The 57,671-nt window shown below is 70.0% G+C and carries 50 protein-coding genes; 19 read left to right on the top strand and 31 right to left on the bottom strand.

What is annotated here, in order from left to right; all coding sequences use genetic code 11:
- Positions 1-2: 2 nt before the first annotated feature.
- Together ACFYRY_RS26360 and ACFYRY_RS26355 are read right to left on the bottom strand one after the other, a co-directional pair.
- The gene (locus ACFYRY_RS26360) at positions 3-704 is read right to left on the bottom strand and encodes a ribonuclease HII (RefSeq protein ID WP_356773244.1); all 702 of its coding nucleotides are present in this window, start codon (positions 702-704) and stop codon (positions 3-5) included.
- Positions 705-787: 83 nt separating this feature from the next.
- On the bottom strand, positions 788-1,408 hold the full coding sequence (locus tag ACFYRY_RS26355) for a TetR/AcrR family transcriptional regulator (RefSeq protein WP_389150447.1): 621 nt from the start codon (positions 1,406-1,408) through the stop codon (positions 788-790).
- 184 nt (positions 1,409-1,592) lie between these two features.
- Here ACFYRY_RS26355 and ACFYRY_RS26350 point away from each other — a divergent pair, with 184 nt between their 5' ends.
- On the top strand, positions 1,593-3,140 hold the full coding sequence (locus ACFYRY_RS26350; RefSeq protein ID WP_389150444.1) for an MFS transporter: 1,548 nt from the start codon (positions 1,593-1,595) through the stop codon (positions 3,138-3,140).
- 377 nt (positions 3,141-3,517) lie between these two features.
- Here the strand turns inward: ACFYRY_RS26350 and ACFYRY_RS26345 are convergent, their stop codons facing one another.
- From ACFYRY_RS26345 to ACFYRY_RS26335, 3 genes are all read right to left on the bottom strand, one after another.
- Positions 3,518-4,423 (bottom strand): ADP-ribosylglycohydrolase family protein, encoded by a 906-nt coding sequence (locus tag ACFYRY_RS26345; RefSeq protein ID WP_389150441.1) that lies wholly within the window; start codon positions 4,421-4,423, stop codon positions 3,518-3,520.
- Between the two features lie 10 nt (positions 4,424-4,433).
- Positions 4,434-5,093 carry a histidine phosphatase family protein gene (locus ACFYRY_RS26340; RefSeq protein WP_389150438.1) on the bottom strand — a complete coding sequence of 220 codons (660 nt, stop codon included), beginning with the start codon at positions 5,091-5,093 and terminating at the stop codon, positions 4,434-4,436.
- A 115-nt stretch (positions 5,094-5,208) separates the two neighbouring features.
- On the bottom strand, positions 5,209-5,814 hold the full coding sequence (locus ACFYRY_RS26335; RefSeq protein ID WP_389150436.1) for a YdbC family protein: 606 nt from the start codon (positions 5,812-5,814) through the stop codon (positions 5,209-5,211).
- Between the two features lie 149 nt (positions 5,815-5,963).
- Between ACFYRY_RS26335 and ACFYRY_RS26330 the strand changes: the two genes are divergently transcribed.
- Positions 5,964-6,497, top strand: coding sequence for a TerD family protein (locus tag ACFYRY_RS26330; RefSeq protein WP_389150433.1), 534 nt, complete (start codon positions 5,964-5,966; stop codon positions 6,495-6,497).
- A 144-nt stretch (positions 6,498-6,641) separates the two neighbouring features.
- On the opposite strand, the gene ACFYRY_RS26325 is transcribed toward ACFYRY_RS26330, so the two are convergent.
- Both ACFYRY_RS26325 and nrdR read right to left on the bottom strand, forming a co-directional pair.
- On the bottom strand, positions 6,642-9,551 hold the full coding sequence (locus tag ACFYRY_RS26325) for a vitamin B12-dependent ribonucleotide reductase (RefSeq protein WP_389150431.1): 2,910 nt from the start codon (positions 9,549-9,551) through the stop codon (positions 6,642-6,644).
- Positions 9,552-9,714: 163 nt separating this feature from the next.
- Entirely contained in the window at positions 9,715-10,290 is a 576-nt protein-coding gene (gene nrdR / locus ACFYRY_RS26320; protein WP_389150429.1) for a transcriptional regulator NrdR, read from the bottom strand.
- Positions 10,291-10,854: 564 nt separating this feature from the next.
- Between nrdR and lexA the strand changes: the two genes are divergently transcribed.
- Positions 10,855-11,634, top strand: a complete 780-nt coding sequence (gene lexA, locus ACFYRY_RS26315; protein ID WP_389150426.1) for a transcriptional repressor LexA — start codon at positions 10,855-10,857, stop codon at positions 11,632-11,634.
- Between the two features lie 150 nt (positions 11,635-11,784).
- On the opposite strand, the gene ACFYRY_RS26310 is transcribed toward lexA, so the two are convergent.
- From ACFYRY_RS26310 to ACFYRY_RS26295, 4 genes are all read right to left on the bottom strand, one after another.
- A complete protein-coding gene (locus ACFYRY_RS26310) occupies positions 11,785-13,794 on the bottom strand; it encodes an ATP-dependent DNA helicase (RefSeq protein ID WP_389150423.1) in 2,010 nt (669 codons plus the stop codon).
- A 225-nt stretch (positions 13,795-14,019) separates the two neighbouring features.
- Positions 14,020-14,841, bottom strand: coding sequence for a GNAT family N-acetyltransferase (locus ACFYRY_RS26305; RefSeq protein ID WP_389150421.1), 822 nt, complete (start codon positions 14,839-14,841; stop codon positions 14,020-14,022).
- Positions 14,842-14,926: 85 nt separating this feature from the next.
- The gene (locus ACFYRY_RS26300; protein WP_389150418.1) at positions 14,927-16,852 is read right to left on the bottom strand and encodes an IucA/IucC family protein; all 1,926 of its coding nucleotides are present in this window, start codon (positions 16,850-16,852) and stop codon (positions 14,927-14,929) included.
- Positions 16,853-17,178: 326 nt separating this feature from the next.
- Positions 17,179-18,624, bottom strand: a complete 1,446-nt coding sequence (locus ACFYRY_RS26295) for an aminotransferase class III-fold pyridoxal phosphate-dependent enzyme (RefSeq protein WP_389151626.1) — start codon at positions 18,622-18,624, stop codon at positions 17,179-17,181.
- A gap of 584 nt (positions 18,625-19,208) precedes the next feature.
- Here ACFYRY_RS26295 and ACFYRY_RS26290 point away from each other — a divergent pair.
- On the top strand, positions 19,209-20,432 hold the full coding sequence (locus tag ACFYRY_RS26290; protein ID WP_389150416.1) for a trypsin-like serine peptidase: 1,224 nt from the start codon (positions 19,209-19,211) through the stop codon (positions 20,430-20,432).
- 194 nt (positions 20,433-20,626) lie between these two features.
- On the opposite strand, the gene hflX is transcribed toward ACFYRY_RS26290, so the two are convergent.
- The 6 genes from hflX to miaA form a co-directional block, all read right to left on the bottom strand.
- Positions 20,627-22,120 carry a GTPase HflX gene (hflX, locus tag ACFYRY_RS26285; RefSeq protein WP_389150413.1) on the bottom strand — a complete coding sequence of 498 codons (1,494 nt, stop codon included), beginning with the start codon at positions 22,118-22,120 and terminating at the stop codon, positions 20,627-20,629.
- Between the two features lie 170 nt (positions 22,121-22,290).
- Positions 22,291-23,787: a M1 family metallopeptidase gene (locus ACFYRY_RS26280; RefSeq protein ID WP_389150410.1), complete on the bottom strand. Its 1,497-nt coding sequence runs from the start codon at positions 23,785-23,787 to the stop codon at positions 22,291-22,293.
- Between the two features lie 108 nt (positions 23,788-23,895).
- Positions 23,896-26,184, bottom strand: coding sequence for a RelA/SpoT family protein (locus tag ACFYRY_RS26275; RefSeq protein ID WP_389150407.1), 2,289 nt, complete (start codon positions 26,182-26,184; stop codon positions 23,896-23,898).
- Positions 26,185-26,389: 205 nt separating this feature from the next.
- A complete protein-coding gene (dapF, locus tag ACFYRY_RS26270; protein ID WP_389150404.1) occupies positions 26,390-27,259 on the bottom strand; it encodes a diaminopimelate epimerase in 870 nt (289 codons plus the stop codon).
- A 44-nt stretch (positions 27,260-27,303) separates the two neighbouring features.
- Entirely contained in the window at positions 27,304-27,807 is a 504-nt protein-coding gene (locus ACFYRY_RS26265; protein ID WP_389150402.1) for a hypothetical protein, read from the bottom strand.
- Between the two features lie 108 nt (positions 27,808-27,915).
- The gene (gene miaA, locus ACFYRY_RS26260; protein ID WP_389150399.1) at positions 27,916-28,854 is read right to left on the bottom strand and encodes a tRNA (adenosine(37)-N6)-dimethylallyltransferase MiaA; all 939 of its coding nucleotides are present in this window, start codon (positions 28,852-28,854) and stop codon (positions 27,916-27,918) included.
- 183 nt (positions 28,855-29,037) lie between these two features.
- Between miaA and ACFYRY_RS26255 the strand changes: the two genes are divergently transcribed.
- Together ACFYRY_RS26255 and ACFYRY_RS26250 are read left to right on the top strand one after the other, a co-directional pair.
- Entirely contained in the window at positions 29,038-29,325 is a 288-nt protein-coding gene (locus ACFYRY_RS26255; RefSeq protein ID WP_389150397.1) for a hypothetical protein, read from the top strand.
- 23 nt (positions 29,326-29,348) lie between these two features.
- A complete protein-coding gene (locus tag ACFYRY_RS26250) occupies positions 29,349-29,699 on the top strand; it encodes an antitoxin (RefSeq protein WP_389150395.1) in 351 nt (116 codons plus the stop codon).
- Between the two features lie 90 nt (positions 29,700-29,789).
- Here ACFYRY_RS26250 and ACFYRY_RS26245 read toward each other — a convergent pair whose 3' ends face one another.
- From ACFYRY_RS26245 to rutA, 3 genes are all read right to left on the bottom strand, one after another.
- The gene (locus ACFYRY_RS26245; RefSeq protein WP_389150394.1) at positions 29,790-30,533 is read right to left on the bottom strand and encodes a class III extradiol dioxygenase subunit B-like domain-containing protein; all 744 of its coding nucleotides are present in this window, start codon (positions 30,531-30,533) and stop codon (positions 29,790-29,792) included.
- 117 nt (positions 30,534-30,650) lie between these two features.
- Positions 30,651-32,168, bottom strand: coding sequence for a tRNA (N6-isopentenyl adenosine(37)-C2)-methylthiotransferase MiaB (gene miaB, locus ACFYRY_RS26240; RefSeq protein ID WP_389150391.1), 1,518 nt, complete (start codon positions 32,166-32,168; stop codon positions 30,651-30,653).
- Positions 32,169-32,226: 58 nt separating this feature from the next.
- Positions 32,227-33,309 carry a pyrimidine utilization protein A gene (gene rutA, locus ACFYRY_RS26235; RefSeq protein ID WP_389150388.1) on the bottom strand — a complete coding sequence of 361 codons (1,083 nt, stop codon included), beginning with the start codon at positions 33,307-33,309 and terminating at the stop codon, positions 32,227-32,229.
- A 205-nt stretch (positions 33,310-33,514) separates the two neighbouring features.
- On the opposite strand from rutA, the gene ACFYRY_RS26230 reads away from it, so the two are divergent.
- Positions 33,515-36,448: a SpoIIE family protein phosphatase gene (locus ACFYRY_RS26230; RefSeq protein ID WP_389150385.1), complete on the top strand. Its 2,934-nt coding sequence runs from the start codon at positions 33,515-33,517 to the stop codon at positions 36,446-36,448.
- Between the two features lie 4 nt (positions 36,449-36,452).
- On the opposite strand, the gene ACFYRY_RS26225 is transcribed toward ACFYRY_RS26230, so the two are convergent.
- Complete coding sequence (locus ACFYRY_RS26225; RefSeq protein ID WP_389150382.1) at positions 36,453-37,124, bottom strand: response regulator; 672 nt, start codon at positions 37,122-37,124, stop codon at positions 36,453-36,455.
- A complete protein-coding gene (locus tag ACFYRY_RS26220; RefSeq protein ID WP_389150379.1) occupies positions 37,124-38,071 on the bottom strand; it encodes a HAMP domain-containing sensor histidine kinase in 948 nt (315 codons plus the stop codon). The genes ACFYRY_RS26225 and ACFYRY_RS26220 overlap by 1 nt, the downstream gene beginning before the upstream one ends.
- 256 nt (positions 38,072-38,327) lie before the next feature.
- On the opposite strand from ACFYRY_RS26220, the gene ACFYRY_RS26215 reads away from it, so the two are divergent.
- From ACFYRY_RS26215 to ACFYRY_RS26205, 3 genes are all read left to right on the top strand, one after another.
- Entirely contained in the window at positions 38,328-38,813 is a 486-nt protein-coding gene (locus tag ACFYRY_RS26215; protein ID WP_389150376.1) for a cation:proton antiporter regulatory subunit, read from the top strand.
- Between the two features lie 4 nt (positions 38,814-38,817).
- A complete protein-coding gene (locus ACFYRY_RS26210; RefSeq protein WP_389150373.1) occupies positions 38,818-40,047 on the top strand; it encodes a cation:proton antiporter in 1,230 nt (409 codons plus the stop codon).
- 146 nt (positions 40,048-40,193) lie between these two features.
- Positions 40,194-41,192: a TAXI family TRAP transporter solute-binding subunit gene (locus tag ACFYRY_RS26205; protein WP_389150370.1), complete on the top strand. Its 999-nt coding sequence runs from the start codon at positions 40,194-40,196 to the stop codon at positions 41,190-41,192.
- 143 nt (positions 41,193-41,335) lie between these two features.
- Here ACFYRY_RS26205 and ACFYRY_RS26200 read toward each other — a convergent pair whose 3' ends face one another.
- Positions 41,336-42,727 (bottom strand): ATP-binding protein, encoded by a 1,392-nt coding sequence (locus tag ACFYRY_RS26200; RefSeq protein ID WP_389150367.1) that lies wholly within the window; start codon positions 42,725-42,727, stop codon positions 41,336-41,338.
- A gap of 9 nt (positions 42,728-42,736) precedes the next feature.
- Positions 42,737-43,423 carry a response regulator transcription factor gene (locus tag ACFYRY_RS26195; RefSeq protein WP_389150364.1) on the bottom strand — a complete coding sequence of 229 codons (687 nt, stop codon included), beginning with the start codon at positions 43,421-43,423 and terminating at the stop codon, positions 42,737-42,739.
- A gap of 288 nt (positions 43,424-43,711) precedes the next feature.
- Between ACFYRY_RS26195 and ACFYRY_RS26190 the strand changes: the two genes are divergently transcribed.
- The 8 genes from ACFYRY_RS26190 to ACFYRY_RS26155 all read left to right on the top strand — a co-directional run bounded on the left by ACFYRY_RS26190 (position 43,712) and on the right by ACFYRY_RS26155 (position 50,430).
- Positions 43,712-44,488, top strand: a complete 777-nt coding sequence (locus ACFYRY_RS26190; protein WP_389150361.1) for an amino acid ABC transporter ATP-binding protein — start codon at positions 43,712-43,714, stop codon at positions 44,486-44,488.
- Between the two features lie 88 nt (positions 44,489-44,576).
- Complete coding sequence (locus tag ACFYRY_RS26185) at positions 44,577-45,491, top strand: glutamate ABC transporter substrate-binding protein (protein WP_389150358.1); 915 nt, start codon at positions 44,577-44,579, stop codon at positions 45,489-45,491.
- Between the two features lie 130 nt (positions 45,492-45,621).
- A complete protein-coding gene (locus ACFYRY_RS26180; RefSeq protein ID WP_389150355.1) occupies positions 45,622-46,269 on the top strand; it encodes an amino acid ABC transporter permease in 648 nt (215 codons plus the stop codon).
- On the top strand, positions 46,266-47,210 hold the full coding sequence (locus tag ACFYRY_RS26175; RefSeq protein WP_389150352.1) for an amino acid ABC transporter permease: 945 nt from the start codon (positions 46,266-46,268) through the stop codon (positions 47,208-47,210). Before ACFYRY_RS26180 ends, ACFYRY_RS26175 begins: the two co-directional genes overlap by 4 nt.
- Before the next feature lie 237 nt (positions 47,211-47,447).
- On the top strand, positions 47,448-49,109 hold the full coding sequence (locus ACFYRY_RS26170) for an FAD-dependent monooxygenase (protein WP_389150349.1): 1,662 nt from the start codon (positions 47,448-47,450) through the stop codon (positions 49,107-49,109).
- A gap of 131 nt (positions 49,110-49,240) precedes the next feature.
- Positions 49,241-49,396: a putative leader peptide gene (locus tag ACFYRY_RS26165; RefSeq protein WP_389150346.1), complete on the top strand. Its 156-nt coding sequence runs from the start codon at positions 49,241-49,243 to the stop codon at positions 49,394-49,396.
- Between the two features lie 78 nt (positions 49,397-49,474).
- Positions 49,475-49,999: a cysteine dioxygenase gene (locus ACFYRY_RS26160; RefSeq protein WP_389150343.1), complete on the top strand. Its 525-nt coding sequence runs from the start codon at positions 49,475-49,477 to the stop codon at positions 49,997-49,999.
- Positions 49,996-50,430: a rhodanese-like domain-containing protein gene (locus ACFYRY_RS26155; protein WP_389150340.1), complete on the top strand. Its 435-nt coding sequence runs from the start codon at positions 49,996-49,998 to the stop codon at positions 50,428-50,430. Before ACFYRY_RS26160 ends, ACFYRY_RS26155 begins: the two co-directional genes overlap by 4 nt.
- A 192-nt stretch (positions 50,431-50,622) precedes the next feature.
- Here the strand turns inward: ACFYRY_RS26155 and recX are convergent, their stop codons facing one another.
- The 4 genes from recX to ACFYRY_RS26135 all read right to left on the bottom strand — a co-directional run bounded on the left by recX (position 50,623) and on the right by ACFYRY_RS26135 (position 54,483).
- Positions 50,623-51,546, bottom strand: coding sequence for a recombination regulator RecX (gene recX / locus ACFYRY_RS26150; RefSeq protein ID WP_389150337.1), 924 nt, complete (start codon positions 51,544-51,546; stop codon positions 50,623-50,625).
- Positions 51,547-51,549: 3 nt separating this feature from the next.
- Positions 51,550-52,677 carry a recombinase RecA gene (gene recA / locus ACFYRY_RS26145; protein WP_389150334.1) on the bottom strand — a complete coding sequence of 376 codons (1,128 nt, stop codon included), beginning with the start codon at positions 52,675-52,677 and terminating at the stop codon, positions 51,550-51,552.
- A gap of 255 nt (positions 52,678-52,932) precedes the next feature.
- Positions 52,933-54,195 carry an AI-2E family transporter gene (locus tag ACFYRY_RS26140; RefSeq protein WP_389150332.1) on the bottom strand — a complete coding sequence of 421 codons (1,263 nt, stop codon included), beginning with the start codon at positions 54,193-54,195 and terminating at the stop codon, positions 52,933-52,935.
- Between the two features lie 93 nt (positions 54,196-54,288).
- Positions 54,289-54,483: a DUF3046 domain-containing protein gene (locus tag ACFYRY_RS26135; RefSeq protein WP_389150329.1), complete on the bottom strand. Its 195-nt coding sequence runs from the start codon at positions 54,481-54,483 to the stop codon at positions 54,289-54,291.
- Positions 54,484-54,563: 80 nt separating this feature from the next.
- On the opposite strand from ACFYRY_RS26135, the gene ACFYRY_RS26130 reads away from it, so the two are divergent.
- Positions 54,564-55,508 carry a hypothetical protein gene (locus tag ACFYRY_RS26130; RefSeq protein WP_389150326.1) on the top strand — a complete coding sequence of 315 codons (945 nt, stop codon included), beginning with the start codon at positions 54,564-54,566 and terminating at the stop codon, positions 55,506-55,508.
- Between the two features lie 9 nt (positions 55,509-55,517).
- Here ACFYRY_RS26130 and ACFYRY_RS26125 read toward each other — a convergent pair whose 3' ends face one another.
- From ACFYRY_RS26125 to ACFYRY_RS26115, 3 genes are read right to left on the bottom strand one after another with little or no spacing between them, the layout of a single operon-like run.
- On the bottom strand, positions 55,518-55,826 hold the full coding sequence (locus tag ACFYRY_RS26125) for an AzlD domain-containing protein (protein ID WP_389150323.1): 309 nt from the start codon (positions 55,824-55,826) through the stop codon (positions 55,518-55,520).
- Positions 55,823-56,557 carry an AzlC family ABC transporter permease gene (locus ACFYRY_RS26120; RefSeq protein WP_389150320.1) on the bottom strand — a complete coding sequence of 245 codons (735 nt, stop codon included), beginning with the start codon at positions 56,555-56,557 and terminating at the stop codon, positions 55,823-55,825. Before ACFYRY_RS26120 ends, ACFYRY_RS26125 begins: the two co-directional genes overlap by 4 nt.
- Positions 56,554-57,420, bottom strand: coding sequence for an AraC family transcriptional regulator (locus ACFYRY_RS26115; protein ID WP_389150317.1), 867 nt, complete (start codon positions 57,418-57,420; stop codon positions 56,554-56,556). Before ACFYRY_RS26115 ends, ACFYRY_RS26120 begins: the two co-directional genes overlap by 4 nt.
- Between the last annotated feature and the right edge of the window lie 251 nt (positions 57,421-57,671).

The raw sequence follows: 57,671 nt of genomic DNA, 5'->3' as shown, positions 1-57,671 counted from the left end.
CGTCAGAAATCGAAGCCGAGCTGACCCTCGATCTCCGGAACGCTTCCGTCCGCCCAACTGCGGACCTTCTTGAGGTGCTGCCACTGGGGCAGCGCATCAAGATACGCCCACGACAATCGGTGGTACGGGGTGGGGCCCCGCTCCTCCAGTGCGGCCTTGTGCACCGGCGACGGATAGCCGGCGTTGGCCGCAAAGTCGAAGTCTGCATGGTCGATGCCCAGTTCGGCCATCATTTTGTCGCGCTGGACCTTGGCGATCACGGACGCGGCCGCGACGGCCACGCACGAACGGTCACCCTTGATCACCGTACGGACGTTCCACGGTGATCCGAGGTAGTTGTGCTTGCCGTCGAGGATCACCGCGTCAGGACGGACGGGCAGGGCCTCCAGGGCGCGCACGGCCGCTATGCGCAAGGCGGCCGTCATCCCCATCTGGTCGATCTCCTCCGGAGAGGCATGCCCCAGGGCGTATGACGTCACCCATCCCCGCAAGGTCTCGGCGAGAACCGTGCGCCGCTTGATGGTGAGCAGCTTGGAGTCGGTGAGGCCCTCGGGAGGTCGGCGCAGACCGGTGACCGCCGCGCAGACGGTGACGGGGCCGGCCCAGGCGCCGCGCCCCACCTCGTCGACACCGGCAATGATCTTCGCTCCGGTCGTGGCGCGGAGGGAGCGCTCGACGGTGTGAGTAGGAGGTTCGTACGGCATGGCGTCCTTAGCGTACGCCGCCCGGATCGCCGCTCGACACCCCGGTTTCCGGAGTGCTACTTCACCGCCGCCGCACGCCACCCTCATCCACGTGTCGGCCGCAGCAGAGGAAGCATCAACTGGTCGATCACCTCCTCGAGATCCTGATCACTCCATTCGCTCGCGCACATCTTGGAGCGATACATCATCATCGCCGGGATGGCGTCGAAGACGTAGCCGTTGGCAGCGTCGGATCGCACCTCACCCCGCTCAATTCCGCGAATAACGACTTCTCGAAGCAGTTGGACCGTGGGCTCGACAAGCCCCTTGACGATCACAGCATGAAGACGCTCCGCTTGCACAGGATCACATTCGTGAATCACTGCGCGAAGTGCGAGCCCCGGCCTGGAGAACATCGCGTCGCGGCTTCGCCGGCACAGCGCGAGGAGATCCGCGCGCACGCCGCCCAGATCGGGCACCCCCTCGAGCCGCGGGAGTGCGGCCTGCAACGCGTCAGCGACCAGGTCCTCCTTGGACGGCCAGCGTCGATAGACGGCCGCCTTGCCTGTCTGAGCTCCTGCGGCGACACCCTCCATCGTCAGCCCCTTCCAGCCGACCGTGCTGAGTTGCTCCAGGGCGGCATCGAGGATCGCCCGTTCAAGCACGGCGCCACGCCGACGTAGTGAGGCCTGAGCGGGGGCGGCCGTCCAGTGCGAGGTAACCATCTGAGCGTCTCCAGCAAACGGGTAAGCGGGGATTTCGGGAGCGGGGAGCACCACGCGGCGACAGAGGGGGACGTGACGCGCGGCGACAAGCAGAGTGAACGCTTGCGTTCACTAGTAGGGACTCACTACCGTTGACGCGACAGTGAACGCGACCGTTCACTAAGGCATTTGTGGGGGACCCATAGTGACAACCTCTCAGTTAGTTCAGGATCAGAAACCAGGTGCGGCCCGCCGGGAGGGACACCCCGGTCTCGCGCTCACCGTCATCGCGGCCTGCCAACTCATGGTGGTACTCGACGCGACGATTGTGAACATCGCACTCCCGCACATTCAAAACGCACTCAACTTCAGCACTACCGACCTCACTTGGGTCGTCAGCTCCTACACGCTCACCTTCGGCGGACTGCTGCTCCTGGGCGGGCGGGCCGGCGACATCCTCGGCAGGCGACGGGTCTTCATGACCGGCATCCTGCTGTTCACCTTCGCGTCGTTGCTCGGCGGACTGGCCCAGGAACCCTGGCAGTTGCTGGCGGCCCGCGTCCTGCAGGGCGTGGGTGGGGCGATCGCGTCGCCCACTTCGCTGGCCCTCATCACCACCACGTTCCCCGAAGGGCCGCAACGGAATCGCGCCTTCGGCGTGTTCGCGGCGGTCTCCGCGGGCGGCGGTGCCATCGGGCTGCTCGCCGGAGGCATGCTCACGGAGTGGCTCGACTGGCGGTGGGTGCTCTTCGTCAACGTGCCCATCGGTGTGCTGATCGCCGTGCTCACGCCGCTGTACATCAGCGAGTCCGAGCGGCACACCGGCCGCTTCGACTTCCTGGGAGCATTCACCTCGACGGCCGGAATGGCCCTGCTCGTCTACGGGTTCATCCGGGCGGCCGACAGCGGGTGGCGGGACAGCCTGACCATCGGTTCCTTCGGTGCCGCCGTGGTTCTGCTGCTGGCCTTCGCCTTCGTCGAATCCCGCGCCAAGGAACCGATCACGCCGCTCAGGATGTTCGCCGACCGTAACCGCTCGGGCACGTACGTGATCATGTTGAGCCTTGCCGCCGCGATGTTCGGCATGTTCTTCTACATCGTCCTCTTCGTGCAGAACGTGCTGGGGTACAGCCCGATCAAGGCCGGTCTCGCCTTCCTGCCGGTGACGGTCGTGATCGCGTTGGGCGCGGGCCTGTCGCAGCGGTTCCTGCCGGTGCTCGGCCCGAAGCCGTTCATGCTCGGGGGTTCGGCGCTCGCCGCGGTCGGTCTGGCCTGGCAGACCCTCATCAGTTCCGACAGCTCCTATGTCGGCGGGGTCCTCGGGCCGATGCTGGTGTTCGGCTTCGGTATGGGCCTGAACTTCGTCACGCTTACGCTCACCGCCGTCTCCGGCGTGGCCCAGCACGAGGCCGGCGCGGCATCCGGACTTCTCAACGCCATGCAGCAGGTGGGAGGTTCGCTGGGCCTGTCCATCCTGACCACGGTGTTCGGCTCGGCCAGCAAGGACGAGGCGGAGAAGCAACTGCCGCAGTTCCTCACCGACGCCACCGCGGAACAGAAGGCGGAGTTCGCCAAGACGCACCAACTGCCGGCTCCCTGGGGTCATGAGGTGCTCGCCCAGGGCATTTCCACGGGCTTCATCGCCGCCGCCGCGATGGCCGTACTCGCCCTGGTGACCGCGTGGTTGGTGATCAGGGTCCGCAAGAGCGACCTCGAGGCTCTCGCCGGCACGGCCGGACCGGGCCTCGGCTGACCCGGGTCGCCCCGCGACAAGCCACGGATGGCCGGATCGGGTCCTGAGCGCCGCAGGCGAGGGCACCCGTCCGGCCATCCGCCCGCCTGACACACCCGCCGGCACCAACCTCACCGCCAACCTCACCGCCAACGCCACCAGCAACGCCGCCAGCACCGGCACGACAAACTCCAGCACGAACCGCATGATCACCCCCTCCGGGCCCCGTGTCAGTCACCCCGTATGAGCCATGCCTCATGCCTCACACAACGGTTGCCATGAGAACGCCCGGATGGTCACACAGAGTTCCCATTGCGCACAGAGAGTTTTCGCGCATCGCATCTCACCACCGCGCCGGTGGACAACCGCAGGTGGGTGCGGGACAGCCGAAGGCCGCGTCAGACTGAGGCTGGAACCCACTCAGGCACGGCTTCCGTTCGCGCCACCCAGTGGGCAGGCGGCGCCCCCGCCTTACCGGAGGCGATCACCCCGCCCACGATGGCGCAGGTCGTGTCCACGTCGCCGCCGACTTGCGCGGTCGTCCAGAACCCCTGCTCGTAGTCCCCGACGGACCGTGCCGCCGACCAGAGAGCGAAGGGCACGGTGTCGTGGGCCGTGGTGCGCCGCCCGCAGCCCAGCACGGCCGCGACGGTGGCTGGGTCCGCGTAGTCGAGCATGTCCCGGGCCCGACGCAGGCCCGCGCCGACAGCGCTCTTCGGCACCAGGGCGATGACGCCGTCGAGCAGCAGTTCGGGGGTCGGCGGTCCGCCCGGGGCAGCGGTCAGCGCGGCAGCCGCGGCGACGGCCATGGCACCAACCACACCCTCACGGTGCTGATGCGTCGGATAGGCAGAGATCTCTGCCTGGTGGACCGCCTGCTCCGGGTCCTCCGCGTACCAGGCACCCAACGGCGCCACACGCATCGCGGCTCCGTTGCCCCACGGCCCCTGTCCGTTGAAGAGGGCGGAGGCCAGTTCGCGCCAGTCACCGCCCTCTCGGACCAGCCGCAGCAAGCGGTTGACCGCGGGGCCGTATCCGCGGTCGAAGTCATGGTGCTCGGCGAAGGAGCGGGCAAGGGCGTCCTGGTCGATGCGGTCGTGGCCGGCGAGGACGGCGACCACGGAGCACGCCATTTCCGTGTCGTCGGTCCACTGCCACCGGCCTGGCGGCAGCTCGCGGTCCTTCAGCAGCGGGTAGTTCACCGGCACGAAGAACTGCGAGCCCAGCGCGTCTCCCACGGCTAGTCCGCGCAGGCTGGCCAGAGCGCGCTGCAGGCGCCCTGCGGGAGACAAGTCAGCGGTCATCGCTGTCACTCTATCCGGTGATTCCGTACGGTTCCGGGTCCCGCCAACGTTCGAAGGGCCGGTCCAGCGCGTATTTGCCGTCGTCCCCGAGAACGAGCATCCGCATCTCCGCGTTCCCCGGGTTCGCCAACGACTCGAACTCCGCGACCGTCCAGTGGAACCAGCGCATGCAGAACAGACGCATGGCCAGACCGTGGGTGACAATCAGCACGTTCGACGGATGATCAGTGGCCTCGAAGCTGCGGAACAGGCTCTCCAGGAAGCCGCCCACCCGGTCGTACACATCGGCGCCGGACTCGCCCTGGGCGAACCGGTAGAAGAAGTGTCCGTACGCGTCCCGGTAGGCCTTCTGGAGGCGGACGTCGTCGCGGTCCTGCCAGTTTCCCCAGTCCTGTTCACGCAGCCTGGGCTCCTCGCGCACCCGTATGACCGCCGGGTCGAGGTGGAACGCTCGGAGCGTCTCGAGGGTGCGACGGTACGGGGAGACGTACACGCTGACGCGCTCACGGCCGAAGACCTCGCGCAGCCGTTTGCCGGTCTCCTCCGCCTGCTGCCACCCCCTCTCGGTGAGGCCGAGGGCGTGGTCGGGTTCACGCTCGTAAACGGTGTCATCAACATTGCCCGTTGACTCGCCGTGCCGGACAAGGACGATGCGCCGTGGTCGTGCCATGCCAAAACCCTAGATCGGTTCAGGCCCTGTCGAGCACCACTACGGCTTTCATACGGCGTAGGTCACACAGTTCCCGCCCCGTGCCGCCTCCGGGCACACGACGACAGGTCCCGATTCAGACGATCCAGGTCGGTTCGAGCTCCACGATGTCGCCCGTCAGAGAGGCGATGTCGGCCTCCGTCTGAGCCCGCAGGGCGAGCCGCTCCACGCGTTCGGTCCGGTACTTGCCGTGTTCCGCGGCCGATCGCCACATCGACAGCACCAGGAACTCATGGCCCGGCGCTTCTCCGAACAGACCGCGGATCATGCCGGGCGAACCGGCCATCGCGGGGTTCCAGACCTTCTCCTGCATCAGCGTGAAGTGTTCGGCGCGGTCCTCGTGGACGCGGCAATGGGCGACCCGTACCAGGTCGGCGTCCGTGAACCGGGGTTCGAAGCCGGTCTTCACGTCGAAGCGGTAGTCGAACAGTTTGACCTGGACGTCCTTGAAGGTGCCCGACTGTGTCGCCGCCAGCCGATCATGGGACCGGGCCATGAAGGAGTCGTAGAAGGCACGGCTCTCCCAGAAGGCGAAGACGTGCGCCACACCCTGCCGCCCCCGGCTCCAGCCACCACCCTGTCCCCGAAACCCCGGCTCCCCCAGAAGCCCCGCCCACTTCCGCTGCCCCCGCTCGAAACCGCGGCGGTCCACCACGGTGCAGCGAATCCACTTGACCAGCACCGCGCCATGGTAAGGCCACGGAGCGTGGCGTTGGTCACTCTGGTGGGGAGAGCTGGCCCGCAGTCGCACCCGCACGCGTGGCAGGATGGACAACCTGCCTTGCCTGCCCGGCACTTCGGGCCGGCGCCACAGGGGGAAGGGGAAGTCTGGTGAACGGCCTCAGCAAGGGCATCCGCAAGGTCGAGATCGCGGTGAAATGGGACCCGAGTGCGGCGGGACAACCGCCGACCGATCTGGACCTCGTGGCCGCGACCTATCTCGCGAGTGATCCCTACGAAAATCCCGCCAACGTGGTGCACTTCGACAGCCGCTCCCCCGACGGCACCATCTACCTCAACCGTGACAGCAAGGACGGCAAGGGCTTCGGCTGGGACGAGGTCATGACGGTCGAACTCGACCGGCTCGCCGACCGCTACGCGCGCGTGGTGGTCGGCGTCGTCATACAGCAGCGCCCGGACCGCCGCACCTTCGTCAGCGTCGTCAATCCGGCTCTCCGTATCCGCGAGGGCTACACGGTCCTGGCCGAGGACGACTTCGGCACGGTACTCGGGGCGACCGCGTCGACGGTCGCCGAGTTCGTACGCCAGGAATCCGGAACGTGGGACTTCCACCCCGGCCTCCACGGCTTCGAGGACGACCCGGCGACCTTCACCGCGGCCATGGGCCGGCTCCGCAATCCCTGACCAGGCCCATCAGCGGTCGAAGCGGCGCTCTCGCTGCCGAGCTGTGACGGCCCCGGCACCTGCGCCACAGACACCGAAAGCGGTGGCACCGAGAATCGGCGCCACCGCTTGACCATCAGGTTCGCACCCGGAAGGTGCCCGGAATCAGCTGCAGCCGCTGGTGGAGCCGCAGCCCTCGCAGATGTAGCAGGAACCGGCACGCTGCATCTTCGTACCGCAGGAGAAGCACAGCGGGGCGTCCGCCTGGATACCCAGCTGCATCTCCACGAGCTCAGCGCTGGTGTGGGCCTGCTGCGGGGCGGGCTTGGCCGCTTCGGTCTCGGCCTTCGGGGTGGCGACGGCCTTCAGTTCCTGGGCGCGCGGAGCCGACTGGGCCAGGCCCTCGACGTCGACCTCGACCTCCTCGATGGACGGCTCGTACGAACCGGTCTCCAGGTGCCGCTGACGCTCCTCGGCGGAATGGATGCCGAGCGCGGAACGCGTCTCGAAGGGCAGGAAGTCCAGCGCCAGGCGGCGGAAGATGTAGTCGACGATCGACTGCGCCATCCGCACGTCCGGGTCGTCCGTCATGCCGGCCGGCTCGAAGCGCATGTTGGTGAACTTCGAGACGTACGTCTCCAACGGCACGCCGTACTGGAGACCGACGGAGACCGCGATGGAGAAGGCATCCATCATGCCCGCGAGGGTCGAGCCCTGCTTCGACATCTTCAGGAAGACCTCGCCGAGACCGTCGTCCGGGTAGGAGTTGGCGGTCATGTAACCCTCGGCGCCGCCGACGGTGAAGGACGTCGTGATGCCGGGGCGGCCCTTGGGGAGGCGCCGGCGGACGGGACGGTACTCGACGACCTTCTCGACCGTCGCCCGGATCGTCTCCTCGGCCTTCTCCGTGACAGCGTCGGCCGCGGACTTCTCCTTCTCCTTGGTCTTCGCGGAGAGCGGCTGGCCGACCTTGCAGTTGTCGCGGTAGATGGCGAGCGCCTTGACGCCCATCTTCCAGGCCTCGAAGTAGACCTCTTCGACGTCCTCGACGGTCGCCGACTCCGGCAGGTTGACCGTCTTGGAGAGAGCGCCGGAGATCCACGGCTGGATCGCGGCCATCATGCGGACGTGGCCCATCGCGGAGATGGAGCGCTCGCCCATCGCGCAGTCGAACACCTCGTAGTGCTCGTGCTTGAGGCCGGGGGCGTCGATCACATTGCCGTTGTCGGCGATGTGGGCGACGATCGCCTCGATCTGCTCCTCCTGGTAACCCAGGCGGCGCAGGGCCTGCGGGACGGTGCCGTTGACGATCTGCATGGAGCCGCCGCCGACCAGCTTCTTGAACTTGACCAGCGCGAGGTCGGGCTCAAGGCCGGTGGTGTCGCAGGACATCGCGAGACCGATGGTGCCGGTCGGGGCGATGACGGACGCCTGGGAGTTACGGAAACCGTTCTTCTCACCGACGCGCAGGACGTCCTGCCAGGCCTCCGTGGCGGCGGCCCAGACCGGCGTGTCCAGGTCGTCCATGCGGACGGCCTTGGCGTTCTCGTCGGAGTGCTGCTTCATGACACGCAGGTGCGGCTGCGCGTTGCGGGCGTAACCGTCGTACGGACCGACGACCGCGGCCAGTTCGGCGGAACGCTTGTACGACGTACCGGTCATCAAGGAGGTGATGGCTCCGGCCAGGGCGCGGCCGCCGTCGGAGTCGTACGCGTGGCCGGTCGCCATCAGCAGGGCGCCGAGGTTGGCGTAGCCGATGCCGAGCTGGCGGAAGGCGCGGGTGTTCTCGCCGATCTTCTGGGTGGGGAAGTCCGCGAAGCAGATGGAGATGTCCATCGCGGTGATGACGAGCTCGACGACCTTCGCGAAGCGCTCGACCTCGAAGGACTGGTTGCCCAGGCCGTCGTCCTTCAGGAACTTCATCAGGTTCAGCGAGGCGAGGTTGCAGGACGTGTTGTCCAGGTGCATGTACTCGCTGCAGGGGTTCGAGCCGTTGATGCGGCCGGACTCCGGGCAGGTGTGCCAGTGGTTGATGGTGTCGTCGTACTGGATGCCGGGGTCCGCGCAGGCCCAGGCGGCCTCGGCCATCTTGCGGAACAGGCTCTTGGCTTCGACCTCCTCGATGACCTCGCCGGTCATCCTGGACGTCAGGCCGAACTTCCCGCCCGCCTCGACGGCCTTCATGAACGTGTCGTTCACACGGACCGAGTTGTTGGCGTTCTGGTACTGGACGGACGTGATGTCGTCGCCGCCCAGGTCCATGTCGAAGCCCGCGTCACGAAGGGCGCGGATCTTCTCCTCTTCCTTCACCTTGGTCTGGATGAAGTCCTCGATGTCGGGGTGGTCGACGTCGAGGATGACCATCTTGGCGGCGCGGCGGGTGGCGCCACCCGACTTGATGGTGCCGGCCGAGGCATCGGCGCCGCGCATGAAGGAGACCGGACCGGAGGCGTTTCCGCCGGAGGACAGCAGTTCCTTGGAGGAGCGGATACGGGAGAGGTTCAGGCCGGCACCGGAGCCGCCCTTGAAGATCATGCCCTCTTCCTTGTACCAGTCGAGGATCGACTCCATGGAGTCGTCGACGGCCAGGATGAAACAGGCGGAGACCTGCTGCGGCTGAGGAGTGCCTACGTTGAACCAGACGGGGCTGTTGAAGCTGAAGACCTGGTGCAGGAGGGCGTACGCCAGCTCGTGCTCGAAGATCTCCGCGTCGGCGGGGGAGGCGAAGTACTTGTGGTCCTCGCCCGCCTTCCGGTACGTCTTCACGATGCGGTCGATGAGCTGCTTGAGGCTCACCTCGCGCTGCGGGGTGCCGACGGCACCGCGGAAGTACTTGCTGGTGACGATGTTGACCGCGTTCACCGACCAGAAGTCGGGGAACTCGACGCCACGCTGCTCGAAGTTGACCGAGCCGTCGCGCCAGTTGGTCATGACGACGTCACGGCGCTCCCAGGACACCTCGTCGTACGGGTGCACGCCGGGGGTCGTGTGGATGCGCTCGATACGCAGTCCCTTGGTCGCCTTGGTGCCCTTGGCGCGGGAACTCCGTGCCGGACCGCTCGCCGTCTCTGTCATGCCGCCTCCCTGTACGGGCTAAAACGCCCTGAAGTGCCCCGATGTTCCCGGGCACGGTGTTCTGTCTGGTGTCGCGGGCGCCTTTCGGCACGGCCCGCAACAGGTCTTCTCCTCGCCGCCGCCAGGCCGGATCCGCAGCCCGAGGCTGGGTCCGGACCGCCGGTCAGTCGGCGGCGCGCGCGGGTTCGAGGACTGGAGCAGCCCCTCCGGACCCGCGGTCGTCTTCTTGACCCCCCGTGACGGCGCCCCCGCCGTCGTCAGCGTCCACGCGGTCCTCTTCGTCCGCGGTGGGGGACCCCGTCTGCCTGAGTTCCGTGATCGCGGCTTCGAAGTCCTCGAGCGAGTCGAACGCCCGGTAGACGGAAGCGAATCGCAGGTAGGCGACCAGGTCGAGCTCCTGCAAGGGGCCGAGTATGGCCAGTCCCACGTCGTGGGTGGTCAATTCGGCGCTTCCGGTGGCACGCACGGCCTCCTCGACCCGCTGGCCGAGCTGAGCGAGCGCGTCCTCGGTGACAGGCCGTCCCTGGCATGCCTTGCGCACACCGTTGATGACCTTGGTACGACTGAATGGCTCGGTGACTCCGGACCGCTTGACCACCATGAGCGAGCACGTCTCCACGGTCGTGAAACGACGGGAGCAGTCAGGGCACTGGCGGCGCCTACGGATCGACGTGCCGTCGTCGGTCGTACGACTGTCGACGACGCGGCTGTCGGGGTGCCTGCAGAAGGGGCAGTGCATGAACGTCCATCCCTCCTCACAGCAGACTCAATAGCCTCAGGAGGCCTCTCGGGCCCCACGAAGCAGCCCCAAGCATAGGGGATCGCCGAGGGCCCGAAGACCCGGGGGACCACAACTTCTGGGCCACTGCTGTAATCCAACCACTAGATGTGGGGATTGGCCCATACATACACACCGTCCGCACGTGTCGCTCCGGCATGGGCGTGTGCCGTCGGCCCCTGGACCCCGTCGACACTCAGGAGCACGCAGCAGTATCGCTTCACCACATGCGGAGATAGCGTGAGCGCCGCACGAAGGGCACGTGGGGTTACCGCAGAGATGAGGGTCGGTGCCAGGTTGACCGGATCGCGGGTGGCAAACTGAGGCGGCGCCCACGAGGCGTCATCCTGGCGGCGAAGAGTACAACAATGAGCCCTTTTGCCCGCTTAGGCCTCACGTCAGCCATACACCCAGACACATGATCCAGGCAGGTTATTCACGGTTTTTCACTCGAACGTGTGTTTGGCGCAACCTTTCGAAAGCAACTACCGTTGTCCGGCAGGGAGACCATCGAGAGGGGCCGACGTGACCACCACCGCAGACAGTGCCACCATCACTGCCCAGGACAGCTCCCAGGGCCGACTTGAGCCGGTGCATGCGATGAACGAAGCCATCAATCCCGAGGGGCACAAGCGCTCCCTGCCGGGCCGACCTCCAGGCATCCGGGCGGACAGTTCCGGACTCACCGACCGGCAGCGCCGGGTGATCGAGGTCATCAGGGACTCCGTGCAGCGGCGCGGCTACCCACCGTCGATGAGGGAGATCGGCCAGGCCGTCGGCCTCTCCAGCACCTCCTCCGTCGCCCACCAGCTGATGGCACTCGAACGCAAGGGCTTCCTGCGCCGCGACCCGCACCGCCCGCGCGCGTACGAGGTACGCGGCTCGGACCAGGCCTCCTCGGTGCAGCCCACCGACACCGCCGGCAAGCCCGCGGCGTCGTACGTACCGCTGGTCGGCCGCATCGCCGCGGGCGGCCCGATCCTCGCCGAGGAATCCGTCGAGGACGTCTTCCCTCTCCCCCGCCAGCTGGTCGGCGACGGTGAGCTGTTCGTCCTCAAGGTCGTCGGCGACTCCATGATCGAGGCCGCGATCTGCGACGGCGACTGGGTCACCGTCCGCCGCCAGCCGGTCGCCGAGAACGGCGACATCGTGGCGGCGATGCTCGACGGCGAAGCCACCGTCAAGCGCTTCAAGCGCGAGGACGGCCACGTCTGGCTCCTCCCGCACAACTCCGCCTACGAGCCGATCCCCGGCGACGACGCGACCATCCTGGGCAAGGTGGTCGCCGTACTGCGGCGAGTGTGACGGCACGGCGGGCGGCCTCGAGGCCCCCGCCCTCTGACCGGGCCCCGGGACCTCTGCGCCGGTTCCGGGGCCCTGCGCTGTGTGACCCTCGGGTGACAGCTGGTGCGAAAGGGGGTGGCCTTTCCCGGAGCCGGGACAGGCCACCCCCTTTCACCGCGCTTCGTCCTCGTCCACCTGCTCTGCCGTGACGTCTTCCGTCTGCTTGGCCATCGCGTCGATCGCGGCCAGGGACCTGCGGACCTGGTTACGGTCCGTCGTGTACCAGAAATCAGGCAGTGACGCCTTCAGGTAGCTCCCGTATCGCGCTGTGGCCAGGCGCTGGTCCAGTACCGCGACCACACCGCGGTCCCCCGACGCCCGTACGAGGCGGCCGGCGCCCTGAGCCATGAGCAGGGCCGCGTGGGTGGCGGCGACCGCCATGAAGCCGTTGCCGCCGGCATCCTCGACCGCCTTCTGGCGGGCACTCATCAACGGGTCGTCGGGCCGCGGGAACGGGATCTTGTCCATGACGACCAGCTGACAGCTGGGCCCTGGCACATCCACCCCCTGCCAGAGCGACAACGTGCCGAAGAGACAGGTCTGCGGATCCGCCGCGAAGTTCTTGATCAGCTCGCCGAGGGTCTCCTCTCCCTGCAGGAGGATCGGGAACTCGGGAATACGGGAGCGCAGTTCCTCCGCGGCCAGTTGGGCGCCCCGCATCGATGAGAACAGGCCGAGCGTGCGACCGCCCGCCGCTTGGATCAACTCGGTGAGCTCGTCGAGCATGTCCGCGCGGTCGCCGTCCCGTGCGGGTCGCGCCAGGTGTTTGGCGACGTACAGGATGCCCTGCTTGGGGTAGTCGAAGGGCGAGCCGACGTCGACGCCCTTCCATTGCGGCACGTCCTCGCCTTCGGTGCCCTCGGGGGCAAGGCCCAGGGAGGCACCGACGCCGTTGAAGTCGCCGCCCAGTTTCAGGGTCGCGGACGTGAGGATCACCGAGCGGTCCGCGAAGAGTTTTTCCCTCAGCAGACCCGAGACGGACATGGGCGCGACACGCAGGGAGGCACCGAAGCGGTCATGGCGCTCGTACCAGACGACGTCCCACTCGGAACCGTTCGTGATCCGCTCTGCCACGTCATGCACGGTCTCCACGGAGGCCAGCGCCTGTTTGCGGATCGCGTCCTCGTCCTGGACGGATTTGTCCCGGGTGGCACCGATCCCGGAGATCACGGTGCGGCAGGCGTCGCGCAGTGCCATGAGCGCGTAGCCGAGATCCTCCGGGATCTCTTCCAAGCGGCCCGGCAGCGCAAGCTCCATCAGCCTCTCGAAGCCCTCCGCGGCGGTCTGGAGCTGATCGGCGGCCTTCTCGTTGACCAGCTTCGCGGCGCGGCGCACCGCGCGGTTCACCTGGCCGGGGGTGAGTTCCCCGGTGGCGACCCCGGTGACCCGGGAGACCAGTTCGTGCGCCTCGTCGACGATCAGCACCTCGTGCTGCGGGAGAACCGGCGCCCCCTCGATGGCGTCGATCGCGAGCAGCGCGTGGTTGGTGACGACGACCTCGGAGAGCTTGGCACGCTCGCGGGCCATCTCCGCGAAGCACTCCGCGCCGTACGCGCATTTCGAGGCGCCCAGGCACTCTCGCGAGGAGACCGACACCTGACCCCAGGCACGGTCGGACACGCCGGGCGTGAGGTCGTCGCGGTCGCCTGTCTCGGTCTCGTCCGACCAGTCACGCAGCCGCAGCAGGTCCTGGCCCAGCTTGCTGGTCGGTGCCGCGGCCTCGAACTGGTCGAAGAGGCCCTCCTCCTCGTCCTGTGGGACACCCTCGTGCAGGCGATGCAGGCAGAGGTAGTTCGACCTGCCCTTGAGCATCGCGAACTCAGGACGCCGGCGCAGCAGCGGGTGCAAGGCGTCCACCGTGCGCGGCAGGTCGCGCTCCACGAGCTGGCGCTGCAGGGCGAGTGTGGCCGTCGCCACGACGACGCGTTCCCCGTGCGCGAGCGCGGGCACGAGATACCCCAGCGACTTTCCGGTGCCGGTGCCGGCCTGGACCAGCAGATGGGAGCCGTCGTCGATCGCGGACTCGACGGATTCGGCCATGGTCACCTGGCCGGGGCGCTCCGTACCGCCGACGGCAGTGACGGCGGCATGCAGGAGTTCGGGGAGTGAAGGCTTCGTCATAGCGCGACCACCCTACGGCCCGGCACTGACAAAGGAGTGCGCAAGGCGGGGCGGAGGGACGGGATCAAGACCAGGTGCTCCTGTGGTGAGGATCGGATGAGTCCCACAGCTGGCCGGAGTTGGCAGCTTCGAGTTCAGGGTTGATCACTTGGGAGAGCTTCGATGGGTGGGGGAACCGCTTGGGCGCGAGGGGCGTTCCACAAGCGATGACGCCGCGATGTGGCGTCACACAAGACGGCGCGGGAATCGGTCTCGGACCATGAGGGCGGCCCGCTTGGCGGGCAGGTCGACCTCGGCGGAGAAGCGGAAACCGGCGCTCAGGAAGGCGGCGACGGAGGGAATGTTGCGAAGGGCGGGTTCCGCGACGACGCGGGCACAGGTGGGGCGCCTGTCGAGCACAAGATCGGCGATGGCGTGGAGCAGAACGCTGCCCAGGCCTCTTCCACGAGCGGAGACATCGCCGACGAGAAGGTGGATACCGGTGTCGTGAGGGCGAGCGGCATAGTGACGGGCCAGCGGATCGAGGTCCGCGCGGTAGATCTCCCAGTAGCTCATCGGGGTGCCGGCCAGCACGCCGAGACAGGGGATGCTGCGACCGTCGCCGAGGAGTTGCCTCCGCAGGTGTTCCTCGACGGCGGCATGAGGCCCGGCGAGTGCCCAGAACTCCGCGACGGCGGGGTCGTTCATCCATCGGCCGATGAGCGCTAGGTCCCGTGCGATCTGGACCGGGACCAGCTGGAACACGCCCACGGGGGTGGCGATCGGCCCCCAGGCGCCGATTCCGTCGAGCAGATCGTCAGCTTTCGGGAGGGTGTACGGAAGCGGTGCCGTGCCTCCGGTCCCTGGCCGTGCGGGGCCAGGACCCGGGACCCCTTCTCGGACGCCCGCGAGCAGTTCATAGGGCAGGCGGAGGTCCAGCGTGTCCTCACCGTCCGGGCAGTTCAGGCGACCGCCCACGCCGGTTCTGCTGGTGTCCGGACGAGGTCTCGCGTCGGCACCGGCGTCGGTGACGGGGCCGGTACACACGTGGGCGTCGGTGGGAGGCACGGCGACGCTCCTCTCAGATGGCGGGGTGGGTCATGTTCCTCGGAGCGGCAAGGTGAAGAGGGTTGGCGCTGGTCGGACGTACGGGTCAGGAGTGCAGGGGGTTGGCGATGGTGACGTAGACGGACTGGGTGTCCACTGGGCCGACCAGTTCGTCGAGGCCGTGCAGGCGGGTCAGCAGATTGGCCTTGCAGCGCAGGACGGGTGAGTCGAGGAGGCGGGCGGGCAGGGTGCCGCGCAGGCGGCCGGGTCCGCGTGCCACGTCGGCGAGGAAGTGGCGGAAGGCGGCGAGCAGAAGCTGCTCGTCGGCCAGGCGTTGGGAGCCGAAGGCGCCGATGAGACCGAGCACGTTGTTGATCGCGAGGTAGTACGTGAATCGCTCGTCGGCGACCTCGTCGGAGACGAAGGTGTCGCTGTGTTCGCCGATTCCGGGCAGCCGTGCGTCGAGTTCCGAGCGTCGGGACTCGCGGAAGTAGTAGCCCTGGTTGTCGCGGTAGCGGCCCCCGGCGGGCCAGCCGTACTGGTCCAGGAGAACCAGCGTGTTCTGCTGGTGCGCCTCCAGGGCGATCCCCGCTTCCGCGTCCAGCCAGAGGATCGGGCGGATCACCTGTTCGAGGTAGCGCAGGAACCACTCGGCGGCCACGGTCCTTCGGGGACGTCCGGTCCGGCCGGCGAGGCGGGTGACGACCTCGGCCAGGCGGGATCGCAGAACCGGCCGGTCGGCGTCTCGGCCTCCTGCGGTCGGCGGTGTGATGTGGGGGCGCGGTGAGACCAGTCCTGCGATGCAGGACACGTCGTCCGCAGGGCTGAAGGGGTTGTGCCGGATCATCACGTCGAGTCCGGGCACGGGACCGTCCGATGCGTCGACGGCCAGCCAGGCCGGGTCACGGACGATGTCGAAGCCACGGTGGGCGGCCTGCCACTGCGTGAACAGGCCACTGCGGAGCAGCCGGTGGACCTCGACACCTCGGTGGAGTTCCTTGCGGAGGTTCTCACGACGCGAGTTGGTGATGCGCAGTCCCAGCGACAGCTTGAGCATGGCCGGGGCATCGGGGCGGTGAACCGTTCGCAGCGAGGAAGTGGGGTGCCAGGGAGCGCCATGGGCGCCGAGGTCCTTCAGGAGACCGGCCTCGAACAGGGCCGCTGCCTCGGGGCGATGGGTGACCTCACGTAGTTGCCAGGGGTGCAGCGGCAGGGCCGTGTGACCTTCGGGCAGCGGCAGGCATCCCCCCGAAAGGCGTGCGGTGAGCTGGGCCGCGGGGACGAGGCGGCCGCGCTCGGTCCAGGCCGAGTCGGAGACGATGACGGAGGGATCGACAGCCAACCAGTGCAGGGGGAAGGAGCCGCGCGACTCGGGCGAGAACAGATGGACTTCGGCTTCGGTCAGGCCCTCGCGGCTCTTGGGTGCCGGGTGCAGAGGGTGTCCGAGCGTGAGCGCCTGTTCGGCGGCCAGAAACAGGTGAGGCGCGTCGGCCGGGTGACTGCGGCGCTCGCTGAGGAAGGTGCCGGTTCGGCGGACGGAGTCGGCCACTCGCGCGACGAGGTCGGTGGCGTCGACGGCCGGACGGGATCGGGTCCGGGCAGCGGCCTCGGGAACGGTGGCGCCGGTCGCGGGGGAAGCCGTGTACAGCGTCTCCCTGGCGAGGAGCGCCGCGATCGTGACCGCGTCGACCGGCGGGGCGTCCTCGGGGGCGTCGGCGAGGTACGGGGAACCGAAGCGGTGCCAACCCGTCGGGGACCAGTACCGGACGGGGGCGAGAAGGGCTGTGCCGGCGGCCCGGAGCGGGATGCGCAGGACGCCGTCGCCGGGGGCGGTGAGGTTGGCCTCGCGTGCCCAGCAGCGCAGCAGGTTCTCCGCGGCGGCCGCCCCGGCCGCCGTGTGCGGGTCGGAATGCTCCAGGAGGTCGAGGGCGGCCGCGGGCAACGACTCGGCCGCCGGAGCGCCTCTCTGAGCCGGCGTCGTCCGGGCCGGCGCGTTCTTTCTCTGTGCGGGGGTCTCCACTGGCGTCGGCAAGGGTTCTTCCCCCAGGGCCGAGTGCGATCCTGGTCGTCGCTCGACCGAGGTGGCGGTCGGCGCGAGTGGCGTCCGGCGGGAGGTCCGGTCGTCGCCGGCTTCTGCCCAGGCGGCTTCGGAGGTTTCTCGCGATGGGGCTGGGAAGCGGCCCTCAGGGTCGGAGCTGACGTTCAAGGCGTGTTCCTCGGGGGGTTCCGGCTCGTGCGGCCGGGACGAATCGGCATCGTGCTGGTGTGAAGGGGCGTCAGCAGAGCTCAGGCCCCGGAAACACGTGGGTGCACGAGCCCGCTGGGCAGCATCTGCGGACTGTCCGCGCACCGGCCCCGTCACCCCTGGCGTTGCTTGTGGCCGTGTGCGTGACCGCGGGCCACCACCTCCACCGCGTCGGCCAGTCTGTCCAGCACCGCCGTCGCCTGTTCGTCGCTGATGGTCAGCGGCGGAAGCAGCCGTACGACGTTCCCGTGACGACCGCCGAGTCCGACGATCAGGCCCCGCCGCAGGCACTCCCGTTGGACAGCGCCCGCGAGTGCGGGGGCGGCGGACCCAGGCCCGCGAGCCGGATCCGTCACCGACTCCAGCCGGGCCCCGCCACCGGCGGCCCCGACCCTGTCCATGTCCGACTGCTCCACCACCCCTGCCGCGTCCACCAGCTCCACACCGATCATCAACCCTCGCCCCCGCACCTCACCGATCACCGCGAACTCACGGGCCAGCTCCCGGAGTTGCGCCAGCATGCGGGAACCCAGGGTGGCCGCGCGTTCGGCGAGACGGTGTTCGCGGACGTAGGCCAAGGTGGCCGTGCCCGCGGCCATGGCGAGTTGGTTGCCGCGGAAGGTGTCCGTACGGGCGCCTGGTTCCACGACGTCGAGATCGTCGCGGTAGACCACGACGGCCAGGGGCAGGCTGCCGCCGATGGCCTTGGCGAGGACCAGCACGTCGGGGGTGACACCGCTGTGTTCCACCGCCCAGAAGGCTCCGGTGCGACCGACACCGGTCTGGATCTCGTCGGCGATCAGAGGGACGGACCGTGCGGCGGTGATCTGCCGCATGCGGCGCATCCACTCATCCGGGGCGGCGATCACCCCGCCCTCATCCTGCACGGGTTCGAGGATCATCCCGGCGGGCAGCGGTGTGCGCGACTCGGGGTCGACCAGGGCGGACTCGGTCCACCGTGCGGCGAGTTCCGCGCCGCGAGTGCCACCGACACCGAAGGGGCAACGGTAGTCCTGCGGATAGGGCAGAGGCACGGACCACGCGTCGCGGGCGCCCCCGAGTGCCGCCCCGGCCATCGCCCCGTGCGAGGCACCGGTGAAGGCGAGCAGGCCGCTGCGGCCGGTGGCGGCGCGGACCAGCTCGAAGGCTGCTTCCACCGCGTTCGTTTCGGCCGGCCCGCAGAACTGCACCCGCGCACGGCCCGCGAGTTCGGGCGGCAGCGTGCGGAACAGTTCGGCGGTGAAGGCCTCCTGGGCCGGGGTCGCCAGGTCGTGGGCGTGCAGGGGCGCGCCCGAGTCGAGGACCTTGCGGATCGCCTCCAGGACAACGGGATGGTTGTGCCCGAGGACGAGGGTCCCCCCGCCGGAGAGACAGTCCAGGTAACGGCGGCCGTCCGCGCCCTCGATGGTCAGCCCCCGCGCCCGCACCGGGACGACCGGCAGGGCACGCGGGTAGGTGCGGGCCGCCGACTCGCGCGCCGTCTGACGCCTCGAAAGGCTCTCGTGCGGGAAACGCGCCCCGGAGGGGGACCCGGCACCGCCATCGGCGGGGCACAGCACTGCCGCCCGGGCCGAGGCCCTTCCCCGCGAGCCGGACCCGGCACGTGCCGAGCCTCCGCCGAAAGCGCCTCCCGGCCCATCCCCGACGGCACTCGTGAACGCGTCGGCGGTGACAACTCCGCAGGCCACGGCGGCACCCCTGTCGGTCACTGCGGCAGTTGTCCGCGTCTGCGCGGTGGTCTCCCCGGGCGCAGTCTCGGTCACGGTTCTCCCCGTCCTCCCGCTGTCCAGGGGCGTGCGCTCCCTCACGTCCGCGCCCGTCCCGACATACGAAGCCCCCGCCAGCCTCGACTCGAGAACTCCGGGGACCGGGCGCAGGGACCGGGCCGACACCATCGGCGGCAAGCCCCACCGCTACCAACCCCGGGCCGCAGACGGGGTTACGGGTTGCCTCAAGATCATTGCCGTGACGGAACCGTTGCTGTTCCGGGGGAAGTCACCTACAGCGAGCGCATATCGTGTGAGGCCGTTCCCGAAGTCCGTGAGACCGGCGTGAACTTGCCGTGAGATCAGTGTGAGATCGGCAGTCCAGCCCGCGCTTCACGGCCGGCACCACGTTCGTCCACTCAGGGGGAAGTTCAGACATGCGATCCATAAAAACGTCGTTCACCGCTCAGCGGAGGAGGAACGGGCGCCGCACCACCTCCCCCGTGCTGGCCGCCGTCGCAGTCGCGTCGGCGCTCGCGCTCACCGCCACCGCTTGTGACTCGGGCGACACCGAAGCGGGCGGCGGGGCGACCTCCTCCGCCGCGTCCCAGGGCGACGGCAAGATCACCATCCCGGACAACATCAGGGACAAGCTCAAAGAGCACGGGATCGACATCGACAAGTGGAAGAACGGCGCCTGGAAGAACTGGGACAAGGACGACTGGCTGCGCGAGGCCGACGAGTACATCAACCCGATCATCAAGGGCCTGTGGAACCCGGATCGGATGCGGGACGCCGATGAACCGGACAAGGCCGTCGATGCCGGCGACCTCTCCGGTGACCAGGGCGTGACCGACCCGACGCCCGCGCCGGTGGACGCGAAGGCCGTATCGCCTACGTACCACGCCAACGCGCCCGAGGCGGGCAAGGTGTTCTTCGACTCCCCCGAAGGCACGATGGTCTGCTCGGCGACGGTCGTGGAGGACCCCGCGCATCCCGGCAAGTCCAACACGGTGTGGACGGCGGGCCACTGTGTGCACGCCGGCAAGAACGGCGGCTGGTACCGCAACATCGCGTTCGTGCCGTCGTACAACGACTCGGGCATGTCGGGAGCGGACCTGCGGAACGCCACGCAGAAGGAGGTCGCTCCGTACGGTGTCTGGTGGGGTGACTGGGCGCAGACCTCGGACCAGTGGATCGAGCAGGGTGGCGCTACGGGCGGTGACGGCGCCTCGTACGACTTCGCGGTCATTCATGTGACCCCGGAAGCGGGCAGCAACGGCAAGTCCCTGGAGGAGACGGTCGGTTCGGCCCTTCCGGTGGACTTCGACGCGCCGGCGGTGACCAAGGTCGACAGCATCACGGCGACGGGCTACCCGGCGGCTCCGCCGTTCGCCGGGGAGATGATGTACCAGTGCCAGGACAAGCCGGGACGGCTGTCGATCAACAAGGCGGACCCGACCATGTACCGGATCGGCTGCACCATGACGGGCGGTTCGTCCGGCGGCGGCTGGGTCGCGACGGGCTCGGACGGCAAGCCCGCGCTGGTCTCCAACACCTCGATCGGCCCGGCGACCGCCGGCTGGCTGGCCGGTCCGCGTCTGGGCGAGGTGGCCAAGGGCGTGTACGACTCGGTCAGCAAGAAGTTCGCGAACCGGTGACCACAGGGTGGGCCGGTCGGCAGGCCGGTCCACCGTGTCGAGGCAGACCTCGTACGGCGGCGGGGCGCCGGGAGCCGTTGAGAAAGTGAGCAAGAGCTACGGCGTCGGTGCGGGTGCGCACGGGAAGGCCCGCCCCTGCGACAAGCAGGAGCGGGCCTTGTGAGCTTCCACGAGCCCTTTTCGCAGCTGCGCCCTCAGGCGAGCGGCGCGGGAACATACGGCGCGAGATCCGCCGCCAGTTCCTCGTGCACCCGCGCCTTGAGCAGCGTGCCCTCCGGGGTGTGCTCCGCGGAGATCACCTCGCCCTCGTCGTGCGCGCGGGCAACCAGCTTGCCCTGCGTGTACGGCACGAGCGCCTCGATCTCGACCGACGGTCGTGGCAGTTCGACGTCGATCAGCGCGAGCAGTTCGTCGATGCCCCGGCCGGTGCGGGCCGAGACCGCGATGGAGCGCTTCTCGATCCGCATCAGTCGCTGCAGCGTCAGCGGATCGGCCGCGTCCGCCTTGTTGATCACCACGATCTCGGGCACGCCGGTGGCACCGACGTCCCTGATCACCTCGCGCACGGCGGCCAGCTGCTCCTCCGGGTCAGGGTGCGAGCCGTCCACCACGTGCAGGATCAGGTCGGACTCGCCGACCTCCTCCATGGTGGAGCGGAACGCCTCGACCAGGTGGTGCGGCAGGTGCCGTACAAAACCGACCGTGTCAGCCAGCGTGTACAGCCGGCCGCTCGGGGTCTCTGCCCGGCGCACGGTCGGGTCGAGGGTCGCGAACAGAGCGTTCTCGACCAGGACGCCCGCGCCCGTGAGGCGGTTGAGCAGCGAGGACTTGCCGGCGTTGGTGTAGCCCGCGATGGCGACCGACGGCACCTTGTGACGCTTGCGTTCCTGGCGCTTGATCTCGCGGCCGGTCTTCATGTCCGCGATCTCCCGGCGCATCTTCGCCATCTTCTCGCGGATCCGACGCCGGTCCGTCTCGATCTTGGTCTCACCGGGACCACGGGTGGCGAGGCCGCCGCCCTTGCCGCCGCCCATCTGACGGGACAGCGACTGGCCCCAGCCTCGCAGCCTCGGCAGCATGTACTGCATCTGCGCGAGTGCGACCTGTGCCTTGCCCTCTCGGGACTTGGCGTGCTGGGCGAAGATGTCGAGGATCAGGGCCGTACGGTCGATGACCTTGACCTTGACGACGTCTTCGAGATGGATGAGCTGGCCCGGGCTGAGTTCACCGTCGCAGATGACGGTGTCGGCGCCCGTTTCCAGCACGATGTCCCGCAGCTCGTGCGCCTTGCCGGAACCGATGTAGGTGGCCGCGTCGGGCTTGTCCCGGCGCTGGATCACACCGTCGAGCACCAGCGCGCCCGCTGTCTCCGCGAGGGCGGCGAGCTCCGCGAGGGAGTTGTCCGCCTCCTGCGCGGTCCCCGAGGTCCAGACGCCGACGAGCACGACCCGCTCCAGGCGGAGCTGCCGGTACTCGACCTCGGTGACGTCCTCGAGTTCGGTGGAGAGGCCCGCGACGCGGCGCAGTGCCGCGCGCTCGGAGCGGTCGAACTGGTCGCCGTCCCGCTCTCCGTCGGTCTCGTGGCTCCAGGCGACGTCCTCTTCCATCAGGGCATCGGCCCGAAGACCTTCGTGATAGGCATCCGCGAGGCGCTGGTTGTCCTGGGAAGAAGATGAAGAGGAGGTCATTGGGTCCTTACGTCGTTGGGGATTCCGACAGTGCGGCGGCAGAGCGGAAGCGGAGCTTCTGAGCTGCTGCGTCATCACTCACAACGCACGAGTACCGCGGGAGATTCCCGTGGCCCCGTGCCGCGCCGACCTGACGATGGTCGCACGGCACGGCCCGTCTCGTCACTGGCTTATTCCGCGTCCGCGCGCTGGGGCGCGGAAGACTTCCAGTCCGGGTGGCCCGGCATCGGCGGGGTCTTCTCGCCGTAGAGCCAGGGCTGGAGGAACACGCCGAGGTCTCGGCCAGAGACCTGGGAGGCGAGGCGCACGAAGTCCTCGGTCGTCGCCACGGCGTCCTGGTGGCCGCTCACCCAGAGGCGTTCCAGCTGTTCGAAGGCCGGTCGGCCGATCTCCTGGCGCAGGGCGTACAGAACGAGTGCGGCACCGTCGTAGACGTTCGGGCGGAAGATGCCGATCTTCTGGCCGGGTTCGGGCGCCTCGGGGGCCGCCGGAGGCCCGCCGGCCGCGCGCCAGCGGTCGGAGGAGCGGTAGGCGTCCTTCATACGGGCGTCCAGCGACTGGTCCGCCTTCTCCTCCGCGTAGAGAGCCTCGTACCAGGTCGCGTGCCCCTCGTTGAGCCACAGGTCGGACCAGGTGCGCGGGCTGACACTGTCGCCGAACCACTGGTGGGCCAGCTCGTGCACCATGATCGAATCGACGTACCACTCGGGGTAGCCGCCTTCGGTGAACAGATCCCTCTCGAAGAGGGAGAGGGTCTGCGTCTCCAGCTCGAAACCGGTGTCGGCCTTGGCCATGAGCAGGCCGTACGTCTCGAACGGGTACGGCCCGACCTTGCCCTCCATCCACGCGATCTGGTCGGGGGTCTTCTTCAGCCACGGTTCGAGTGCGGCCCGGTCCTTGGCCGGCACGACGTCACGGACCGGCAGGCTGTGCGGGCCGACGCGGCTCAGCACGGTGGAACGGCCGATGGAGACCTGCGCGAGCTCGGTGGCCATGGGGTGCCGTGTCCGGTACGTCCAGGTCATCGCGCGACCGGTCCGTTCGACACCGGCGGCCAGGCCGTTCGCCACCGCTGTGTAGCCCTCGGGCGCGGTGACCCGGATGGTGAACATCGCCTTGTCGGAGGGGTGGTCGTTGCAGGGGAACACCAGATGGGCGGCATCGGCCTGGTTGGCCATGGCGAGACCGTCCGCCGTGCGCAGCCAGCCGCCGTCGCGGCCCTCCGCCGACACCGGGTCGCTGGTGTGCCGGACGGTGATGCGCATCCAGCTCCCCTCAGGCCGGGGTGTCTCGGGCGTGACGACCAGGTCCTCGCCCGCGCTCGTGAAGGTGGCGGGCTCTCCGTCGACGTCGACCGATTCGACCTGGCCGTGCGCGAAGTCGAGGTTCACGCGGTCCAGTGAGGTCGTCGTCCACGCGTCGATCGTGGTGACTGCCCGCAGCGGCTCGCGGTTGGTGCCGGGATAGGCGAAGGACAGGTCGTACGACGCCACGTCGTACCCGGGGTTGCCCAGGTACGGGAAGAGGCGGTCGCCGACGCCGAGCGGGGCGGCGGGGGCGCTCGCGGCCACGAGGCCGACGGCGGAGGCGATCAGTGCCACCGCCTTGAGGCGGCGAAGACTCCAACGGCGGGCGCGGGGGGCAGGGGGGCAGGGGGTGAGCAGCATGCACCACCGCTACCAGCGCGCACGTGCCGTACGGCGGCGGCGCGCGACCGCCCCACCCGATCGGGTGGGGCGGGTGACTCAGGCCCTCGTGGCCCGGTCCTGCGGCAGTCAGTCCTCCAGCGCCTGGGGCTGCGCCCGGCTCACGTCGTAGACGCCGGGCACGTTACGCATGGCCCGCATCAGGGCCGGCAGGTGGGCCGCGTCCGGGAGCTGGACGGTGTAGGTGTGGCGGACGCGCTGCCGGCTCGGGGGTTCGACGGTCGCCGAGACGATCTCCGCGCCCTCCCCGGCCATCGCCTCGGTGAGGTCCGCGAGCAGATGCGGGCGGCCGAACGATTCAGCGAACAGGGTCACCCGGCACTCCGTGGCGTCCCCCCAGCGCACGCCGACCTCCGCGCGCCCCGCGAGCTTCATGCGCTCGACCGCGGCGCACTCCACACGGTGGACGGTCACCGCGCCGCCTCGCACGGCGAAGCCGGTCACCTCGTCGGGCGGTACGGGCGTACAACAGCCGGCGAGCCGAGCGCTCGCGCCGGGCTGGTCGACGACGGCGTTCGCGGCGAGGCGGGCTGCCGTGCCTGTCTCGTCGGCCTGCGCGGCAGCCAGGCGATCGGCGGGGGCGCGGGAGGCGTTCCGGGCGGTGTTCCGTGGGGCAAGGCTGTCGGCGGCGGGCCTGAAGGCCGTCTCGGAGGCCTGGAGGGCCTGCGTCTTCTCGTCCTCCGGTGCCGCGGCGGGCACCGGATGCGTCGCGATCCACCGCTGGATGGCGATCCGGGCGGCGGGCGTGTGCGCGTGCTCCAGCCACTCCCTGGAGGGCTCGGAGGCCGGGTCCTGGCCCATGAGGAGCTGGACGGTGTCGCCGTCCCGCAGCACCGTGCTCAAGGTCGCCAGGCGGCCGTTCACGCGGGCGCCGATGCACGCGTGCGCGTCCTCGCCGTACTGCGCGTACGCGGCGTCCACACAGGTCGCGCCGTCGGGCAGCCCCAAGGTTTTGCCGTCGGGGCGGAAGACGGTGATCTCACGGTCCTGCGCGAGGTCCTCACGGAGCGTGGACCAGAAGGTGTCCGGGTCGGGGGCGGCCTCCTGCCAGTCGAGGAGGCGGGAGAGCCAGCCGGGCCGGGTCGGGTCGACGCGCTCACCGTCTCCGTCGACGGCCTGTTCCTCCGGCGGGAGGGCGTAGGGATTGCCGAGCGCGATGACGCCGGCCTCGGCGACCTTGTGCATCTGGTGGGTACGGATGAGGACTTCGATCATCTGCCCGGCCGCGGGGGCGCTTCCGGAGGTGTCCGCACCGCTGCGGGGGCGGGCCACCGCGGTGTGCAGCGACTGGTACAGGTTGAACTTCGGTACGGCGATGAAGTCCTTGAACTCCGAGACCACGGGCGTCAGGCAGGTGTGCAGTTCGCCCAGGACGCCGTAGCAGTCGGCGTCCTCGTTCACGAGCACGAGCACGCGGCCGAAGTCGGCGCCACGCAGCCGGCCGCGTTTGCGGGCCACGCGGTGCACCGAGACGAAGTGCCGTGGCCGGATGAGGACTTCGGCCTGGATGCCGGCGTCGCGCAGAACCGTCCGTACCGCGTCGGCCGTCTCGGCGAGCGGGTCGTCCGCGCGGGAGGCGTTGCCGACGATCAGCTCCCGGGTGTGTGCGTACTCCTCGGGGTGCAGGATCGCGAAGACCAGGTCTTCCAGTTCGGTCTTGAGCGCCTGCACACCGAGCCGTTCGGCGAGCGGGATGAGGACGTCTCGGGTGACCTTGGCGATGCGGGCCTGTTTCTCCGGACGCATCACACCGAGCGTGCGCATGTTGTGCAGTCGGTCGGCGAGTTTGATCGACATCACGCGGACGTCGTTGCCGGTGGCGACGAGCATCTTGCGGAAGGTCTCGGGCTCGGCGGCGGCGCCGTAGTCGACCTTCTCCAGTTTGGTCACGCCGTCGACGAGGAAGCGGACCTCCTCGCCGAACTGCTCGCGGACCTGATCGAGCGTCACGTCGGTGTCCTCGACGGTGTCGTGGAGGAGTGACGCCGTCAGGGTGGTGGTCTCGGCGCCGAGTTCGGCGAGGATCAGGGTCACCGCGAGCGGGTGCGTGATGTACGGCTCACCGCTCTTGCGCATCTGGCCGCGGTGCGAGGACTCGGCCAGGACGTAGGCGCGGCGCAGGAGTTCGAGGTCGGCGTCGGGGTGGTGGGCGCGATGCACCTCGGCCACATGGCCGATGGCGTCCGGCAGCCGGTCACGGGCGGCGGGGCCGAGCAGCGCGGCCCGGCCCAGTCGGCGCAGGTCGATCCGGGCCCGGGCCTTCCTGCGGGGCGCCGTGGGCAGGGCGGGATCCGCTGTGGCCGGACCCGATGTCACCACCGGGCCCGGGCTCGCAGGGTTCGTGGCCTCTGCACTCATGGGCACCTCCGGCTGTGGACCGGCGGACGGGTGCCCCAGAGCTGACGCGGCTCAGGGGATCGCATCGGTCCCCCGTCCGGGCCGGTGCTTGATGCTACCGAGCCCATCACGGCCGACTGACCTCCTCTCGTCGAGCGTGAAACGGATCACCCATTCGAGCGAAGGAATATAGGTTTACGATTGCGCATCTTGTGACCCCAATCGGTCAGTGCAGCACGCTTCCCAGCCAGTCCACATCAATCTCGCCCTCGGCGACGATCACGGCGGGGCCGGTCATCTCGATCTCGCCGTCAACCCGTTCGGTGATCACCAGGGTGCCGCCCGGCACGTCGACGGTGTACGTCGTCGGAGTGCCGGTGACGGCCGGGTCGACGCCGTCTCTGCGGGCGGCGGCCACGGCGACGGCGCACGCGCCCGTGCCGCACGAGCGGGTCTCCCCTGCGCCGCGCTCGTACACCCGCAGGGCGACGTGCCGGGGCCCGCGGTCGACCACGAACTCGATGTTGACTCCGTCCGGATAGACGGCGGCCGGGCTGAACGGCGGCGGGGAGTACAGGTCGCCCGCGTGCGCGAGGTCGTCCACGAAGGCGACCGCGTGCGGGTTGCCCATGTTCACGTTCCGCGCGGGCCAGTCGCGCTCGCCGACGCTGACCGTGACGTCGCCTCCGGGGAGCAGCGCCTTGCCCATGCCGACCGTGACGTCGCCGTCCTTGGCGAGGTGCACGGTCTTGACCCCTCCGCGCGTGGCGATCGCGAGGTCGCCCTCCCCGGCGTGTCCGGCGCGCTGGAGGTAGCGCGCGAAGACCCGCACCCCGTTGCCGCACATCTCCGCTATCGAGCCGTCGCCGTTGCGGTAGTCCATGAACCACTCCGCCTCGGACGCCATGTCCTTCGCCTCGGGGTGCGCGGCGGACCGCACGACGTGCAGCAGTCCGTCGCCGCCGATGCCGGCGCGGCGGTCGCACAGCGCGGCGACAGCGGCCGGGGACAGGTCGACGGTGTTCTCGGGGTCCGGGACGATCACGAAGTCGTTCTCCGTGCCGTGCCCCTTGAGGAAGGCGATCCGCGTGCTCATTCCTCGATCGTACGGGGTGGGTACGACAGAGCTCCGCGCGCGGATCAGCGCAGTCGGGCCACGCGCCAGACGGCGAGCACGGCCACGGCGGCGACCAGCACGACGTAGGCGATCACCACGCGCCAGTCCGGGCGGCGATCCGAACCGCGCTGCGGCAGCCCGGGCCACGTGTAACCCACGCGGCGGGCGGCCATCATGCCCCAGCCGGCCGCACAGGAGCAGATCAGCAGCCCCAGCATGGCGATCACGGCCCCGCTGTCGCCGAAGTCGAAGGCGAGCGGGAAGGCGAACATCAGGGAACCCACAGCGGCGAGGCTCACGATGGGTGCGAGCTGCCAGATGCGCAGCCGACGCTGCGGACGGAGCTCGACCTCGACCTCCGGGCCGCCCGGGAACATCTCCTCCGGCTCGGGGCCGTCGGCGGTCACCCCGTCCGGTGTCTCGTCGGGTCCGTCGGAGCTCAGACGGTCCTCGTCATGCTCCGGTTCGCCGCTCGCCGCGATGCGGTGTTCGGTGCTTTGTGCGGTGTCGCGAGGGCTGGCCTCCATCGCCACGCGCCCTCCCAACTTGGACTCCACTTGGTCGATCGAAGCTTGATGATGGCACGGCACCACAGGCCGCGATGACGGCCGGAGCGTCCCGATGCCATGACGTGATCAGGCTGTAACCGGTCGTTCGACCAACGCCAGCGCGACCTGCGGAAGTTCTGTGAGATCCGCCGCAGCCCCACTCAACCAGTGCACCCGCGGATCGCGCCTGAACCATGAATCCTGACGGCGCGCGAAGCGCTTGGTGGCACGAATCGTCTCGGCCCGCGCTTCCTCCAGGGTGCACTCCCCGGCGAGCGCCGCGAGCACCTGCTGGTAGCCGAGCGCGCGCGACGCCGTACGCCCCTCACGCAACCCCTGCGCCTCCAACGCGCGCACTTCCTCCACGAGCCCGGCCTCCCACATCCGGTCGACCCTGCGCGCGATGCGCTCGTCGAGTTCCGGGCGGGCCACGTCGACGCCGATCTGGAGGGTGTCGTAGACGGAGTCGTGGCCGGGGAGGTTGGCGGTGAAGGGGCGACCGGTGATCTCGATCACTTCGAGAGCCCGGACGATACGGCGGCCGTTGCTGGGCAGGATCGCGTTCGCGGCCTCGGGGTCGGCGGCGGACAGGCGGGCGTGCAGCGCGCCGGAGCCGCGCAGCACCAGTTCGTCCTCCAGCCGGGCTCTGACGTCGGGGTCGGTGCCGGGGAACTCCAGGTTGTCGACGGCCCCGCGGACGTACAGGCCGGAACCGCCGACCAGAATCGGCCAACGGCCCTCGTCGAGCAGGGCGTCGATCCGGGCACGGGCCAGCCTCTGGTACTCGGCGACGGACGCGGTGGCCGTCACATCCCAGATGTCCAGGAGGTGGTGCGGTACGCCCGCGCGCTCCTCGGACGTCAGCTTGGCGGTACCGATGTCCATCCCTCGGTAGAGCTGCATGGAGTCGGCGTTGACGACCTCGCCGCCGAGCCGCTGGGCCAGGAAGACGCCGAGATCGGACTTTCCGGCCGCGGTCGGTCCGACGACGGCGATGACGCGGGGGGCGGGGGGTGCGCTTCTCACCGCCCCAGTCTCGCAAACCTCGACGGGTGGCCTCGAACGAGTTACGTGACGGTACGGGGCCAAGGTCGTTCCCAGTTGCGAGGTCTTCCGCCGCCCGATCGCAGAGGCGGCGACCCGGGCGGCGCAATCGGACGCACCGGACGACGCGGGATTTCGCCCGCACGAGTAACGTATGGAGTGGATATGGGCGTTTTCGCACGACTTCTTCGGAGGTCGAAGACCACGGAGGAGGCGGCAACCGCCGAAGCAGGAACCGACGCTTCGACGGCCGAGGCCGCGGCTCAGGAGCCGGCGGAGGTGAAGGGGTCGTCCGAGAACGAGGTCGAGGCGGACGCCAGGACTGAGGACGCGGTGGAGGAAACGGCGACGCCGTCCACCGAGGACTCCGCGGGCGACGGCGTCGAGATCCCCAAGCAGCAGTCCGCCGAGGAGGTAGCCGACAGCGGGGCCGGGGAGAGCGCCCGCACATAATCGCCCACCAGGGAAGGTGGACCATGGGTCTCCTGGACAACTTGAAGGCCAAGCTCAGCCCCGCCAAGGACAAGGTCTCGGGCCTCGCGCAGCAGCACGGGGACAAGGTCGAGCGCGGTCTCGACAAGGCGGCGAAGGTCGTCGACGAGAAGACCAAGGGCAAGTACAGCGGCAAGATCCACGCCGGCACGGGCAAGGCCAAGGGCGCCATGGACCGCATCGCGCACAAGGACGGCACGGACCCGGGCGACCCGAATGCCGCTACCGGCACGGGCACAGGCACCGGCAGTGACCCGGGCGGCGACAGCGGCACGCCTCCGGCCTCGCCGCCGTCCGATTCACCGCCGCCCGCCTCGCCGCCGCCGACGTCCTGACGGCACGGCATATCGACGGACGGCCGCGGAGCACCACGTTCCCGGCCGTCCGGCACGTCCGGCGCGACCTCGCCCCCGTGCCCCTCGGCGTCACGACCAGGTCGCGACCACGTAGCCCACCCCGTACGGCGCGTCGTCGTACAGCAGTGTGCCGCCGAGTCCCGCGCCCTCGGCCGCGCCCGCCAGGACCTGCCAGGGGGCCCGGCCGGAGGCCTTCAGCTCGTACGCCAGCCCGGCGTCCAGCGTTTCCAGTGCCGCCACGTCCGCCGCGCCCAGCGCACGCGCGACCTCCGCGTCGAAGGGTGCCGCGCGCTCGTCGAGGTACCCGGGGGCCTTGAGCGTGCGACAGGCGCTGGCGTCGCCCATCACCAGCAGCGCCACCCGTTCGTCCCCGGCGGCGATGTCCCGGCCGACCTGGACGCACCGCTCGGGCGCGAGAGGTTCCCCCACGCCGAGCCCCTCGACCGGGGCACAGGTCCACCCGGTGCGCTCCAGCAGCCACGCGGCCACCGCGAGCGAGGGCGGAAGCGCATCTTCGTCCGCGCTTTCGTCGCGCTCGGCCAGGCTCTCCGCCACCCCCTCGGCCGCCCCCAGGCGTACGCCCAGATCCACGCCGAATCCCCGGAACGACCCCCGTGTGCCCTGCGGGTGCGGTCCGCGTCCGCTCTCGTCGGCGGGACCGACGACGACGAGCCGGTCCGGCCGAGCGGCGGCGAGAACGCCGAGCGCGTCCGTGCACGCGGCACGCGCGGAGTCCAGCTCGGACGCGGCGCCCGCGGCGATGCCGGGCACCAGGAGGGGCGGGCAGGGACAGACTGCGGCGGCGACAAGCATGATCGGCAGCGTACGCGGTCGGCGGCGGTCAGTACCTCCGGCCGTTTGGTCAGTACCTCCGGCCGGGGCCTGTCAGCACGTCCGGCCGTTCCGCTCAGTACGTCCCGCCCCTGCCGGTCAGTCGCAGCCGCAGCCGCTGCCCGCCGCGACCGGCAGCGGAGCCGGTGCCCCGACCTTCGGGAGGCCGAGCAGCACACCCGCCGGCTTAACGGCCTGCTCCGCGTTGCGCTTCTCCCACGCGTCGCCCGCCCGGGTGCGACGCACGCCGAGGACGGCGCCCTCGGCGAGGAGGTGATGCGGGGCGGCGTAGGTGATCTCGACCGTGACGACGTCGCCGGGGCGGACGTGCTGGTCCGGCTTGGCGAAGTGGACCAGGCGGTTGTCGGGGGCGCGGCCGGAGAGGCGGTGGGTGGCGCCGTCCTTGCGGCCCTCACCCTCGGCGACCATGAGGTCGAGGGTGCGGCCGACCTGCTTCTTGTTCTCGTCCCAGGAGATCTCCTCCTGAAGGGCGACGAGGCGCTCGTAGCGCGCCTGGACGACCTCCTTGGGGATCTGGTCCTCCATGGTCGCGGCCGGGGTGCCGGGCCGCTTGGAGTACTGGAAGGTGAACGCCTGCGCGAACCGGGCCTCGCGCACGACGTGCAGGGTCTGCTCGAAGTCCTCCTCGGTCTCGCCGGGGAAGCCCACGATGATGTCGGTGGTGATCGCCGCGTGCGGGATGGCGGCGCGGACCTTCTCGATGATCCCCAGGTAGCGGTCCTGGCGGTAGGAGCGGCGCATCGACTTCAGGACCGTGTCCGAACCGGACTGCAGGGGCATGTGCAGCTGCGGCATCACGTTCGGCGTCTCGGCCATGGCCGAGATGACGTCGTCGGTGAAGTCGCGCGGGTGCGGGGAGGTGAAGCGGACGCGCTCCAGACCCTCGATGGTCCCGCAGGCGCGCAGCAGCTTGCTGAAGGCCTCGCGGTCGCCGATGTCGGAGCCGTACGCGTTGACGTTCTGGCCGAGCAGGGTGATCTCGCTGACGCCCTCGGCGACCAGTGCCTCCACCTCGGCGAGAACGTCTCCCGGGCGGCGGTCCTTCTCCTTGCCGCGCAGGGCCGGGACGATGCAGAAGGTGCAGGTGTTGTTGCAGCCGACGGAGATCGACACCCAGGCGGCGTACGCGCTCTCGCGCCGCGTCGGCAGCGTGGACGGGAACGCCTCCAGGGACTCGGCGATCTCGACCTGCGCCTCCTCCTGGACGCGGGCGCGCTCCAGCAGGACCGGCAGCTTGCCGATGTTGTGCGTGCCGAAGACGACGTCCACCCAGGGCGCCTTCTTCACGATGGTGTCGCGGTCCTTCTGCGCCAGACAACCGCCGACCGCGATCTGCATGCCGGGTCGTGAGGCCTTCCTCGGCGCGAGGCGGCCGAGGTTGCCGTACAGGCGGTTGTCCGCGTTCTCCCGCACCGCGCAGGTGTTGAAGACCACGACGTCCGCGTCGCCGTCCGACCCCTCGGGAGCGCGTACATAACCGGCGTCTTCGAGCAGTCCGGACAATCGCTCGGAATCGTGGACGTTCATCTGGCACCCGTAGGTGCGCACCTCGTATGTCTTCACGTCCACTGCCTGGCTCCGGTCGCTGCTGCTCATGTGACAAGGGTAGGCGGTGCCGGACGTGGCTTCGGTCGCCCTGTGGACAACCGGAGGTTCAGGCGGCGGCCGTCCGTCCCGACCGGGACCTCATCAGCGGCTGGATGCGGGTGCCGAAGTTGTCGAGCCCTTCGAGGAAGTCGTCGAAGACGAGCATGATCCCCTTCGTCCCGGGGACTTCGGCGATCTCGTCGAGCATGCCCGCGACGGTCTCGTACGAGCCGACGAGCGTGCCCATGTTGAAGTTCACGGCGCCCTCGGGCAGCGAGATGGTCCGCGCGGTGGACGAGCCGTCGGACGACGTGTCCGTGGCCGACTCCCCCGCCATGTACGCCAGTGCCGCGTGGTCGGCGTTGTCGTGGTAGTCCTGCCACTTCGCGCCGGCGGCCTCGTCGGTCTCGTCGGCGACGACCATGAACAGCGACAGCGCCCCCACGTCGCGGCCGGTCGCGCGCGTCTCCTCGACGAGGGCCGCCGTGGTGTCGGAGAAGGCGAGCGGGGTGTTGACGCCGCTGCCCAGGATGAAGTTGTAGTCGGCGTGCTCGGCGGCGAACCGCATCCCGGTGCTGCTCTGACCGGCGGCGACGACGTCGATGTGCCCGTTCTCCGGTCGCGGGGACAGCACGCAGTCGTCCATCTCGTAGAACTCGCCCTTGAAGTCGCTGACGCCCCGGCTCCACAGCTCCTTCATCACGGTGACGTACTCGACGGCCCGGGCGTAGCGGTTGCCGAAGTGCTCGTCCCCGGGCCACAGGCCCATCTGCGAGTACTCGCCGGGCGCCCAGCCGGTGACGATGTTGACGCCGAAGCGCCCGGGGGCGATGGAGTCGACCGTGGCCGCCATGCGCGCGACGATCGCCGGCGGCAGCGCGAGGATCGGGGTGGAGGCGTACAGCTTGATCCGCTCGGTCACCGCGGCCAGGCCTGCCATCAGGGTGAACGACTCCAGGCAGTGGTCCCAGAACTCCGTGTCGCCGCCGAAGCCCTTGAGCTTGATCATCGACAGGGCGAAGTCGAAGCCGTGTTCCTCGGCCTTCTGTACGACGGCCTTGTTCAGCTCGAAGGTGGGCAGGTACTGCGGCGAGCTCTTCGATATGAGCCAGCCGTTGTTGCCGATGGGGATGAAGACTCCGATGTCCATGGCCGCTCCTCAGTGGGTCGTGGGAGTCGCGCGGGACTCCCGTCCATGATCGGAGACCTGCCCGAGCGGCGTCCCCCTACACGATCACCCGTTCAACAACTGACGTCATTTTTCTTTCCTGTTGAGGCATGGTCACGACGGGAAAGCGCCGGTGAGAATCTGTGAAGCAGGTTTCGAAGCAGAAAGGGAACGATACGTTCCCTGCATGAACGCACGGCTCGCTCTGCTCAGCACGGTGGCCCCCGGTGTCCCGGAGAGCGAGATCTTCCGGCTGGCGCTGCAGCACGCGGTGGGCGAGCTGGGCGCACTCGGCGGAACCATGCACCTGCGCGGCCCGATGTCCGCGCTGCGCCTGGTGTCGGCCGTCGGCCTCCCTCCCGGTCTCACCCGCTCCTGGGAGATCGTCGACCAGGAGGGGCCCCTCGCCCCGGCCCGCGCGCTCCATCAGGGCAGTGGCGTGTGGGTTCCGATGAGCTCCGGCGACACCGCCGCCGCGGCCCTGCCCGAGGCGGACGGCGCGGACATGACCTGGCCCGGCACCGGACTCGCCGCCCTCCCCGTGTTCAGCGGCAGACGCAGCATCGGGGCGCTGACCGTGCTGGTGGGCGAACGGGGCGAGCCCACCCCGCAGCAGTGGGACTTCCTCCGGTCCGTGGTCGCCTGGACCGAGGACCGCATCGCCCAGGCACCGCCGCCGTCCGGGCCCGCGCAGACGGAGCTGAGCGGTGAGCGCCTGCGCCGGGCCCTGAAGGAGGTCCAGGTCGGCTCGTGGGACTGGGACGTCCGCAGCGGCGAGCTGATCTGGGACGAGGCCGCGTTGGAGCTGTACGGCACCCGGCCGGCCGATTTCACCGGCAAGATCGAGAACTGGATGAGGATCGTCCACCCCGACGACCTGGCGCCCACACTGGCGGCGGCCCAGCGGGCGATCCTCGACCACACCGTGTTCGAGGCGGAGTACCGGGTACGGCGCCTGGACGGCACGTACGGCTGGACGCGGGCCCGCGGCAGGGCCACCTACGACGAGCAGGGTGAACCCCTGCGGATGATCGGCGTGGGCTGGGAGAGCAACGAGTCGCGGACCGCCCGGGACGCGCTCAGCCGGGCGCTGCGGCACATGAGCGACGGCTTCCTGGCGGTGGACGACGAGTGGCGGATCACCTTTGCCAACGTGGAGGCGGAACGTTTCCTGGGCTTCTCGGAGGAGGAGTTGTTCGGGCGCCTGCTGTGGGACCTGCCCTCCGCCCAGGAGGTCCCCGGCCTGGAGAGCCGCTGCCGGGAGGCCGCGGCCGAGGAGAAGCCCGTCGGGTTCGACGTGCACACGAAGGATTTCGGGCGGCGGTACCACCTGCGGCTGGTGCCGGGCCCCGACGGCCGCACCCTCTACTTCACCGACGTCACCGAGACGCGCCGACTGGCGGAGGAACGTGAGGCCGCCGAGCGCGCCGCGGTCGAACGGGCGGCCCGGATCGGCGAGCTGACCGCGGAGCTCGCCACGGCGACCACCTCACAGGACGTCGTGGACGTGGTCGCCCGGCGCGTGCTGCCGCCGTTCGCCGCCATGGGCCTGCTGGTCCAGGTCGTCGAGGGAGACCGGCTCCACCACGTCGGGGCCGTGGATTACCCGCACGACCTCCTCGACATCCTCGACAGTCGCCCCCGCGCGGCGGATGACCCGGCCTGGGACGCGATCGCGTCCGGCACACCGCTGTTCCTGTCCTCCGCACGGGAGTTCGTCGCGCGCTACCCCGAACTGGCCCCCCTGGTGGACCGCTCCGGCAAGCAGGCCTGGGCGTTCCTGCCCTTGACGGCATCCGGCCACACGTTCGGTGTGTGCGTCGTGACCTTCGACCGGCCGCGGCTGCTCACCGACGAGGAACGCGCGCTGCTGACCACGATCAGCGCGCTGGTGGCCCAGTCCCTGGAGCGGGCCCGCCTCTACGACGCCGAGCACACCCGGTCCCGGGAGCTCCAGCGCAGTCTGCTCCCCCAGGAGCTGCCCGACCTGCCGGCGTGCACGGCCGCCGCCCGCTACCTCCCGGCCGGGCAGGGCGCGGACGTGGGCGGCGACTGGTACGACATCATCCCGCTGTCCGGCGGGCAGGTCGCGCTGGTGGTCGGCGACGTCATGGGGCACGGCCTGCCCGAGGCGGCCACCATGGGCCGGCTGCGCACCGCCGTCCACACCCTGGCCGACCTGGAGCTTGCTCCCGGCGAGATCATGGGGCACCTCAACGACATCGTCGGCGGCATGGGCGAGTCGTCGTACGCCACGTGCCTGTACGCGCTCTACGACTCCACCACCGGGGTGTGTTCCGTGGTCCGCGCGGGGCACCCGCCGCCCGCCCTGGTCCATCCCGACGGGACCGTGCACTTCCCGGAGCCGGAGGCCGATCCGCCGCTGGGCGCCGCGGAGCCGCCGTTCGAGACGATCGAGCTCCAGGTGCCCGAGGGCAGCCTGCTGGTGCTGTACACCGACGGCCTGGTCGAGTCGGCGGCACGGGAGATCGACGAGGGCATGACGGAGCTGGCTCGGATGCTGCGCGCGGCCCAGGAGGACGGCACCGCGACGGACCTTGAACGCCTGTGCGACACACTGACGGCCGGTCTCCTGCCTCTCGACCAGCAGGCGGCGGACGACGCGGCGGTCCTCGTCGCCCGCCTGCACTCCCTGCCGTCCGACCGGATGGCTTCCTGGCCGTTGCCCGGGGAACCCAGAGCGGCCGGACAGGCTCGCCGTCATGTCCGCGAGCAACTCACCGCCTGGAACCTGGACGATCTGGCCCCCACCGCGGAGCTCCTGGTCAGCGAGCTCGTCGGCAATGTCGTGCGCCATGCCAGGGGCCCGGTCCGGCTGCGTCTGCTGTACGCCGCCGAGCTGATCTGCGAGGTCTTCGACGGCAGTCAGACGATGCCGCGCATCCGCCGGGCGACGGAGACCGACGAGGGAGGACGGGGACTGCAGCTGATCACGGCGCTCTGCGGCCGGTGGGGCGCCCGCTACACACCCACCGGAAAGTGCATCTGGACCGAACAGCCGCTGCCCGGCCCGGACGCGCCGGAACAGCGGGACGACATGCTGGACCTGATCGCCCTTCAGGCGGCCGGATTCGACGGCGACTGGGACGCGCTGCTGTGAGGGCTCACGGGTCGATCAGACCGGCCCGGATCGCGTAGCGGGTCAGCTCCAGCCGGTCGCGCATACCGAGCTTCTGCAGAAGGTTCGCGCGGTGCCGTTCGACCGTCTTGGCGCTGATGAAGAGCAGATCGCCGATCTCCTTGGAGGTGTGGCCCTCGGCGACCAGCTTGAGGATCTCCTCCTCGCGCTCGGTGATGGCCCGCTGGGGCAGGCCATCACCGCGTTGGAGACGCTCCAGGTAGGAACTGACGAGGGCCCGTTCCGCGCCCGGGTAGATGAACGGTTGGTCGCGTACGGCCGCCCGGCACGCCTCGACGAGGTCGCGGTCGGCCACGGACTTCAGGACGTAGCCGCTGGCGCCCGCCTTGAGGGCCTCGAAGAAGTACTGCTCGTTGTCGTACATCGTGAGGATGAGGATGTGCAGGCCGGGCAGTCGGCGGGAGAGTTCACGGGCCGCCTGCAGGCCGGTCATCCGGGGCATCGCGATGTCCAGGACGGCCAGATCGACGTCACCCGCGCGGGCCAGCTCGACCGCCTCCGCCCCGTCACCGGCCTCGGCCACGACCGTGAGGTCCGGCTCCCCCTCCAGGATCAGGCGCACTCCTCGGCGTACGAGCGTGTGGTCGTCGGCGAGCAGCACGCGAATGGGGGGCGCGGCCTGCGCCGGGGGCGCCATCAGTGGCCGCCGGTCGAGGCGGGGACGCACAGCCGTATGTCGGTGCCCCGTACCGGAGCGGGTTCGAGGGAGAGCGCGGCCCCGATGAGGAGGGCGCGTTCGCGCATGCCGCTGATGCCGGATCCCTCCGGTGCCCCGCCGAGGCCCTTGCCGTTGTCGCGTACGAGGAGTTCGACACCGTCGGGCACCGGCCGCAGCCGGACTTCCGCGCGGTCGGCGGCGGAATGCCGCGCGGTGTTGGTGAGGCCCTCCTGGGCCACCCGGTAGAGCACGAGTTCGGACTCCTCGGTCAGGTGGGGCAAGTCGCCGGGTATGTGGTGGCGGACCGTCAGGCCGTGTGTGGTGAACTCGGCCGCCAGCGAGCGCAGGGCGCTGGCCAGACCGAGTTCCTCGAGGACGCCGGGGCGCAGCCGACGGGCTATCCGGCGGATCTCGTCGAGGCCCGCGCGGGTGGCCTCCTGCGCCTGGCCGACCTCGTCGCGCAGTTCCTCGGGCGTTCGGTCGGCGACCCGCTTGAGCTGGAGGAGTACGGCGGTCAGGGTCTGTCCGACCTCGTCGTGGAGCTCGCGGGCGATGCGCTGCCGTTCGCGCTCCTGGGCGGACAGCGCCCGGGCCGCGCCCGCGGCACGCTCGCTCTCCAGACGGTCGAGCATGGTGTTGTACGTCGTGATCAGCGCGGCCGCCTCGGCGGGACCGGCCACCGGGGCGCGGGCTCCGGGGCGCCGCAGGTCGGCGGTGGCCATGGCCCGGCCCAGCCGTTGGAGTGGGGCGAGGCCGACGCGCAGCACGAGCGCGTTGGCGGCCAGCAGGGCCGCGAGGCCCACGACGACGGCCAGCGCCTCCTCCGGCAGGACGGGGGTCGAGACGGTCACCGGTCCCAGCAGCAGCGCGGCGGCCGCGACCAGACCGACGGCGTTGAGCGAGAAGATCCGCCAGAACAGCGACACGGCCCTGCTTCCGCCCCTTCCGTCCCCGTCGGCGTTCCCCGGTCCGTCCTCCGGTCCCTGCCCCGCCTCCGGCGTGCGCGGAGCGGCTGCCAGCAGCCTCCCAGCCCTGCGTCGGCCGCGTATATCCGTGACAACACCCATATCGCCACCGTACGGGTGGGTGACAGCATGCAGACCGGGTAGGCGTGATCACCGAGCGCCACGGGCCGCCGCCGCACCCACACTTCACACGCGCCGACGAACAAGGGGAAGAAACGTGTCTGCTCCACGCCTGAGGGCGACGCCGCTGCCGGGTATCGGGGTCCAGTACGACCTCGTCACCCGGGAACAACGCCATCTGTCGGTGGTGGCGCACCGCGACGGCGCCCGCACGGTGAGCGTGTACCGGACCGACGACCCCGACTCCTGCGCCCAGTCCCTGCGTCTGACCGGCGCCGAGGCGGGCACGCTCATCGACGCGTTGAAGCCGTCCCACCACAGTCCGAGCCTGCTCTACACGACCGACCTGGGACTGGTCGCCGAGCGCGTGGAGGTGGCGGCGGCCTCGCGGTGGAACGGCCGTGTCCTGGGCGACACGCGGATGCGGACCGAGACGGGCGCCTCCGTGGTGGCGGTGCTCCGGCGGACCGAGGCGATCCCGTCCCCCGCGCCGGACTTCCGGCTCGTCGGCGGTGACACCCTCATCGTGATCGGCACCCGTGAGGGCGTCGACGCCGCCGCGGCGATTCTCGGTCGGGAGTGAGCCGGTGCACTCAGCGGTTCTGTTGATCGAGTTCGGTTCCATCATCCTCTGCCTCGGCCTGCTCGGCCGGTTCGCCGCCCGTTTCAGCCTCTCCCCGATTCCGCTGTACCTGTTGGCCGGGCTGGCCTTCGGCGAGGGCGGTCTGTTGCCGCTCGGGGCGAGTGAGGAATTCGTCGCCACCGGTGCCGAGATCGGCGTGATCCTGCTCCTGCTGATGCTCGGGCTGGAGTACACGGCCAGTGACCTGGTCACCAACCTCAAGTCGCACTATCCGGCCGGGCTCGTGGACGGCGCGCTCAACGCGGTGCCGGGCGCGGCGGCGGCGCTGCTGCTCGGCTGGGGGCCGGTGGCCGCGGTCGTCCTGGCCGGTGTCACCTGGATCTCGTCGTCCGGGGTCATCGCGAAGGTCCTCGGCGACCTGGGGCGGGTGGGCAACCGCGAGACCCCGGTGATCCTCAGCGTCCTCGTCCTGGAGGACCTGGCGATGGCGGTCTATCTGCCGATCGTCACCGCGCTGGTGGCCGGGGCCGGGCTGCTGGCCGGCAGCCTCACCCTCGCGATCGCGCTGGGCGCGGCGGGGCTCGTGCTGTTCGTGGCCGTGCGGTACGGCCGTCTCATCTCGCGTTTCGTCTCCAGCGACGATCCGGAGAAGCTGCTCCTGGTCGTGCTGGGCCTGACCATTCTGGTCGCGGGTGTCGCACAGCAGCTCCAGGTGTCGGCCGCGGTGGGCGCGTTCCTGGTCGGCATCGCGCTGTCCGGCGAGGTCGCCGAGGGCGCGCACACCCTGCTGAGCCCCTTGCGGGACCTCTTCGCCGCCGTGTTCTTCGTCTTCTTCGGACTGCACACGGACCCGGCCAGCATCCCGCCGGTCCTGCTGCCCGCGCTCGCGCTGGCGCTGGTCACCGCCGCCACGAAGATCGCCACCGGGTACTGGGCGGCCCGGCGGGCCGGGATCTCCGTCAAGGGCCGCTGGCGGGCGGGCGGCGCGCTGGTGGCGCGCGGCGAGTTCTCGATCGTCATCGCCGGACTGGCGGTCGGCGCGGGCATCGAGCCCTCGCTGGGGCCCCTGGCCACGGCGTACGTCCTCATCCTGGTCGTCCTCGGCCCGCTCACCGCCCGCTTCACGGAACCCCTGGCTTCCCGGTGGGCCCCCCGCTTCGGCCGCGGCCCGCAGGCGCCCGAAGGCTCTTCCCTCACGGCGGGGGCGGGGGCGGGAGCGTCGGTCCGCGACTGAGCCTCGGGCCCGCCCGCCGCAGAAGCCGGCGGCACACCCCCGTCTGCCGGCACCCTCCCGGGGCGGGAAGCCCCCCGGCCTCCATTCCCGCACCCGGCTCCCCGCCCCCTGGTCAGCACCGCGTCCCGGCTGGCAGGATCGCGCGCATGTCCACAGGCTTCCCCCATATCAGCAGGCGCCGGGCCCTGCAGGGCGCTGCGGCCGGGTTCGTCGCGTTGGGGCTGCCGCTGTGGTGGCTGCTGCCCCTGGGCGAGGAGCCGCCGAGCGGGAGGATCAAGTTCAGCACGGGGACCTCGGCCGGCGTGTACGAGAAGTACGGCGAGTTGCTGAAGGACGCGCTCGGCCAGGACATGCCGGCCCTGAAGGTCCGGCTTGAGGACAGCGACGGCTCCCAGGTGAACGTCGAACGCGTGGCGACCGGGTACGCCGACTTCACCATCGCCGCGGCCGACGCGGTGGAGACGTACCAACTGGACAAGGGTGTCGGCGCCGACCAGCTGCACGGTGTGGCACGGCTGTACGACGACTACGTACAGCTCGTCGTTCCGCGTGACTCCTCCATCCGCTCGGTGGCTCAGCTGGAGGGCAAGCGCGTTGCCATAGGGCCGTCCGGCTCAGGGGTCCGGCTGATCGCCGACCGGGTGCTCAAGGCGGCGAACATCGACGCGCAGAAGGACATCACGCCGTTCCCCGACGGCATCAACACCGGCCCGGGCAGGCTGAAGCGGGGCGAGATCGACGCGTTCTTCTGGTCGAGCGGACTGCCGACCGGGGGGCTGACGACACTCGCCCAGACCTTCGCCTTCCGGTTCGTGCCGATCGGCGCCGACCTCATCACCAAGCTGCACGACCAGGGCGGAGCGAGCCGCCTCTACCGGGCCACCAACATGCCGGCGTCGGCCTATCCCTCGGTGCAGAGGGGGGCCACGGTCGCGACGATCGCGGTGTCCAACCTGCTGATGACGCGCGCGGACCTGGACCCGAGGCTCACCGAGTGGCTGACCCGGACCGTGATCAGGAGCCGGGACCGCATCGGCGAGCGAGTCCACTCCGCCCAGCTGGTCGACGTACGCACGGCGATCTACACGGATCCGTTGCCCCTGCACGACGGCGCCAAGCGCTACTACAGCTCCGTCAAGCCGTAGGAACGCGTACGCACGTGACGTACCGTCACCGTGAGCGCGGACGTACGAAAATCCCCCCGCCCGTCGCGCGTGGCGTCACCCCCACGCCGTTGCCGGCGCCACGCGGACGCCATGGACGGGCCGACGAGTACGTCGTATCCCCCTCACGTCGCCGGGCCCGACCGCGGCACCCGCACCGTGACCGTCAGCCCGTGCGGCTCGTGGTGGTCGTAGGAGATCGAGCCGCCGCCCGCCGCGAGCAGGGTCCGGGAGATGGACAGGCCGAGGCCGGAGCCCTTCACGTTCTGGTGGCGGCCGCTGCGCCAGAAGCGGTCGCCGATACGGGCGAGTTCCTCGTCGGTCAGACCTGGGCCGTGGTCGCTGACCACGACGGTGGAGGTGTCGCCGTCGGAGGCGACCGTGACCTGGACGGTCTCGTCCTCGGGCGTGAACTTCACCGCGTTGTCGATCACGGCGTCCAGCGCGCTGGAGAGCGTGACCGGGTCGGCCCAGGCGGTGGTGGGCGGGCAGTCGCCCACCAGTCGTACGCCCTTGGCCTCGGCCGTCGGTGACCAGGCGGCGACCCGCTCGGCGGTCAGCGCGCCGATGTCGGTGACCCTCAGGTCCGCCTCGGTGTGCTCGGCCAGGGCCAGGTCGAGCAGGTCGTCGAGGACCTGGGCCAAGCGCTTGCCCTCGGTCTGGACGGAGGCGATCTCCTGGTTGCCCTCCGGCAGTTCGAAGGCGAGCAGTTCGATGCGCAGCAACAGTGCCGCGAGCGGGTTGCGCAACTGGTGCGAGGCGTCGGCGACGAAGGCGCGCTGCTGCTCCAGGACGTCCTCGACGTTGTCCGCCATCTCGTTGAACGACCGGGCGAGCCTGCGCAGTTCCGGCGGCCCGCCGGCGGTCGCGACCCGGGACTTCAGGGCGCCCCTCGCGATCAAGTGGGTGGTGGTGTCCAGGACGCGCACGGGCCTGAGCACCCAGCCCGTCAGCCGGAGGGCGGCGCCGACGGCGAGCAGCATCGCGGCGATCTCGCCGGCGCCGATGATCAGCCAGCCGTGCAGGATCCGCGACCGCATCGGCCCGGTGGGCGAGTCGGTGACCACCACCGCGACGACATCGCCGTCCCGGATGACCGGCGAGGCGACGACGAGGCGGTCGCGCTGCCAGGGCCACACCTGGTGGGGGTCGTGGCTGCGCCGGCTGAGCAGCGCCTCGGCGAACGCGTCGTGCACCAGGCCCTTCTCGGGGAGGGCGAAGCCGGACGGTGCCTTCGCCATCGTGCTCGCGTTCGCGTAGAAGACGCCGGCCTGGATGCCGTAGACCTCGAAGTAGCTGGTGAGTTCGCTGCTCAGGGTCGCCTGGCGCTCGTTGGACTCGCCAGGGGTGTCGGTGACGAACTGGGCGAGCGCCGCGAAGCGTGCCGTGTCGTCGATCCGGTCGACGACCACCTTCTGCTGCTGGGCGCCCGCGACGCTGATGGCGAGGGGGACGCCGAGCGCCAGCAGCACGGCCGCCATCAGGATGATGAGCAGCGGGAGAAGACGTGTGCGCACCCGGCCCCGCTACGAGCCCGGGGCGACGAGCCGGTAGCCCACGCCTCGTACGGTCTCGATCAGGGCGGGCATGCGCAGCTTGGCACGCAGGGAGGCGACATGCACCTCCAGGGTGCGCCCGGTCCCCTCCCAACTGGTACGCCACACCTCGCTGATGATCTGCTCCCGGCGGAAGACCACTCCCGGGCGCTGGGCGAGCAGCGCGAGCAGATCGAACTCCTTGCGGGTCAGCTGGATGACCGAACCGTCCACGCTGACCTGGCGGGTGGGCAGTTCGATGTGCACCGGCCCGAGGCGCAGCACACTCTCGCCCCCGCCCGGGGTCTCCTCCTGGACGGTGCGCCGGCTGACGGCGTGGATACGGGCCAGCAGTTCGCCGGTGTCGTACGGCTTGACCACGTAGTCGTCGGCGCCGAGGTTGAGGCCGTGGATGCGGGAGCGGACGTCCGCGCGGGCGGTGACCATGATCACCGGAATGGCGGTGCGCTTGCGGATCTTGCCACACACCTCGTAGCCGTCCTGGTCGGGCAGGCCCAGGTCGAGCAGGACGACGCCGAAGCCCGCGCCCTCAGGGACGAGCGCCTGGAGGGCTTCCTCGCCACTGCGCGCATGGGTGACCTCGAAACCATGTCGCGCCAGGACCGCTGACAGTGCGGCGGCAACGTGGTTGTCGTCCTCGACGAGGAGAAGTCTCACCCGGGCTCCCTCCGGTTCATCGGACGTACCATCTGAATGTGTATGAAACGCGTGCACGCGCGCGTGCACGCCCTGTGCAGTCACGCCGATGACGAGGACGGCGTCAAGGGGGTTCCGGTCGTGCGCGCCTTCCGTTACCCGGCCGATACGCGCCCAGCTCACAAGTGCTACAACATGTGTCCGATTGCTATCGGATCGTGATGCTCAGATTCCCCTCAGATGTAATGACGCTGGTCGCGCGGGGTCACTAAGGTCCTCCGAAACCGAGGAGGACGGAGCCTTAGAGCGATGACCGAAGTATCGGTGGCCAAGGAAGATGTGGCCGCGACCGGAGAACTGGTCGTCCTGAAGAGTGTCAACAAGCACTTCGGCGCGTTGCACGTGCTCCAGGACATCGATCTCACGATCGCCCGCGGCGAGGTCGTCGTGGTGATCGGACCCTCCGGGTCCGGGAAGTCCACCCTGTGCCGCACCATCAACCGCCTGGAGACGATCGACTCCGGCACGATCGCCATCGACGGCAAGCCGCTGCCCCAGGAGGGCAAGCAGCTGGCGCGGTTGCGCGCCGACGTCGGAATGGTGTTCCAGTCCTTCAACCTGTTCGCGCACAAGACGGTGCTCGAAAACGTCATGCTGGGCCAGATCAAGGTCCGCCGGACGGACAAGAAGCAGGCCGAGGAGAAGGCGCGCGCCCTGCTCGACCGGGTAGGCGTCGCCACGCAGGCCGACAAGTACCCCGCACAGCTCTCCGGCGGCCAGCAGCAGCGCGTCGCCATCGCGCGGGCCCTGGCCATGGACCCCAAGGTCATGCTCTTCGACGAGCCCACCTCGGCGCTCGACCCGGAGATGATCAACGAGGTCCTGGAGGTCATGCAGCAGCTCGCCCGTGACGGCATGACCATGATCGTCGTCACCCACGAGATGGGGTTCGCGCGTTCGGCTGCCAACCGGGTGGTGTTCATGGCCGACGGTTGCATCGTCGAAGAGGCTGTGCCGGACCAGTTCTTCAACAACCCGCGCAGCGACCGCGCCAAGGACTTCCTCTCGAAGATCCTGCACCACTGACGGCGCACGACCGAGGTCGCACCACGGTTGTCGACCTGTGTCCCCACCCCTGACGGTCCGCACCCCTCACAGACAAAGGATGTTCTCCATGAAGCTCCGCAAGTCCGCATCCGCGGCAGTTCTCGCCGTCCTCGCCCTGACCGTCTCGGCCTGTGGCGGCGAGTCCGGCAACGCCGGCGACACGCCCGGCGAGACCGGCGGCGCGAACCAGCCGAAGCTTCCGACGTACACCGTCGCCTCGGACGTGAAGGTCGACTCCCCCACGCTGAAGAAGGCCCAGCAGGCCGGGAAGCTCGTCATCGGCGCGAAGAACGACCAGCCGTTCCTGGGCTTCGAGGACACCGACGGCAAGCGTTCCGGGTTCGACATCGAGATCGCCAAGATGGTCGCGGCCGACCTCGGGTTCAAGCCCTCGCAGATCGAGTTCAAGACGGTCGACTCCAACGTCCGTGAGACCACCATCTCCAAGGGCGAGGTCGACCTCTACGTCGGCACCTACACGATCAACGACGAGCGCAAGAAGCAGGTCGGCTTCGCGGGCCCGTACTTCAAGGCAGGCGCCGACCTGCTCGTCCGCAAGGATGAGAAGGGCATCACCGGCCCCGACTCGCTCAAGGGCAAGACCGTCTGTTCCATCAAGGGTTCGACTCCGCTCCAGGAGATCAAGAAGCCCAAGTACGGTGCCAAGACCGTCGAGCTGTCCAAGTACTCCGAGTGCGTGCAGCAGTTGCTCAACAACGAGGTCGACGCGGTGACCACCGACGACGCGATCCTCAAGGGGTACGCCGCTCAGCGTCCGACCAAGCTGAAGGTGGTCGGCAAGCCGTTCACCCAGGAGCCGTACGGAGTCGGCATGGCCAAGTCCGACAAGACCCTGCGTGACGCGGTGAACGACGCCCTCGAGGCACACGAGAAGAACGGCGACTACAAGAAGGCGTACGACGCCACGCTCGGCCTGTCCGGCTCGTCGTACACGGAGCCCCCGGCCGTCGAGCGCTACTGAGGCGCCGGTGAGGCGCAACGCCCGCCGCCGCTGACCGCGTCCTCATGATCCGTCCGTCCCGGGTGCCCGCACCCCGCGCGCCCGGGACGGCCCCTCCCTTGCCCGTACGCCGCCCACGAGGACCTACTCCGTGAACGTACTGCTCGACCATCTCGCGGAATTCCGCGAGGGGTTCATCGGCACCGTCCTGCTGACTCTCGCCAGCGGACTCCTCGCGTTGGTGCTGGGTGTCATCATCGCCGGGTTCCGCGTCTCGCCCGTTCCTCCGCTGCGGCTCCTGGGCACCGCCTGGGTCACCCTCTTCCGCAACACCCCGCTGACCCTGCTCTTCCTCGTCGCGTGGTTCGTCGTCCCGGTGATCTTCGTGCCGGGCCTCAGCCCGTGGACGAAGGCGCTGCTGGCGCTGAGCTTCTACACCTCGGCCTTCGTCTGCGAGGCCATCCGCTCGGGTATCAACACCGTGCCCGTGGGACAGGCGGAGGCGGCCCGCTCGCTGGGCATGACCTTCACGCAGACACTCCGCATGATCGTCCTGCCGCAGGCCACGCGCACCGTCATACCGCCCCTGAGTTCCATCTTCATCGCGTTGACGAAGAACTCGGCGATCGCGGGCGCCTTCAGCGTCACCGAACTGTTCGGCGTGCAGAAGCTGCTCAGCGACCAGGGCTTCGCCATCGCCTGGATCTTCCTGTGGGTGGCCCTCGGCTACCTCGTCATCACCTTCTCCATCAGTGGTCTCTTCCGGCTGCTGGAGCGCCGCCTGGGGGTCGCACGATGAGTTCGAGCGTTCTGTACGACGCGCCGGGCCCCAAGGCCCAACTGCGCAACCGCCTCTACACCGTCGTCGGTTCCCTGGCCGTGGTCGGTCTGGTCGTCTTCGCCGTGTACCGGCTGCACGCCAAGGGCCAGCTGGATCCCGACGTGTGGAACATCTTCAACAACGCCGGTGTGCGGGCCAACATCCGCGACGGCGTCCTGACCACCCTGAAGGTGTTCGCCGTCGCCGGCGCGCTGTCCCTCGTCCTCGGGCTGCTGCTCGCGGTCGCACGCGTGTCCGAACACAAGCCGGTCCGCTGGACGGCCGCCACGTTCATCGAGGTGTTCCGTGCGGTGCCCCTGCTGATCACGATCTACGCCCTGTGGGTGCTGTTCCTGACCTACAAGAGCGACCTCGGGGTCATCGGCGAGAACACCGGCTTCTGGGGCCTGGTCATCGGCCTGACCGTCTACAACGGTTCGGTGCAGGCCGAGGTCTTCCGCGCCGGATTCAACGCCGTGCCGCGCGGACAGGTGGAAGCGGCGTACGCGCTCGGGCTGCGCAAGTACCAGGTCATGACGGTGCTGTTGCTGCCGCAGGCGGTGCGCTCCATGCTGCCCACGATGATCAGCCAGCTGGTCGTCACCCTCAAGGACACCTCGCTCGGCTACATCATCCTGTACCCGGAGCTGCTGTACGCCGCGCGCACCATGGCCGGCAACATCATCGTGAACGGCGAGAACCCGTTCACGGCGGTCACCATCGTGGTCGGCGCGATCTACATCGCGATGTGCCTCGCCCTGTCCTCCCTCGCGAGCTGGCTGGAACGGCGCGGCCGCCGCACGAAGACCGGCGTCGCGGTGGCCTCGGCGGCCGAGCCCGCCGAGCAGCCGCAGGTCCTCGACGTCACCGAAGGGCCCGCCGGCCCGACCGACGGCGACCAGGCCCGCCCGGCGAAGTAGCCGCTGTGTGATCCTCCCGGTAAGGCCGGATCCGGTGTCCTGCTCGTCCCCTCGCACGGGGCAGGCAGGACACCGCCGCGTTCACCCACCGGGACACGGTCAGCCATGCCGCGTCCACCGTCGCTTGACGCAAGCACTGGCAATGGGTTGCATACGTTCTGTGATCGTGCACCCTGCTCCACCTGCCTGTTCGCCCGCCTCCCGCCAGCTGTCACCGCGAGCAGGGGGCGCCGCGCCGTGGATCCGGTGATCATCGTCGGAGCGGGGCCGGTCGGGCTCACGCTCGCCCTTGCGCTGGCGCGTCAGGACGTGCCGTCCGTCGTGCTCGACGAGGGTCCGGGCAAGGACGAACCCCGCCTCGCGCGGACCGCCGTGCTGCGCGAGGACACCGCCGCCCTCATGGAACGGCTGACCGGCAGGCGGCTCGCCGAGGCCGGCGCCCGTTGGGCCGGATGGCGGTCGCTGCGGCGCAAGCAGGTGATGCGCGAGGTCACTTTCGGCGCTCCCGGAGCCGCCCCCGACACGGAGCCTGCCGCCGACGCCGGCCCCGCCCCCCTGCACATCGCCCAGCACGTGCTGACCGGTGCGCTGCGCGCCGCGCTCGCCGGCGAACGACTCGTCAAGATCGCCGTGGAGAGCCGTCTCGACGCCGTGGAACAGGAGCCCTCGGGCGTCACCGCTCACACTCGTGGCCCCACGGGCACCTGGTGGCGCGGCAGTTACCTGATCGGCTGCGACGGCCCCCGTTCGACCGTCCGCAAGCTCCAGGACATCCGCTTTCCGGGCCGTACGGCGGTGGAACGGCACGCCGTCGCCGCGCTGCGCGCCGAACTTCCCCGGCCCGACGAGGCGTTGCTCCACCGGATGCCGCCGTGGCGTACCACCGGCCCCTCCACCAGCGAGATCACCGGCCGCCCCCTGCCCGACGGGGTGTGGCGCCTGGACTGGCTGCTGCCGCCGGGCAAGGACCTCGTCACGCCGGAACTGCTGGTGGCTCGCGTCCGGGAAACCCTGGCGGGCTGGACCGACGGTCCGACACCGCCCTACGAACTCCTCGACACCGGCGTCCACACGGTCCATCACCGGCTGGCCCGGCGGTGGCGCGTGGGCCGCGTCTTCCTCGCCGGAGACGCGGCCCACCTGCTCGGCGCGCTCGGCACACAAGGACTCGACGAAGGGCTCCGGGACGTCGACAACCTCGCCTGGAAGCTGGCGCTGGCCTGGCACCACGGGCCGCACGAGGCACTGCTCGACAGCTACCAGGCGGAACGGCGCGCGGTCGTCGCCGCCCGGCTGCGCGCCGCCGATCAGGCGCTGCCGCTGGTGCGCGGCGGCGGGGGCCTGCGCGCCTACGTTCCCGGTTCGGCCCGCGGACACGACGCACTGCTCACGGACGGTCATCTGGGGCGCGGAGTGTTGGGTGCGCCGGGGGCGTACGCCGATTCACCGCTCGCTCCTCGGCACCTTGAAGGGGAGGCGCCCGTCGACACGGAACCCGGTGCGTCCGTCACCGATGTGCAGGTCACGGCGGAGGACGGTTCCTTCGTACGGCTGAGGGACCGCCTGGGCCGCGGCGCGCTGCTCGTCGTCCTGGTCGCGCCGGGCACCGGGGTGTGGGAGCGCAAGCACTGGGTGAGCGCCGGGATCATGCCCCGGCTGGCGGCCGCGGTGTCCGCGCTGCCGCATCCCGCGGAGCTGCTGGTCGCCGAAGAGTACCCGGGTGCTGCCCCCCACACCGTCCTGCTGGTACGACCGGACGGTCACCTGACCGCGGCTCTCACCGGGGTCCGGGCGGCGGACCTGTACGCGGCGGCCGAGGCGGCGATCGGGGGCCCCGCCAAAGCCGAGGCAGGAGCGGAAGCAGGAGCGGAGACGGGAGCCAGGGCCGGGTCGCGCTGACGTACGCGAGGCATGTGCGGTGAGGCGGGCGAGGGATTCGTGGCGGGTACGCGAAGGACGGGTACGGAAGGGCGGCTTCGCGCCTGCGGTTCCGTCGGAGGGGCACGTCGTGCGGGCCGTTCCTGTGTCCCATGTCACCGGCGCGTCCACATAGTGACAATGAGTTGACCGCTCCGGACGCGCGTGGTCTACTCCGGATCATGACCGACACCTGTGTGCGCCTGTGGCGGAGGGTCCATATGGACCTCGTCCGCTATGCGGGCTGCGTGTGTCGCCCGTCCTGCTGATCTCGCATCCCTTTCCTTCCGCGCGCGCCGCTCGATGCTGCAGCGCGCTCCCACGCGAACGCTCTCAGGACGGTGCCCGTGTCCGCATCCCCGACTGTTACCGCTCTCTCCGCCCCGACGCAGGCGGAACTCCTCGACTTCGTACGACGTACGGCCGCCGACGCCGAGTTGGTCGACTCGCTGCCCCTCGACCCGGAGGGCCGCAGCTGGGTGCGGCTGGAGGGGCCCGGCGGCAGCGAGGCCTGGCTGATCGGCTGGCCGCCCGGCAGTGGCACGGGCTGGCACGACCACGCCGACTCGATCGGCGCCTTCGTGACCGCCGCCGGTGAACTCAAGGAGAACTCCCTCGCCGCCCGGCTGCCCACCGACGGCTGGAAGACCCTGGAACTCGCCGAGGACGTGGACCGCGAACGCCGGCTGCCGGTCGGCAAGGGCCGCACCTTCGGCCACCATCACGTCCACGAGGTACTCAACGAGTCCACCGAACAGCACGCGATCTCCGTCCACGCCTACTACCCGCCCCTGCCGCAGATCCGCCGCTACAGCCGCAACGGTCCGGTCCTGCGCCTGGAGCAGGTGGAGCGTCCGGAGGACTGGCAGTGACCGGGGCGGAAGCGGCGGCGAGCGGGGCCGAAGAGCCGTCGGACGAACAGCCCGTCGGTATAGACGAGTTGCTGGAGCGGGTGCGCGCGGGCTACGAACGGATCGAGGCGCCGGAGGCGCACAACGCCCTCCTTGCCGGGGATGCGCTGCTGGTGGACATCCGGTACGCGGCTCTGCGTGAGCGGGACGGGCTGATCCCCGGGGCTCTGGTCGTCGAACGCAACGAGCTGGAATGGCGCCTCGACCCGCGAGGCAGCCACCGCGCCCCCGAGGCCACGAGCCACGACCTGCGCGTCGTGATCATCTGCAACGAGGGCTACGCCTCCAGCCTGGCGGTCGCCTCCCTGCACCAGTTGGGTCTGCACCGGGCCACCGACCTGGTCGGCGGGTTCCAGGCGTGGAGGGCGGCGGGGCTTCCGGTGACGTTGTGACGCTCTGACGTCGTGACGCTCTGACGTCGTAGGGGCGTCGCCACGGAGACCCGGGTGCCGGGGCCCCGGGTGCCGGAGAGGCTGGTGGCCCAAGTGACCGGGGTCGGTGGCGGTGGCCTCGCCGCCCCGGACGACGACAACGCCCACGCCCAAACCGCCGCGGGTGCGTTCAGTGAGCCCCGCTGGCACCCTTCAGAACGCTTCGCCCCCGAGGGACTCCGTGTCCTCGCCCTCCTCCTCAAGTGCCTGCCGGACCACCCGTAGGGCCATGCCCTCGGGGTAGCCCTTGCGGGCCAGCATGCCCGCGAGGCGGCGCAGTCGCTTCTCCCGGTCGATACCACGACTGGCGCGCAGCTTGCGGGCCACGAGCTCGCGGGCGGTCTCCTCCTCCTGCTCGGAGTCGAGCTGTGTCATGGCCGCTTCGATCAGCGTGGAGTCGACGCCCTTGGTCCGCAGTTCCTGGGCGAGCGCGCGCCTGGCGAGGCCTCGGCCGTGGTGCCGGGACTCCACCCAGGCGTCCGCGAACGCGCTGTCGTTGATCAGGCCGACCTCCTCGAACCGTGACAGCACCTCCTCGGCGGCGTCGTCCGGGATCTCCCGCTTGCGCAGGGCGTCCGCCAACTGCTTCCTCGTACGCGGGGTCCCGGTGAGCAGGCGCAGGCAGATCGCCCGCGCCCGCTCGACCGGGTCCGCTGAGGGTTCCTCCTTCTCGGCCCTCGACGAGAAGGAGGAACCCCCGTCCTCACCGGACGGCTCCGCGCGGCCGCGCCGACGGCGCCCGCGTGAGCCGCCCTCGCCGCGAGCCCCGCCCCTGAGGCGTGAGCGATGGCCGGGCGAATCGGTACCCAATGCCGAGTCGCCGTCCGGCCCGTGCGCCACGCTGTCCGGCCCGTCCTCCGGCATGCCCGGCCACCGCCCACCGCGCGGCACGCCGCCCGCCTCTGAGTCGTAACGCCGGTTCATGCCGTACGACGCCGCGCCAGCGGCGGGGTCCCCGTCCCTACCGTGGGCAGGGTCGCCGCCGCTCGGTCCGGTGGAGCCCCTGCCGCCTCTTCCGCCGCGTTCCCGCGGGGCGTCCGGGTAGGAGTACTCGGCCCAGTCGGTTCGCCGTGTCACGGATCAGCTCTTGGCTGCCGCGGCCTTGGTCCTGGCCACCTTGGTCGCCGTCGGGGCGGGCGGCGTCTTCGCTGCGTCGTCCGCGGGGGCGGAGACCGCGGCGTCCGCGCCCGGCTCGGCAGTCGGCTCCTCCGGCCGCACTCCGACGCCCAACTTCTCCTTGATCTTCTTCTCGATCTCGTTGGCCAGGTCGGGGTTGTCCTTCAGGAAGTTACGCGCGTTCTCCTTGCCCTGGCCGAGCTGGTCGCCCTCGTACGTGTACCAGGCGCCGGCCTTGCGGACGAAGCCGTTCTCGACACCCATGTCGATCAGGCCGCCCTCACGGCTGATGCCCTGGCCGTAGAGGATGTCGAACTCGGCCTGCTTGAAGGGCGGTGCGACCTTGTTCTTGACGACCTTGACGCGGGTGCGGTTGCCGACCGCGTCGGTGCCGTCCTTCAGCGTCTCGATGCGACGGATGTCGAGCCGCACCGAGGCGTAGAACTTGAGCGCCCGGCCACCGGTCGTGGTCTCCGGGGAACCGAACATCACGCCGATCTTCTCGCGGAGCTGGTTGATGAAGATCGCGGTGGTCTTGGACTGGTTGAGCGCGCTGGTGATCTTCCGCAGGGCCTGGCTCATCAGGCGGGCCTGCAGACCGACGTGGCTGTCACCCATCTCTCCCTCGATCTCCGCGCGCGGGACGAGCGCGGCGACGGAGTCGATGACGATGAGGTCGAGGGCGCCGGAGCGGACCAGCATGTCCACGATCTCCAGGGCCTGTTCGCCGTTGTCCGGCTGGGACAGGATCAGGTTGTCGATGTCGACGCCGAGCTTCTGCGCGTACTCGGGGTCGAGGGCGTGCTCCGCGTCCACGAACGCGACCTGGCCGCCGGCCTTCTGCGCGTTCGCCACCGCGTGCAGAGTCAGCGTCGTCTTACCGGAGGACTCCGGTCCGTAGACCTCGATGACGCGGCCGCGCGGCAGACCGCCGACACCGAGGGCCACATCGAGCGCGGTCGACCCGGTCGGGATGACCTCGATGGGCTCCTTCGACCGATCGCCCATGCGCATGACCGCGCCCTTGCCGAATTGCCGTTCAATCTGTGCGAGTGCGGCTTCGAGGGCCTTCTCGCGGTCGGTACCTGCCATGGGTTCCACCCGATTTGCTTGAGTCGATCGCTTCACGTCAAAGACGCTAACGCCTGCCACTGACAATGCGCCCCGACGCTCGTCCGGCCTGTGGATAACTCGGGCACTTCTCCGCCCAAACCATGATGAAGTGACCACCCGAGAGGCTCGCCAGCACCCCCATAAGAACGGATGTTCGATTTTTGTGTCAAGCGCCCCACTCGTCACCGACCAGCCTCACGCGCTGCCCGGCCTCACGCAGTGGTCCGGCCGGCCTCAGGCACCCTCTCCGGAGGAGCCGTCGGCCGAGTCCTGGGCACCCCGCCGCCCCCACAGCGCACGCGCGCGCGTGAACAGCCCCTCTCCCGGCGCCCCTCTTCGATGGCCGTGCACCCGGGGGTCGTCGGTGACGGCGTACCGCTTCACATACGCCCCCAGGAACGCCTGGAGCGTGGCGACCGCCGGGATGGCGATCAGTGCCCCGACGGCGCCGAGCAGTGCGGTACCGACGATGACCGAGCCGAAGGCGACCGCGGGGTGGATGTCGACGGTCTTCGAGGTCAGCTTGGGCTGCAGCACATAGTTCTCGAACTGCTGGTAGATCACGACGAATATCAGCACCCACAGCGCGTACCAGGGATCGACGGTGAACGCGATCAGCATGGGCAGCGCGCCCGCGAGGTAGGTGCCGATGGTGGGGATGAACTGCGAGACCAGGCCCACCCAGACGGCGAGCACAGGCGCGTACGGCACGCTCAGAGCCTCCAGGAGGACGTAGTGCGCCACTCCGGAGATGAGCGCCATCAGGCCGCGCGAGTAGATGTAGCCGCCGGTCTTGTTCACGGCGATCTCCCACGCCCGCAGCACCTCGGCCTGTCGGGCGGGCGGCAGAACGGAGCAGATCGTGCGGCGCAGCCGGGGCCCGTCCGCGGCGAAGTAGAACGAGAAGAGCCCGATCGTGAGCAGCTGGAAGAGCCCGCCGAGCACCTGGCCGGACACGTCGAGGACGCCGGTGGCGCTGTTCTGGACGTAGTTGCGCAGCCAGTCGGACTTGAGCAGTCCTTCCTGGACGTCCACCCGTCTCAACTCGGTGTGGAAGTGCGTGTTGATCCAGTGGATGACCGAGTCGAGATAGTTCGGGAAATCCTCGACGATCTTGATGATCTGGCCCGCGAGCATCGAGCCGAGCAGCGTGACGAACCCGGCGGCCAGGATGAGCACGGCGAAGAACACGAGGAAGGTGGCCAGGCCCCTGCGCACGCCGCGCGCGGACATCCAGCTGACCGCGGGTTCGATGGCCAGGGCCAGGAAGAACGCGATGAGGATGTTGATCAGCAGACCGGTGAGCTGATGGAAGGCCCAACTACCCAGCTGGAACACGGCGACCAGAGTGAGGGCGAGCACCATGGCGCGCGGCAGCCAGCGAGGCATGCGGGCGTTCGGCCGGGCGCCGCCTGCGGCCGGGGGCCGGGTGGGCGGCGTCGGGTCGACCGGGGATGCCTGCTGGGTGACCTCGTCGGTCTCGTCAGTGGGTGCCACGGTGCAAGTCTCGCCCACCGGACTGACAATCGACCTCCGTCGTGCGATCTTCCCGACCGATCAGTGCCTTTCGCGCGGAACGTTCACGACCGGTCAGCGTTTTTCTCCCGGAACGTTCATGACAGTGCAGATCACACGCCACACGTCCTTGGCGTCCCAGCCGGCGTCCAGCGCCTCGTACACCGTCCGCCCGCCGAGTTCCGTCATCACGTGATCACGCGCGAAGGTGTCGGCGTAGCCCGAACCGAAATGATCCGCCATCCGCTGCCAGAAGACCGTCAACCGCATGCCTCCAGTATCCCGCCCCTGAGGGTGGGCCTGAGCCGGGTCCACGTGCCGAGACCGCTTTCCACCTTACGGTCTGACGCATGGCCGAAACAGGAGCTTCCCCACTCCCCCCGACGCCCCCGGCGCGCTCCCCGCTCGCACGCGCCGAGCACTTCGTCTGGCTCACCGCACGCGTGCTGGAACAGCGTCTCTTCGCATACCACTTCCTGAACGCGAGCGCCGACCCGGTGGAGACCGCACTGGACGCCTACCGCAACGCGGACGGCGGGTACGGCCACGGGCTGGAACCCGATCTGCGCGGCCCCGTCAGCCAGCCCCTGCACACCGGCCACGCCCTGCGGGTCCTGGATTCCGTCGGACGCTGCGGCGGACAGCGGGTGGAGCGCGTGTGCCGCTATCTGACCTCGGTGACCACACCGGAGGGCGCCCTGCCGGCGATTCATCCCAGCCAGCGTGGCTATCCGGCGGCCCCGTTCATCCCCATCCCGGACGACCCGCCGGGCGAACTCCTCGCCACCGGGCCGGTGGTGGGCCTCCTGCACCGCAACGAGGTGTGGCACGCCTGGCTGTTCCGGGCCACGGACTTCTGCTGGCAGGCCGTAGAGTCCATGCAGCGGTCCCACCCGTACGAGATCCAGGCCGCAGTGATCTTCCTGGACTCCGTTCCCGACCGCCCGCGCGCGGAGGTGGCCGCCGACCGCCTGGGTCGCCTGGTACGTGAGAACCGGCTCGTGGCGCTGGACCCGGACCGCCTCGACGCGTCCCCGGTCGCGCCGGGGTACGCCCCCGGCGAGCACCACTTCCCGCACGACTACGCGAAGACGCCGACCTCACTCGCGCGCGCATGGTTCACGGACCACGAGATGGCCCGCTCCCTGGACTTCCTGGCCGGCGAACAGCAGGAGGACGGTGGCTGGCCGATCCGCTGGCGCCAATGGGCTCCCGGTACCGCCCTGGAGGCCCGCCCCGCGGTGACGATCGAGGCGCTGCGCACCCTGCGCGCGTACGGGCGCCCCGTGGGCTGACCGAGCAGCTCATCCCCCCACGGCCCGCACTCCGGCGGTCACCACCACCGCGGCGGCGACCACCAGCAGGAAGGGGGCCCGCAGAACCAGCGCCACGGCAGCCGCCGCGACTCCGGCGGCCCGGGCGTCGATCGCCAGCTCATGCCCGTCTGCGAAGGTCTGCTGGGCCGTGAGAGCGGCCAGCAGAGCCACCGGCAGCAGCGCGGCGAGGCGCTTCACGAGAGGCCGCTCGAGGGCACCGGCAGGCACGAGCAGCCCGACGAGCTTGACGGCGTAACACCCCAGGGCGGTCACACCGATCGCGATCCAGACGCTCATCGGTCCCCTCCCCGGGCGGCCGGGCCCGTGCTCCGCCCGTGCGCCCACAGCACGACCGGCGCCGCCAGCGCGGCCACCAGAACCGGCACGCCCGCGGGCAGCACCGGCAGCAGGCCGAGCCCCAGGAGTACCGCGAGCCCGGCGACGGCACGCTCGACACCGTTCGTCAGCATGGGAGCCAGAAGCGCCAGGAACACCGCGGGACCCGCCGCGTCGAGCCCCCATGTGTCGGTGTCCCCTATGGCCTCGGCCCCCAGGGCGCCGACCAGTGTGGTGAGGTTCCACAGAACGTAGAGGCTGAGCCCTGTCACGGTGAACCCGATCCGCACGCTTCGCCGCGTGGGCTGCGCGAGCGCCACAGCCGTCGTCTCGTCGATGACCCACTGCGCGGCGAACGGCCGCACCGCGCGCGGCAGGGCCAGCAACTGCGACAACCGCAGTCCGTAGAAGGCATTGCGTACCCCCAGGAAGAACGCGCCCGCGGCGGCCGTCAGCGGATTCCCACCCGCCGCGAGCGCCCCCACCAGCGCGAACTGCGACGCTCCCGTGAACACCAGGAGGCTGAGCGCACAGGTCTGCAGGAGTGTGAGTCCGCTCCCCGCCGAGGTCACCCCGAAGGCGAACCCGGACAGCCCGACGGCCACCCCGACCCCGAGCGCGTCTCTGACGACGGCGGAGTCGGGTTTGTCCCCACCGTCACGCTTGTCCACGCGAGCTGTCTGTTCCGTCACGCACCGGACGGTAGAAAGAGCCCGCCCCTGGCGTCTTGTACGTTCTTGCGCTCACGCCGGTACGCGCCCGGAGGCACCCCCACGATCCGCGTGAAGTGCCGATTCAGATGCGACTGATCCGTGAACCCCACCGCGACGGCGGCCTCGGCCGGTGCGGACCCGGCGTCCAGCAACCGCCGCACCCGCCGTACTCGCGCATCCGTGAGCCAGGCATGCGGCGGCATCCCGTACGCCCCGCGGAACGCCCGCAACAACGCGAACGGACTGGTCCCCAGATCACCGGCCAGCCTCTCCAGTGTCGGCGGCTCCACCATCCGCTCCTCCAGCACGGCCCGCGCGCGTGCCGCGACCCGGGCCCCCGCCGTCCGCACCTTCCGCTGCGGAAGCGCCCCGCCGTTCAACCGCAGCAGCCGCGTCACGGCGACCCGCAACAGCGTGTCCGCGGCCAGCGCGTTCCCCTCCTCCGCGGCCCGCAGCACCTGATGCACCAGCTCAACGGCGTACGGATCATCCAGCACCGGCCGGACGAACCCAGGCGTCCCGCGTATCACCGTCGTCTCGGCAGCGATCTCGGCCACCACCCCCGGCGACGGGTACACGGCCCCGTACCGCCACCCCTCGGGCACCCCGGCCCGCCCCGTGTGTGCCGTATCCGGATTCACCAGCGCCAGCGTCCCGGCCCCCGCGTACTGATCGGCCCCCCGATGGTGAAAGACCTCGACCCCATCGGCGATGGCCGCGATGACGAACTGTTCATGGGTATGCCGCACGAAGGCCTTCCGTACATACCGCGCCCGCAGCAGATCCACCCCCGGCAACTCGGCGTACTGCCAGTGCCGCGCCACCTCACCCGAACCAGCCATCCGGCCATTCTCCGCCAAGCCGACAGCCACACACACGAGACGGGACGGGGACAGGTGCCCGCCCCCCTGCTCCCGGCACTCGCGCACGGCGGGAAGGGGACGGGACGGGGGTGTCCGCCCGCAGCGTCTGGCGCGTCAACACCGCTCACCACACACCCGACCGATTCCGCGCCAGACCGAGGACGGACACCCCCGTCCCGGCCCCGACCCCCACCAAACCGCATGGCGCTACAGCCACCCCCACCGAACCC

This window comes from Streptomyces sp. NPDC005263, from assembly GCF_042872365.1.
Taxonomy (GTDB): Bacteria; Actinomycetota; Actinomycetes; order Streptomycetales; family Streptomycetaceae; genus Streptomyces.
The sequence above is the reverse complement of the archived record's forward strand: the minus strand, read 5'-3'. Positions and strand labels throughout refer to the sequence as shown.

Bases quoted from the DNA above. Each gene is read 5' to 3' on its own strand.
- rutA (WP_389150388.1), bottom strand. From the start codon at position 33,309: ATGGACATCGGAGTCTTCATCCCCATCGGCAACAACGGCTGGCTCATA.
- ACFYRY_RS26165 (WP_389150346.1), top strand. From the start codon at position 49,241: ATGTCACCGGCGCGTCCACATAGTGACAATGAGTTGACCGCTCCGGAC.
- dapF (WP_389150404.1), bottom strand. From the start codon at position 27,259: ATGAGCACGCGGATCGCCTTCCTCAAGGGGCACGGCACGGAGAACGAC.
- ACFYRY_RS26130 (WP_389150326.1), top strand. From the start codon at position 54,564: ATGGCCGAAACAGGAGCTTCCCCACTCCCCCCGACGCCCCCGGCGCGC.
- recA (WP_389150334.1), bottom strand. From the start codon at position 52,677: ATGGCAGGTACCGACCGCGAGAAGGCCCTCGAAGCCGCACTCGCACAG.
- ACFYRY_RS26280 (WP_389150410.1), bottom strand. From the start codon at position 23,787: ATGCTGCTCACCCCCTGCCCCCCTGCCCCCCGCGCCCGCCGTTGGAGT.
- nrdR (WP_389150429.1), bottom strand. From the start codon at position 10,290: ATGCACTGCCCCTTCTGCAGGCACCCCGACAGCCGCGTCGTCGACAGT.
- ACFYRY_RS26135 (WP_389150329.1), bottom strand. From the start codon at position 54,483: ATGCGGTTGACGGTCTTCTGGCAGCGGATGGCGGATCATTTCGGTTCG.
- ACFYRY_RS26340 (WP_389150438.1), bottom strand. From the start codon at position 5,093: ATGGCACGACCACGGCGCATCGTCCTTGTCCGGCACGGCGAGTCAACG.
- ACFYRY_RS26230 (WP_389150385.1), top strand. From the start codon at position 33,515: ATGAACGCACGGCTCGCTCTGCTCAGCACGGTGGCCCCCGGTGTCCCG.
- ACFYRY_RS26190 (WP_389150361.1), top strand. From the start codon at position 43,712: ATGACCGAAGTATCGGTGGCCAAGGAAGATGTGGCCGCGACCGGAGAA.
- ACFYRY_RS26250 (WP_389150395.1), top strand. From the start codon at position 29,349: ATGGGTCTCCTGGACAACTTGAAGGCCAAGCTCAGCCCCGCCAAGGAC.
- ACFYRY_RS26290 (WP_389150416.1), top strand. From the start codon at position 19,209: ATGCGATCCATAAAAACGTCGTTCACCGCTCAGCGGAGGAGGAACGGG.
- ACFYRY_RS26255 (WP_389150397.1), top strand. From the start codon at position 29,038: ATGGGCGTTTTCGCACGACTTCTTCGGAGGTCGAAGACCACGGAGGAG.
- ACFYRY_RS26175 (WP_389150352.1), top strand. From the start codon at position 46,266: ATGAGTTCGAGCGTTCTGTACGACGCGCCGGGCCCCAAGGCCCAACTG.
- ACFYRY_RS26360 (WP_356773244.1), bottom strand. From the start codon at position 704: ATGCCGTACGAACCTCCTACTCACACCGTCGAGCGCTCCCTCCGCGCC.
- hflX (WP_389150413.1), bottom strand. From the start codon at position 22,120: ATGACCTCCTCTTCATCTTCTTCCCAGGACAACCAGCGCCTCGCGGAT.
- ACFYRY_RS26245 (WP_389150394.1), bottom strand. From the start codon at position 30,533: ATGCTTGTCGCCGCCGCAGTCTGTCCCTGCCCGCCCCTCCTGGTGCCC.
- ACFYRY_RS26185 (WP_389150358.1), top strand. From the start codon at position 44,577: ATGAAGCTCCGCAAGTCCGCATCCGCGGCAGTTCTCGCCGTCCTCGCC.
- ACFYRY_RS26275 (WP_389150407.1), bottom strand. From the start codon at position 26,184: ATGAGTGCAGAGGCCACGAACCCTGCGAGCCCGGGCCCGGTGGTGACA.
- ACFYRY_RS26115 (WP_389150317.1), bottom strand. From the start codon at position 57,420: ATGGCTGGTTCGGGTGAGGTGGCGCGGCACTGGCAGTACGCCGAGTTG.
- ACFYRY_RS26355 (WP_389150447.1), bottom strand. From the start codon at position 1,408: ATGGTTACCTCGCACTGGACGGCCGCCCCCGCTCAGGCCTCACTACGT.
- ACFYRY_RS26205 (WP_389150370.1), top strand. From the start codon at position 40,194: ATGTCCACAGGCTTCCCCCATATCAGCAGGCGCCGGGCCCTGCAGGGC.
- ACFYRY_RS26325 (WP_389150431.1), bottom strand. From the start codon at position 9,551: ATGACAGAGACGGCGAGCGGTCCGGCACGGAGTTCCCGCGCCAAGGGC.
- ACFYRY_RS26265 (WP_389150402.1), bottom strand. From the start codon at position 27,807: ATGGAGGCCAGCCCTCGCGACACCGCACAAAGCACCGAACACCGCATC.
- ACFYRY_RS26310 (WP_389150423.1), bottom strand. From the start codon at position 13,794: ATGACGAAGCCTTCACTCCCCGAACTCCTGCATGCCGCCGTCACTGCC.
- miaB (WP_389150391.1), bottom strand. From the start codon at position 32,168: ATGAGCAGCAGCGACCGGAGCCAGGCAGTGGACGTGAAGACATACGAG.
- ACFYRY_RS26125 (WP_389150323.1), bottom strand. From the start codon at position 55,826: ATGAGCGTCTGGATCGCGATCGGTGTGACCGCCCTGGGGTGTTACGCC.
- ACFYRY_RS26225 (WP_389150382.1), bottom strand. From the start codon at position 37,124: ATGGCGCCCCCGGCGCAGGCCGCGCCCCCCATTCGCGTGCTGCTCGCC.
- ACFYRY_RS26345 (WP_389150441.1), bottom strand. From the start codon at position 4,423: ATGACCGCTGACTTGTCTCCCGCAGGGCGCCTGCAGCGCGCTCTGGCC.